Raw genomic sequence first — 57671 nt, 5'->3', positions numbered from 1 at the left:
CAAGGAAGGCGATCTGATGACGCTGGACATCGATCCGCTAGCGCACCCGGCATGGACCGGCGGCCGCGGCCAGATGCTGGATTCGGGTGGTCAGGTCGCACGCTTCAACAAGCGTTTCGGCGGTCTCTCGCTCGGCAAGAAGTAACGCGCGAGCGGCGAAACGCCGCGGCGGACGTTCCGGAAAGGGCCGCGGTGGCGTTTGCTACCGCGGCCTTTTTGTCGTTTGGTAAGATGGGTAGGTTGGCTGTTCTGCCTTCACGTCATTCCCGCGCAGGCGGGAATCCATAGCCGCTGACGTTTCGACCGGAGCCGTGACGTCAGCGGCTATGGACTCCTGCCTTCGCGGGAGTGACGAGTTTGCGTGGGCCGAGGCGAAGATCGCGGTGTTCGGGGTATTCGGCCCGGGGCTCAGCGCCCGCGCTTGTCGAGCGTAGCGCCCGCCAGCCGCACCGTGGCGCGGGCGGCGATATCCGTTGCCGAATGCGCCAGTAGCAGCTGATAATCGCCGCCCGCGATTTTCCACCCACGGGTCGTACTGTCGAACGTCGCGAGCAGCCGGGGATCGATCGTCATGTCGATCGTCCGGCTCTCGCCCGGTGCCAAGTCGACCTTAGAGAAACCACCGAGCCGCTTGGGCGCTTCCCACCCGTTACCGGCGACATAGAGCTGCGCCAGCCCCTTGCCGCGGACCTTGCCGGTGTTGGTGATGGTGAAGCGGGCCTGCACGGTCTTGGCCGTCGGCGTCGCGGTCAGGCCGTTCAGCGCGAAGCTGGTATAGGACAGGCCATAACCGAACGGGAACAGCGGCTTGGCGCCGGTCCTGTCGAACCACTTGTACCCGACCGCTGCCCCTTCGATGTCGTAATTGCCCATCGGGTGCGAGTCGCGGTCGAGCTTGGGATCGCCTTCGATCACCGGACGCGGCAGTTGCGCCAGCGATGCGGGGAAGGTGGCGGGCAGGTGGCCCGACGGATTGACCTCACCGGTCAGCACGCGGGCGATCGCCTCGCCGCCCGACGTGCCCGAATACCATGCCTCCAGCACCGCGCCGACCTTGCCCAGCCATGGCATCAGCACCGGGCCGCCGGTTTCGAGCACGACGACCGTGCGCTTGTTGGCGCGGGCGACCGCGTCGATCAGCCCATCCTGGTTGTCGGGCAGGTTCAGGTTCGGCGCGTCGATCGATTCGCCGGTCCATTGTTCGCCGAACACGATCACGACATCGGCCTTCCGTGCCGCCGCGGCCGCTGCCTTCGCATCCTTGCCATCGAGATAGGTGACGGTGGCGCTGGTGCGGGCCTGCAACGCCTTCAGCGGCGAGGAAGGGTGGTAGAGCTTGGGGCCGGGGAAGCCGCTGGGGAATTCGTCGGGCACGGCAAGGCCGTTGACCGGGCCGCCATGCGGATAGACCTGGCTCGACCCGCCGCCCGACAGCACGCCGACATCGGCATGCGCACCGATCACGAGGATCGATTTGGCGGTGGCGGCGAGGGGGAGGAGGCCGGGCGTGTTCTTGAGCAGCACGATGGCTTCTTCGGCATCGGCGCGGGTGACGGCGGCGTGCGCGGCATAGTCGATCGTCGTCGCGCGGTCGCCCGCGACCGGCTTGTCGAACAGGCCGTTGTCGAACATCGCCCACAGGATGCGGCGCGCCATGTCAGTGGCCCGATCCTGCGACACATAGCCGTTGTTGACCGCTTCGCGCAGCGCATCGGCGAAATAGGGCGAGCGATCGAACGCCCAGCCCGATTGCTGGTCGAGACCGAAATTGGCGGCCTGCGTCGTCGAATGGGTCGCGCCCCAATCCGACATGACGAAGCCCTTATAGCCCCAGTCCTGCTTCAGCGTCTGGTTGAGCAGCCAGTCATTCTCGCACGCATAGAAGCCGTTGACGCGGTTGTACGCGCACATCACCGACCCGGGATCGCCGGTTTCCAGCGCGATCTCGAACGCCAGCAGGTCGGACTGGCGGGCGGCCTGTTCGCCGATCTTGTGGTCGATGTTGAAGCGGTTGGTTTCCTGTCCGTTGAAGGCGAAGTGCTTCATCGTCGACACGACGTTCTGCGACTGGATGCCCTTGATCTCGCGGCCGGTGATGATGCCGGCGAGCAGCGGGTCTTCGCCGCCATATTCGAAGTTCCGGCCGTTACGCGGTTCGCGCATCAGGTTCATGCCGCCGGCGAGCTGAACGTTGAAGCCCGACAGATGCGCCTCGTTGCCGATCATCGCGCCGCCGGCCTCCGCAAGGTCGGGGTTCCACGTCGCGGCGGTGGCGATGCCGGAGGGGAGCGAGGTGCGCAGCCGGGGGGTCGGGGTGCGCTGGCTGGCGACGCCGACGCCGGCATCGGTCTGCCACTGGCTGGGGATGCCGAGGCGGGGAATGCCGGGGACGATGCCGGCGGAATCGGGCAGGCCGTCCTTGGGCATCTGCCAGTTCTTGATCGGGGTGCGCTGCCATTCCGCCTTGGTCGAAAAATAGCCGAAGGTCAGTTGCAGCTTTTCGTCGAGCGTCATCTCCTTCAGCACCAGCGCGGTGCGGGCCGATGCGTCGAGCGCGGTGTTCATCCACGGGCGCTGCTGCGGGCCATCGGTAGGGCCGGTCGCGGCCTTGGGCGCGTTGTTGGTGGTTTGGGCCAGCGCGGGCGCGGTGCCGGCAAGCAGGGCGGTGCCGAGGAGCAGCGCGGTACGGCAAAGGGCGGACATCGGGTTCTTTCTGCGCGAGTGAACGTTCACAATCGCAGTCCAATGGGCGTTTGTCGATACCGGCATGTCTGTCCTCCCCAATCGTTCGTGTGCGCCCTGATAGCGTTGTCAGCGCGTGGATCAATCGGGTTCTGATCGACTATCCATCGGCGCGCAGGCGATAGCCGACGCCCAGTTCGTTGGCGATCACGCTGCCGATTTCGCCGGGGGGTTCGAGTTTCTGGCGGAGGTTGCGGATGATGATCCGGAGATATTCGATGCGGGGGTCTTCGTCGCCGCTCCAGCAACTGGTGAGGATGCGGTCGTGGGTGACGACCCGGCCGATGTGTCGGGCGAGCAGGCCGAGCACGTCATATTCCTTGCGTGTCAGGTGGAGGTCGGTGTCGCCGCGGCGCACGGTGCGAGTGTCGAAATCGATCGTCAGGTCGCCGCGCCGGACGATGTGCGGTGGTGCCTCGGAGCGTTCGCGGTGGCGCAACGCCACGCGCAGGCGGGCGAGCAGTTCGTCGGTGTCGAACGGCTTGGTCACGAAATCGTCGGCGCCAAGGTCGAGCGCCGTCACCTTTTCCTCCACCGCATCACGCGCCGAGACGACGAGGATCACCGCCTCGCCCGCCGCGCGCAACAACGGGATCAGGCTCAACCCGTCGCGGTCGGGCAGGCCGAGGTCGAGCAGCACGGCATCGGGATGCTCGGCCGCCGCCTGTCGCAGCGCGGTCTTGCCGTCGCCTGCCTCGATCACGTCATGGCCGGCCCGCAACAGCGTATTGCGCAGCAGACGGCGGATGGCGGCGTCGTCGTCGACGACCAAAATCCTGGCGGGCATGTCAGGCGGTGCTTTCGGGAAGGGGTTCGCGGACGATCAGGGCGGCGGGAAAGATCAGGGTGAAGGCGGCACCGGTGGCATCGGCGCGGTTGGCGGCCTCTACGCCCAGACCCATCGCGTCGGCAAAGGCCTTGACGATGGCGAGGCCGAGGCCGGTGCCGCCGGCGACGCGGTCCGATCCTTCGAGCCGGCGGAACGTCTCGAACACTTCGCCCTCGCGTCCCGGCGGCAGGCCGGGGCCGTGGTCGAGGACGGCGAGGCGCAGTTCGCCGAAGCGGTTGCGCCCTTCCACCACGATCTCGGTCCCCGGATCGCCATAGCGCCCGGCATTGTCGAGCAGGTTGAGCAGGCAGTGGTGCAACAACTGCGGATCGACGCGGACGAGCGGCAGATCGGGCGGCACGTCCAGCTGCACGCCATGCCCCTTCAGCGCGCGGCGCGCATCGTGTGCGGCCCCTGCCACCGCGTCGCTGAGGTCGGTCGCCTCGATCCTGAGTTTCAGCGCGCCTGCCTCGACCCGCGCCATGTCGAGCAGGTTGGCGACGAAACGGTTGAGGCGCGCCGCCTCGCCCTCGATCGTGGCGATCAGGTCGGGGGTGGCGCCGTCGTGCAACTGTGCGGCGGCGGCGATGACTGCGGTCAGCGGGGTGCGCAGGTCGTGGCTGACCGAGGAGAGCAGCGCGGCGCGCAGCCGGTCGCGAGTGCGCACGACGTCGACATCGCGCATCTCCGCCTGCAACCGCAGTCGTTCGAGCACCAGCGCCGACTGGTCGATCAGGCTGCTGAGCAACGGGAGGCGATCGGCGCGTACCGGATCGCCACCGGCTTCGTTGGCGACGCCGAGGACGCCCAGCACCCGGTCACCGACCTTGAGCGGTTGGAACAGCCATTCGGATGCGGCGAGCGTGCCGGACCCCTTGCCGGCGGGCGATCCGGTGTCGAACGCCCATTTGGCGGCGGCAAGGTCCATCGTGTCGAGCCGGTAGCTAGGGTCGCTGGCGGCCAGCACGTCGAGCGGTCCGCCCAAGGGTGTCGACAGCAGCACGACCTGTACCTGCAACAACCGGCGCAGGTCGTCGCAGATCATCTGTGCCGCGACGTCGAGATCGTTGATCGCGGCGATCTGTCGCACGAAGCCGGCGAGCGTGGCGTTGGTCCGCGCGCTGGCGGCGGCGAGGTCGGCCTGCACCCGGACGCGTGCGGTCAGCTGGCTGGTGGCGATCGCGATGCCGAGCAGGACGAAAACCGACAGGATATTCTCCGGATTGTTCACGCTGAACGTGCCGACCGGGGGCAGGAAGAAGAAGTTGTACGCAAGGCTGGAAACCAGCCCGGCGTAGAGGCCGGTGCGCAGCCCGAACAGGCTGGCGGCGACCATCACCGGCAACAGGTACAGCAGCGCGACGTTGCCGAGGTCGAGGATGTGGAACAGCGCGGTGGCGAGTGCGGTGATCGCGGCGATGAGGAAGGTCGTCACCGCATAGCCGATCGGCGTGCCCGGCTGGCCGCTGCGGCGGCGGGCCGGGCGGCGGGTGTCGGCAACGGTCGGCATCGGCAGGACGTGGACCGTGACGTTCGGCGTGTCGCGGATCAGCCGGTCGACCACCGATCCGTGGCGCAGTTCGAACCAGCGCGAGCGGCGCGATTTGCCGATCACCAGCTGCGTCGCGCGGGCGTCGGTCAGGAACGACTGGATACCCTCCACCACATTGGGGGCGGGGACGGTGGCGACCGCGGCGCCCAGTTGCGCGGCGAGCGTCATGGTCGCGGCGACACGGGCATGTTCGTCGTCGGTGAAGTGCGCCGAGCGGGGAGTGTCGACGAACAGCGCGGTCCACGGCCCCCGCAACCCGTCGGCGACGCGTTTGGCAGCGCGCACCAGCGCATCGCAACCGGGCAGCTCGTTGATCGCCACGACGATACGGTCGCCGCCCGCCCAGGTACCGCCGAGGCCGAGCGCACGGACATCGTCGAGCATCCGCGCATCGACTGCCTGCGCGGCGCGGCGCAGCGCCAGTTCGCGCAGCGCCGACAGGTTGGATTTGGAGAAGAAGTGGCCGAGCGCCCGGGTCGCTTCCTGCGGCAGGTAGACCTTGCCCGCCTTCAACCGTTCGATCAGTTCGTCGGGCGGGATATCGACGACCTCGATCTCCGCCGTTTCGAACACGCTGTCGGGGACGGTTTCGCGGACGCGGACGCGGGTGAAGCTGGCAACGACGTCGTTCAGGCTTTCGACGTGCTGGATGTTGACCGTCGAATAGACGTCGATCCCGGCGGCGAGCAGTTCGGCGACGTCCTGATGCCGTTTGGGATGGCGGCTGCCCGGCGCATTGGTGTGGGCTAGTTCGTCGACCAGCACCAGCCGCGGCGCGCGGGCGAGGATGGCGTCGAGGTCCATCTCCCGCAGGGTGCGGCCTTCATACGCCACTTCGCGGCGCGGCACGATCTCGTGGCCGCGGGTCAGCGCCTCGGTTTCGGCGCGGCCATGGGTCTCGACGACACCGATGACGACGTCGACGCCGTCGCGGCGGCGGGCCATGCCCTCCGACAGCATCTCGTATGTCTTGCCGACCCCCGGCGCGGCGCCGAGGAAGATCTTCAGCCGCCCACGCCCCTCTTGCGCCGCCGCGCGCAGCAATGCTTCGGGGTCGGGGCGCGGCGGCTCCACCGGATCAGCGCAACGCGTCGAGCGCGCGATTGAGCGCCAGCACGTTGACGTGCGGATCGCCCAGCAGCGAGGCTTCGGTCTGCTGCGCGACGAGTGCCGCCACGCGCTCGGGCGCTAGGCCGCGGACGCGTGCGACGCGGGCGACCTGGGCCTGCGCCGAGGCGGGCGACAGGTCGGGATCGAGCCCCGAGCCGCTGGCGGTAACCAGATCGGCAGGCAGCGGGCCGGCGATGCCCTGCGCACGCATCCGCGCGACATCCCCCTTCACCCGGTCGACCAGCGCCTGGCTGGTGGGGCCGAGATTGGAGCCCGACGAGGCGAGGCCATCATAGCCCTTGCCGGCGGCGGACGGGCGCGTCTGGAAATAGCGGTCGGTGGTGAATGCCTGTCCGACGACGCTCGACCCGATCACGGCGCCGTCGGTGGCGCGGACGAGGCTGCCATTGGCCTGTGCCGGGAACAGCAGCTGGCCGAGCCCGGTCATCGCCAGCGGATAGCCGATGCCGAGCAAGGCGGCGAACAAGATCGTCATCACGACGACGGGACGCAGCGCGGACGAGAGGTCTTTGCCCATGACGATGTTCCTTATGCGAGGCCGAGGCCACCGACCAGCAGGTCGATGATCTTGATACCGATAAACGGTGCGATGAGGCCGCCGAGGCCATAGACGGCGAGGTTGCGGGCGAGCAGCGGGCCCGCCGCCATCGGGCGATAGGCGACGCCTTTGAGCGCCAGCGGCACCAGCAGCGGGATGATGAGCGCGTTGAAGATGATCGCCGACAGGATCGCGCTTTCGGGCGTGGCCAGCCCCATGACGTTAAGCACGCCGAGGCCGGGATAGAGCGCGACGAACATCGCCGGAATGATCGCGAAATATTTCGCCACGTCGTTCGCGACCGAGAAGGTGGTGAGCGCCCCGCGGGTCATCAGCAGCTGCTTGCCGAGGCCCACGACCTCGATCAGCTTGGTCGGATCGCTGTCGAGATCGACCATGTTGCCCGCCTCGCGCGCCGCCTGCGTCCCCGTGTTCATCGCCACGCCGACATCGGCCTGGGCGAGGGCAGGGGCGTCGTTGGTGCCGTCGCCGCACATCGCGACCAGCTTGCCACCCTGCTGCTCCTTGCGGATCAGCGCCAGCTTGTCCTCGGGCGTCGCCTGCGCGAGGAAGTCGTCGACCCCGGCCTCGGCGGCGATGGCGGCGGCGGTGAGCGGGTTGTCGCCAGTGATCATCACCGTGCGGATGCCCATCGCGCGCAGTTCCCCGAAGCGTTCGCGGATGCCCGCCTTCACCACGTCCTTCAGGAAGATCGCGCCAAGCAGCCGGCCGTTATGGGCGACCGCCAGCGGGGTGCCGCCCGCCCGGGCGATTTCGTCGGTCACGCGGCGCAGTTCGGTCGCGGCGGCAGTCTCGCCCGATCCGGGATGGGCGCGCAGTATCGAATCGACCGCGCCCTTCTGGATCAGTGCGTCGCCGATGCGGATGCCCGACACGCGGGTCTGCGCGGTGAAAGGGATCACCTCCGCATCCGCCGGCATCGTGCGTTGCAGCGCGAAGCGGTCTTTTGCCAGCACGACGATCGAGCGGCCCTCGGGCGTTTCGTCGGCGAGGCTGGCGAGCAGCGCGGCCTCGGCCAGTTCGGCCTCGCTGGCACCGCCCACCGCGCGGAACTCGCTCGCCTGCCGGTCACCGATGGTGATCGTGCCGGTCTTGTCGAGCAGCAGCACGTCGACATCGCCCGCCGCCTCGACCGCGCGGCCCGACTTGGCAAGCACGTTGAAGCGGACCAGACGGTCCATGCCGGCGATGCCGATCGCCGACAGCAGGGCGGCGATGGTGGTCGGGATCAGCGTGATGAGCAGTGCCGCCAGCACCGCGACCGGGATGCTGCCGCCAGCGTACGATGCGAAGCCGGGCACGGTCGCGACCGCGATCAGGAAGATGATCGTCAGGCCGACCAGCAGCAGCGTCAGCGCGACCTCGTTCGGGGTCTTCTGCCGCTCGGCCCCCTCGACCAGCGCGATCATGCGGTCGAGAAAGCCCTTGCCCGGCTCGACCGTCACCTTGACGCGGATTTCGTCGGAGATAACGCGGGTGCCGGCGGTGACGGCGCTGCGATCGCCGCCCGCCTCGCGGATCACCGGCGCGCTTTCGCCGGTAATCGCGGCTTCGTTGACCGACGCGACACCGGCGACGACTTCACCGTCCGACGGAATCAGGTCACCGGTTTCGACCAGCACGATATCGCCGATTTTCAGCTGGCTGGCGGGCACGCTGTCATGGTGCGGGCCGTCGCCGATCAGCCGCTTGGCGATCAGCTCGGCCTTGGCGGCGCGCAGCGAGGCGGCCTGCGCCTTGCCGCGCCCTTCGGCCAGCGCCTCGGCGAAGGTGCCGAACAGCACGGTCAGCCATAACCAGACGACCAGTTGCAGCTTGAAGCCGGTGGTCAGGTCGTCCTGCCCCACCACGAGCAGGATCGTCATCAATGCCGCCACGGCGGCGGTCACGAACATCACCGGGTTGCGGATCAGTTCGGCGGGGTTGAGCTTTACGAACGACGCCTTGATCGCCGGCACGACAAGGTCGGCCGTGAACAGGCTCTTGGACTGGGTCTTCGCCACGATGGCCCCCTTGTCAGAACGATTGGCCGCGGATCATCGCGAGATGATCGGCGATGGGACCGAGCGCGAGGCTCGGCAGGAAGGTGAGGCCGCCGACGATCAGGATGATGCCGACCAGCAGTCCGACCCACAGCGCGCCGGTCGTCGGGAACGAGCCCGCGCTTTCCGGGGTGTAGCGCTTGGCGGCGAGGCTGCCGGCGATCGCCAGCATCGGCACGATGATGAAGAACCGCCCGACCCACATCGCGACGCCGAGCAGCCAGTTATAATAGGGCGTGTTGGCAGTCAGACCGGCAAAAGCCGACCCGTTGTTCGCGACCGCGCTGGTAAAGGCGTAGAGGATTTCGGAGAACCCGTGCGGCCCCTTGTTCAGCGGCCCGGCCAGCCCCTGTTCCAGCACCGACGACAGCGACGCGAAGCCGAGGATCATCAGCGGCAGCACGGCGATGGCGAGGACGGCGAGCTTCACTTCGCGACTCTCGATCTTCTTGCCGACATATTCGGGGGTGCGCCCGACCATGAGGCCCGCGACGAACACCGTCAGGATGGCGAACAGCAAGAAGCCATAGATGCCCGCGCCGACGCCGCCGATCACGACCTCCCCCAGCTGCATGTTGAACAGCGGGATCATGCCGCCCAGCGCGGTGAAGCTGTCGTGCATCGCGTTGACCGCGCCGCACGATGCGGCGGTGGTCACGACCGAGAACAGTGCGGAGGCGGCGATGCCGAAGCGGACCTCCTTGCCCTCCATATTGCCGCCGGCGGTACCGAGCGCGTGCAGGATCGGGTTGCCTGCGGCCTCCTGCCAATAGGTGACGGTGACGCCGGCGAGGAACAGGACCGTCATCGCCGCGAGGATCGCCCAGCCCTGGCGGGTGTTGCCCACCGCCTTGCCGAAGGTCCAGGTCAGGCCGAACCCGATTAGGAAGATCGACAGCATCTGGACGAGGTTCGTCAGCGCGGTCGGGTTTTCGAACGGGTGTGCAGAATTGGCGTTGAAGAAGCCGCCACCATTGGTGCCGATCATCTTGATCGCTTCCTGGCTGGCGACGGGGCCGAGCAGCAGCGACTGCTTCGCCCCTTCCAGCGTCGTCACGTCGACCACCCCGGCCATCGTCTGCGGCACGCCGCTGGCGATCAGGAACAGCGTGTAAGCGACGCATAGCGGCAGCAGCAGGTACAGCGTGACCCGCGTCATGTCGGCCCAGAAATTGCCGATCGTCTGCGCCTGCCGCCGCGCGAAGCCGCGGAACAGCGCGAAGGCGAGCGCGATGCCGGTCGCCGCCGACAGGAAGTTGTGGATCGTCAGCCCCAGCATCTGGCTGAGGTTCGACATGGTCGATTCACCGCCATAGCTCTGCCAGTTGGTGTTGGTGGTGAAGCTGATCGCGGTGTTGAACGCGAGATGCGGCGACAGCCCGGGCAGTCCCTGCGGATTGCCGGGCAGCACGCCCTGCAACCGAAGCACGGCGTAGGTGAAGGCCATCAGCATCGCGTTGAACAACAGCATATGCAGCGCGTAGCGCCGCCACGACTGTTCGGCCTGCGGGTCGATGCCCGACAGACGATAGAAGCTACGCTCGACCGGGCCGAGCACGATGTGGAGCGGGGTGCGGCGGCCTTCGTACAGGGCGAACAGCCACAGGCCGACGGGTTTGGTGAGCGCGATCAGGATCGCGACGAAGCCCAGTATCAGGGCCCATCCGGCAAAAGTCATGGGAAGCGCCTCCCGTTCAGAAGCGTTCGGGGCGGATCAGGACCGCCACGAGATAGACGAGAAGGCCGAACGCGGTGAGTGCCGCCAGCCAGAGGTCGAGGGTCATCGCATCACCTCACGCATTGTCGATCAGGCGGGCATAGGCGAGCGTCGCCGCCAGCAGCCCGAGCATGATCAGGAGCCACAGGACGTCATCCATCGTGTCGCTCCCGGGTCAGAAGGCCGCGGTCAGCGACGCGAGAAGCGTGCTGCCGGCGATGTTGCCAGAACCGTCCTGACCGCGGCTGAAGCTCGGCCGGAGGTAGGCGGCGTCGCGGTTCGAAATGTCGGTGTCGATCCAGGAGAGGTTGAGCGTCAGGTTGCGGTAAGTCGCGTCCGCCCCGATCGACCAGTCCCAGTAGTCGCCGGTCGGCGACACCGCGGTCGCATTGGGGCCGAGGCCGTCCTGCCCCCAGCTATGGCCGATATGCGCCTTGGCGGTGATCGGCGTGCCGGCAATTGCATAGGCACCGTCGCCCCACAGATAGAGGTTGTCGTCCTTCGCGCCGGGGCGGTCATACGTGCCGGCCGCGGCGCTGGCGCCGTTCCGGTACCAGCGGCCGATCGCTTCCTGCTTCGGCGCATAGGCCGCGCCGGCAGTCAGCGTTGCCGGGCCAGCGGTACCGGTCAGCTTCGCATAGGGTTCGGCGAAGTCGGTCTTGTCCGCGCCGCCGGGATAGAGATACCAGGTCAGCCCGACGTCGAGCGTCGCGGTGTCCGACAGCTTCGCCTTGTACCCGGCGATCAGGTCGAGTTCCATGTTCGCGCCGCCGAACGTGCCCCATCCGGCAAGGTTCGAGGCCCAGGTGCCGATATAGGCGCCGCTGTCATGGGTGACGGTGATGCCGCCCTGGACCGCCATTTCCTGATCGGACTGCGATACGCCGCGAAAGCGATAGTCCGATGCGATCGCCGCCGACCCGCTGATGGCGACGGCAGGCGGCACGTCGGTTTTAGCCGGTGCGTCCTGCGCCATCGCGGCGAACGGACAGAGGAGGGAAGCGACCGCAATGGCCGCAGGACGTAACCGCATGATAGCACCCCTGGATACGGCGACCGCCGCGTGGCGGTGCCTTCAGGGGTGGGCGATTAGGCCGGTGTCGCGTAGCAATTCGAGAGCGATCGGCGGCAAAGCCGTATAGCTGGCGTATAGTGCGAAATTATTTGGTCCGGCTTCGCGGCGGAGCGGTCGAGGCGCGCAGGTTCAGCGTGGCGGCGACCGACACCGGATCGGCGGGGGGCAGGGTGTCGCGCTGCTCGGCGATGATCCGTTCGACCGCGCGCGCTGCGACTTCGGCGATCGGTTGCGTCACCGCTGTGAGTGGCGGCTGGGCGAAGCGGACGATGGGCGTGTCGTCGAAGCTGACGATCGACAGGTCGTCGGGGACGGTGAGCCCGCGTTCCTTCGCCAGCGTCAGCGTCGCCATCGCCATCTGGTCGCTGCTGGCGATGATCGCGGTCGGCGGATCGGCGGCGTCGAGCAGCGCGGTGGCGGCGGCATAGCCGGACTCATAACCGAAATCGCCCGGCTGGATCAGGTCGTCCGACAGCCCGGCCGCCGCCATCGCCGCGCGCCAGCCGGCAACCCGCCAGCCGCTCAGTTCATAGTCCGGTGCGCCTTCGATCAACCCGATCCGGCGATGGCCGAGTTCGACCAGATGCTCGGTCACCATCTGCGCCGCGCCCTCATCGCCCATCGTCAGCGAGAAGCCCGGCCCCGGCACCCGCGATCCGATCCGCGCGATGCTGATCCCGCGTCTGGCGAGCAGGTCGAGGATCAATGGATCCTGCGAATGCGGCGGGGTCAGGATCACGCCATCGGGCTGCAACGCGCCGATCGCAGCGGACAGTTCGCGTTCGATATGGTCGCTATGCGTATCGACCAGTTCGAGGATCAGGCGATAGCCGTGTGGACCGCAGGTCAGCATGCCGCCCAGCAGCATCTGGTCGACCCAGTCGGTGCCTTCGCGATTCTGCCACCCGGCGATCGTGCGGTCGCGGTCGTTGAGCGCGAGGATCAGGCGCGATCGCGATCCGCCCATGCGCTGCGCCGCGATCAACGGCACATAGCCCAGCCGGTCGATCGATTCCTGCACGCGGCGCGCCATCTCCGGGCGGACATTGGGTTCGTTGTTGATGACGCGGCTGACCGTCTGCAACGACACCCCGGCATCGGCGGCGACGTGCTTGATCGTCACCCCCTGACGACGCGGTGCCATCAGTTGCGGTCCGCCGGACAGTAGCGTGCCACATAGTCGCCATGCGGCGGCATCGTCGCGACGGTATCCTTCACCTGCCGGCGCAGCGTGGACAGCAGCCGGTCGAGTTCGTCGTCGCTCAGCTTCGCCGTCAGCGGGTGATGCCTCTCCGGCACGATCCCTTGCCCCATCATCACCTGCACCCAGCTATTCTCGCCGAACAATTCCTCGTTGCGGCGGAATACCCGGCCCGTCTGGCGGAACAAGGCGATTTTCTGCGCCAGCGTGTCGGGCACGTCCATATCGGCACATTGCCGCCAGAAGGGCGAGTCGCGGCGGTCGGTGACCTTGTAGTGCAGGATCAGGAAGTCGCGGATCTGCTCCATGTCCTGCAGCTGCTGGTCGTTGAACTCGGCGACGTCGGCGGGGCTGACGCGTCCTTGCGGAAACAGCCGCAGCAGCCGCAGCACCGCGCGCTGGATCAGGTGGATGCTGGTCGATTCCAGCGGCTCCATGAACCCGCCCGACAGGCCAATGGCGACGCAGTTGCGATGCCATTGCCGCCGCCGGGCACCGGTGGTGAAACGTAGGAAATTGGGCTGGGTCAGGACCGCGCCCTCGACGTTGTTCGTCAGCCGATCGAGCGCCGCGTCACGCTCCAGATACCGGCTGCAATAGACGATGCCGTTGCCGACCCGGTGTTGCAGCGGGATGCGCCATTGCCACCCGGCGTCATGCGCCATCGCACGAGTGTACGGCACCGGCGGACCGACGCTTTCGGTCTGGAGCGCGATCGCCGCGTCGCACGGCAGCCAATGGGTCCAGTCGTCATAGCCGGCGTGCAGCGCCCCCTCGATCAGGAGCGCACGAAAGCCGGTGCAGTCGAGGAACAGGTCGCCGGCGACCCGCCGGTCGCCGTCGAGGAGCAGCGCGGCAATGTCGCCGGTCTCCGCGTCCAGCTCGACCCTGGCGATGCGTCCTTCGATCCGGGTGGTGCCGTCGCGCTCGGCCATGGTGCACAGGAACCGAGCATAGCGGCCCGAATCGAGCTGATAGGCGTAGTTGGTCGCATCGCCCGGCAGATGCGCGAACTTGCCCTGCAAGGCCGCGACGAGTTCAGTGCAATAGTCGTCGTACGGCTGGTCGTGGCCCCGCTCGAGACCGTTCAGCCAGTAATGCTGGAACCCCGCCGCCCAATGGTCGCGCCCGGTGATGCCGAACGAATGGAAATAGCGGCTGTCGGCGGTCTTCCACCCGTCGAACAGGATGCCGAGCTTGAAGGTCGCCGACGTGGCGGCCATGAACTCGGCTTCGTTGATGCCGAGCAGCCGGTTGTAGGTGACCAGCGGCGGGATGGTCGATTCGCCGACGCCGACGGTACCGATCGCTTCGGATTCGACCAGCACGACCTCAACCGTCCTGCCCATCGTCCGCGCGATCGCCGCCGCTGCCATCCAGCCGGCGGTGCCGCCACCGGCGATGACGACGCGGGTCGGGGCGGCACTCATTTGGCGAGCTGCCGCAACAGGAAGGCGCGCAGTCGCCCGGCGCTCTCGGCGGTCAGCGGGTCGAGCACGCCGCGGCCGCCGGGCGGGATATGCGCGGTGACGCTGTCGTCGTTGGTGAAGACATAATGGTCGAACACTTCGCGCCAATGTTCCTTCTGCTCGGGCGGCAGGTCGCGGATCGCCAGCAGCGCATGGTGGAGCGCATCCTGCGGCTGGCCGAACCAGCGCGGGGCATCGCGCCACCAGTAGTTCACCAGGATGTTGAACGGCGCCAGCCCCTCGACATGATGCCACCACAGCCCCGGAATGTGGATCGCGTCGCCTGCCTCCAGCTCGGCGACCTGCGCATGCGCCAGCGCCTCGGCGAAGCGCGGGTGGCGCTCCGCATCGGGGGCGGTGAAGTCGACCATCGACACCGCGCGACCGGCCGGGGTGTTGTCGAGCGGACCCAGATGCAGGTTGCGGAACTGGTCCGGCGGGAACAGCGTGAAGCGCCGCCGGCCCGCCGCGACGCAGGCGAGATTGTCGGGCAGGTCGTTATGCGCGGCGATGCGGGTGCGTGTGCCGATCCAGATGCTGGCGAGTGGCTCACGGGTGCCGAGATCGACCCGGTTGGCCTCCTCCAGCCCGTCGAAGAAGCCGCGCATGTCGATCGACGCGAGGTAGATCGCGCGCGGGTCGGCATCCTGCTCCACCCGGCCCATTTCGCCAAGGATTTCGGGCAGCTTCGCCCGGACCGTGGCGAAGTTCATCGCCATCGCATCGTCGTAGAACAACCGCTCGCCGCCGCCCGCCTGTCCGACCGATACGGTGAACGGCACGTCGCGGTGCCGCTCGACCAGATAGTCGCGCGCCGCCTGCGACGATCGTTTTGCCGCCTGCACCAGCGGCCAGTCGGCGACGAGGCCGCGCACGACGAACGGCGCCTTCGCGGTACGCAGCTGGTGGTCGAGCGCGGCAGCGTCCGCCGCCTGCACCTCCGTAACGGGGCGCAGGTCAGCCACGACGGTTCTTGCGGGCGATGAGCGCGGGCAGGTTGGCGAGCGAGGCGACCGCCATGTAGATCGGCAGCAAATGCCCATCGGCGTTCAGCTTGCCGAGCGTCGCGGCGTCGAGTTCGGCCAGCCGCTCCTCGGCGATCGCGTGGAAGCCGACCAGCCGGTTGGTCGCGCCGCTGTCGAGCGTGACCTCCAGCGTGAAGGGTTCGAGCAGCTGGTAGCGCTCAAGCGCGTCGAAGAACGCCGCCGACCCGCGATAGCCCGCATCCAGTGCCCCCAGCCGTTCGAGAATGACGTCGAGATAGGGCGACGGACGCCCTTCGCGGTCGAATACGCGGACGCCGTCGTCGGTCGCGAGGCGCGGGCTGTTCATGTCGACCACTGCCTTGGGGGTGGCATCGGCCCCCGGCGCGCCGCCGATCAGGAACGGCTGGATGTCGATCGACAGCGGCAGATAGGGCGCGTCCCAGCGGTCGCCGACGAGGAACAGGTTCTCGCCCGCATCGAAACCGAACAGCGCCAGTGCCGCGAAGCCGTCGCGTTCGCGGTTCTGGCGGAACAGGATCGGATAGCTCGCCTGCACCTGCCGGAACTCGTCCGGCACGACCAGCGCGGTCATCACCGCGTCGCCCAGCGCTTCCGATCGTTCGCGCCGGACGCGCAGGTCGCGGTGCGCGGCGACGTTCAGCAACTGATGGTCAGACATGGGTAACCTCGGCAGGGGCGCGGGTGAGCGCGGTCAGATATTCGCGGTTCGTCGGCAGGCTGCTGGTCAGCGCGCGGCCACGCTGGCGAACGTGACGCAGCACCGTCAAGGCATCGCTGCGTTCGGAACGCAGCGGGCCGGGGGGCGGGGGCGTCATTCCCATGCCGTACAACACATATTGGTGGCTGGCCGCCGGAAAAATCTCGTTCGCCTGCGCGAAGTCGGCGGGCGAGGGCGGCTGCGTCCGCCACAGCGCCAGCAGGTCGCGCAGCGCCGGCGGGACCGACGCGGACACGCGATGCGCCCGCCAATAGGGTTCGTCGCGCTCGCTCAGCACGTAATGCAGCTTCAGGAAGTCGACGATCCGGTCCCAGCGATAGCGGAACAGTGCGTTGAACCGCCGGGCATGCAGGTCCATCGCGCGCCGGTCCGCCGGAAACCCGTCGAGCAGCGCGTCGAGCGACAACTCGATCGTGACGATCGCCGACGCCTCCAGCGGTTCGAGGAACCCGGCCGACAGTCCGATGGCGAGGCAGTTGCCCTGCCAGAACCGCTCGCGATGTGCCGAGCGGAAGCGCAACTGGCGGAACGACAGGGTGGCCGGATCGATATCGGGCGCGGTGCGGCGGAGATAGTCGGTGAGCGTCGCCGCGGCGTCATCGTCGCTGGCGAAGCTGCTGGCATAGACGCAACCGACCCCACGCCGCGACGGCAGGCCGATGTCCCAGATCCAGCCGGCATCATGCGCCGTCGCGTTGGTCTGCGACGCGATCGGGCTGTCGGGGGCGACCGGTATCTGCACCGCCAGCGCACGGTCGTTGAACAGGATGTCGGTGCGGTCGATGCTGTCGACGCCGTAATGCCCGCCGATCAGCAGCGCGGCATGGCCGGTGCAATCGAGGAACAGGTCGCCCGCGATTGCGCCGGAATCGCGCGTGACGACCGTGGCGATATCGCCGTTCGCCGCCGCTTCGATACCGGTCACATGGTCGCGGACATGGGTCACGCCCAGCCGGGTGCAGGCGGTGTCGCGCAACAGCTCGGCGAACTTCCCCGCATCGAGATGATAGCCATAGTTGAGCGCGCCGGCATAGGGCGCCATCGCTCGCTGCCGTGGTGCCAGATGCTCGTCGCACACCGCCGGCTGGGCAGAGGCGTGCGCGGCGAAGCTCCCGTGCTGCCATTCACGCAGCAGGTCGCCCGGCGGCAGATCGGCCGGCGCGGTGAAGGGGTGGTAATAGCTGTCGTCGGGCGTGCCGGTGCGCCACCCGTCGAAGCGCGATCCCTGTTTGAAGCTCGCATCGGCCGCGCGCAGGAAGGTCGCTTCGTCGATGCCGATCCGCGCCAGCGTGCCGCGCATCGTCGGCCATGTCCCCTCGCCGACGCCGATCGTCGACACGTGGGGGGATTCTATCAGCGTGACGGTCAGCGGATCGGTGGCATGGGAGTCGGCGGCCGCCGCGATCCGACACGCCGCCAGCCAGCCGGCGGTGCCCCCGCCGACGATCACGATCCGCCTGATCCGCTCCGTCATGGTTCAATCCTTGGGCCGGCAGGCGACGGCAACGTGCCGCCGCCCCCGGACCGCTTTCGCATCAGAAGCTGAAGCGGACGCCGCCGGTATAGCGCGCGAAACCGGGCTGCGCGAACGTCACGAAGTTTTCGTTGCGACGATGGCCGCGCCGCCCTTCGCCTGTCAGGTTGATCGCTTCGGCAAAGACGGTCAGGCCCTTGCGGAACTCGTAGCTGATGCTGGCGTCGATCTGGCCATAGGCTTCGACATAGGTCGGGTTCGGATTGCCCCCGGCGTAGAACTTGTCGCGCCAGTTGTACGCGACACGGCTCTGCAACCCGTTCTTGTCGTAGAACAGCACGGCGTTGGCACTGTCGCTCAGGCCTGCCAGCGCGAACTGGCCGACATTGGGGTCGAGCGCGTTGTTGAACTTCGCGTCGCCGCGCACGATCGTATAGTTCAGGATCGTGCCGAAGCCGGTTTCCCAGAAGCTGTGCTGGATCGCGAATTCGAACCCGTCGAGCGTCGCGGTCTGATCCGAATTGAACGGCGTACCGATCCGGAAGTCGACCAGGCCGTCCTCGGGCAGGCCGAGGATACGGCCGGTATAATAGCCGTTGACGTCGAGGATCGGCGCCCCCGCCGCGTTGCGGGCGACCTCCACACCCTGCGTGAAGTTGCGCAGGATATAGTCGCGGATGCGGCCGGTGTCGGTGGTACCGCCCAATGCCGCCTGCGCCGCGCGGAAGCGCGGACCGTTGGCCGGGTTGCGCAGGTCGAACGCCGAACGCTGCACCTCTTGCGAGTTGATGAAGTTGCTGACGTTCTTGCGGAAATAGCCCGCCGACACATAGCTGGTCGGCGCGTAATACCATTCCGCCGACACATCGATATTCTTCGACAGGAACGGCACGAGGTTCGGGTTGCCCTGCAGACCACCGCCGCCGGCGATGCCGAACTGGCGGTTGAGCGTCAGGCCACCCTGCAGGCTGTTATAGTCGGCGCGGGTAATGGTGTGGCTGTACGACGCGCGCAGCTTGACGTTGTTCAGCACCTCGATGTCGAAATCGACCGCGGGGAGCCAGTTGTCGTAGCTGCCCTTGTTCGGCAGGAAATCGCTCTCGGTCGAATAAATGACGTTGAACTCACCCTGCGCAACCCATGCAGTGCCGACCGGGATCGGCGTCAGCGAGGCAGAGTTGACCGTCGTCTGGTCATACCGGACACCCGCGATCAGGTGCGCGCGACGCCCGAGCAGGTCGAACGTGTTGTTGACCTGGACGAACGGCGAGATCGTCTTTTCGGTGATCCGCCGGTCGGCCTCGAAACTGGCGAGGCAGTTGCCGTCGCCGCCGCAGATGCCGAAGCGACTGTCGAGCAGGTCGACCATCCGTTCGAAATCGAACTTGTAATAGGCCGGGATGATCCCGTCCTTCGCGCCCTGCACGCCGCGGAACTTGTCGGGCAGAGTGACGCGGGTGAACAGGTCGTCGGGCAGGTCCGCCGGGGTGCCGACGCCGCCCCAGGTGTCGTTCTGCAGGAAGCCGTAGGCCGAGCGAACCTGGTTGTTGACGTAGGAGAAACCGAAATCGATCGAATCGAGGAAGCTGCCGTCATGGTCGTAATGACCGCTCAGCTGCACCTGGTTGATCTCGTCGCGGAAATAGGCGTTGCGGAACGAGTTGCCGGTCGCGTTGATCAGCGCCGGGTTGAGCGCGTCGATGCCGGGCTGCATCACGTACGAGATGACCGGCAGGTCCTTGGTAAAGTCGACCGTCTGCGACGCGACGCCGAAGATCGCCGAGCCGACCGAGGTGCTGGAGCCGAAGCGGTTGGTCGGCTTCGATTCCGCGGTCGAATGATGCGCGTCGAGCGTGATGGTGACGCCACCCGGCGCTTCCCACTTCAGGTTCCCGCCCAGCGACTTGTTCTCGCTGACGTTCGCCGTGAGGGAGCCGCTGTACGACAGGTCCTTACCCGGACCGAAGCGCTCGGTGTAGAAGACCGGGCCGGCGGCGGGGCCGTCGGTCCATTCGGTCGAGGTGTCGCCGAAGTTGAACCAGATGCCGACGCTGCTGTCGCGCGCCTCGACCTTGTTGCGCGAATAGGTGAAGTCGACCGTCGCGGTGAGCGATTCGATCGGACGATATTGCAGCACCGCCTGCCCGTTGATCCGCTCGCGGCGAATGTCGGTCAGGTTGTATGCCGCGCTCTGCGGCACTTCGTACACGTCGGTCGGGCCGGGGCGGTTGATGACGTTCGGCCCTTCCGGCCCAAGCGTGCCCCAGTCGTTTTCGGTGCCGAGGAACGAATTGCCGAACCCGACCGAGCCGGTGTTCACGCTGGCGTTGCGCTTCTGATAGCTGCCCGACACGAGGAAGCCGAACTGGTCCTCGTTGCCGAAGGTCGTGCTGAACACGCCCGACAGTTCCGGCGTGATCTGGTCCTTGCCGTTCTGCGACGTGTCGACGACGCCGCGCGCGGCGAACGATCCGCGCATGCCGGGACGGTCGAGCGGGCGGGGCGTCTTGATGTTGATCGTCGAACCGATGCCGCCCGACGGCACGGCGGCGCGGCCGGTCTTGTACACCTCGACCCCGGCGATCCCTTCGGACGCGAGGTTGGCGAAGTCGAACGAGCGCGAGGCCGGCGCGCTGGCGCCGTCGCCCAGCGTCGAGGTCGGCAGTTGGCGGCCGTTCAGCACGACGAGGTTATATTCGGGACCGAAGCCGCGCACGGTGACGGTCGAGCCTTCGCCGTTCTGGCGATCGATCGACACGCCGGTGATGCGCTGGAGCGATTCGGCGAGGTTGGTGTCGGGGAACTTGCCGATATCCTCGGCACTGATCGCGTCGACGACGCCCTGCGCGTTGCGCTTGATGTTCAGCGCGTCGCGCAGGCTGGCGCGGATGCCGGTAACGGTGATCGCATCACCATCGGCTTCGTCGGGCGTGGGGCGTCCTGGATTTCCGACGGGCCGGGTGCGCCGAGCGTCGCGGCGGCGTCCTGCGCCCATGCGCTGCCGCTCATCGACAAGAGCGCTACCGTCGATACCCCGATTGCCAGACGACAGGCGGCTGTTCCGCGCATATGTTCCCTCCCCATGCATGTTAGCGCTACTAATTTGTGCGCATATTGAGAACGTTCACTCGCCCGAGGGGAGGGGAGCTGTCAACCGTTTGGCGGTCGGAAATGTGAACATTCTCAACCGATGATGCACGAACGACACATTTTGGACGTATCGTATCGTTTGCAGTCGGCCGGGGCGGAAATCAGCCGGTGGCGGGCGGCGAACCGTCCGCGAAAACGGCATAGCGTTCGCGCCATGCGGCGACTTCTTCGGCAAGATGGCCGGGCGCCGGTTCGCCCGACAGGACCAGCTGTGCGACGTCGGCGGGCGGGTGCATCAGCATCTTCTCCGCCCCGTCGCTGAACCACACCGGCACGAGTTGCGCACAGAGCGTATCGAGCAGCCGGGCGGCAAGGCCGCTGCGGATCGCATCGCTGCCCGGCAGCAACCGGACGAGGATCGATACCCCTTCAAACAGGTTCGCCGGGCGATCGACGAAATTCATCGATACCAGCAACCCCGACCGGTCCGGCCGGGCCGCGTCGGGAAGTTCCGCGACCCGGCGCCACGCGCAGAACCATGTCCGACAGATCGTCGGCCGGACCGCGTGGATGCCGCATCCCCGCTCCGTCAGATGCTGGCACGGCACGCCGCCCGGCTTGGCGAAATCGGGCGAGTTCACCGTCAGCACGGTGCAGCATACGGTACAGTCGCCGCACACCCGGTCGGGCACCAGCGGTCCGAGCAACATGGTTTCGATTTCGGCGTCGCCGGGCATGGGTCGGGTCTTGGCCAGAGGGGAGGAAACGGCTGCCTATAGGGGACAGGGGGCTGGCTGTCGCGCGCGATCGTTTGTAGGCGACGGGATCGTGAGGATCGCGATCATCGACACCAGCACCACGCGCGCCGCGATCATTGCCGAAGGCTTGCGCGAGGCGGGCCTGACCGATCAGGTCGTGATCGACCCCGCCGGACCGCTCGCGCGCCAGATCGAGGCGTGTGCGCCCGAAGTCGTGCTGATCAACCTCGAAAATCCCAGCCGCGACCTGCTGGAGGATTTCTTCGCCATGTCGCGCGCGCTCGACCGGCCGATCGCGATGTTCGTCGATCAGTCCGACGCGGAAAGCGCGCTGGCGGCGGTCGGTGCCGGCGTGTCGGCCTATGTCGTCGACGGTCTCGCGAAACAGCGGATCAAGCCGGTACTTGACGTCGCGATCCGCCGGTTCCAGGCGTTTTCGCGATTGCAGGCCGAACTGGCCTAGGTGCGCACCGCGCTCAGCGATCGCCAGACGATCGACAAGGCGAAGCCGGTCCTGATGCGGCGGCGGGGGATCGATGAACCGGCGGCCTATGCGTTGCTGCGCCGTCACGCGATGCAATCGAACCAGCGGATCGCCGAGCTCGCGACCGCGATCGTCACCAGCAACTTGGTGATGGGGGATCTGGCATGACCACCGAACGCCTGCGCATCGGGTTCCTGCCGCTGGTTGATGCGGCGCTGCCGATCCTCGCGCACGAACTGGGCTTCGCCGAAGCCGAGGGGCTCTCGCTCGATCTGGTGCGTGACGTCACTTGGGCCACGGTGCGCGACCGGCTGCTCTATGGCCATACTGACATGGGGCATATGGTCGCACCGCTCGCCATCGCCACGGCGCTGGGCCGCGACCGGCCGGCGACGGCGCGGCGTTGCGGGAATTCGCGGCAGCGGGACGCGCGTTCGGCAAAAGGCTGCGCTTCGGCGTCGTCCATCGCTATTCCAGTCACAACTATATGCTGCGCTACTGGCTGGCCGGGGTCGGCATCCGCCCCGACCACGACGTCGAGATCGTAGTGACCAGCCCGACCTTCGCCGCCGACGCGCTGGCAGCGGGGGAGGTCGACGGCATCTGCGTCGGCGAACCGTGGAACTCGATCGCGGTCGACCGCGGGGTCGGGCGGATCGCGCTGGCCACCGCGCAGATCTGGCGGCGCGGCGTTGAAAAGGTGCTGGCGATGCGCGCCGACGTCGCCGACGCCCGCGGCGATGCCACCCGTCGGCTGATCCGCGCCCTCCACGCCGCCGCCGAACATTTCGTCCGGCCCGATACGGCAGAGGCCAGCGCCGCGATCCTCGCACGGTCGCGGTATCTCGATGCGTCGGAGGACGCGATCCTCCGCGCGATCACCGACCGTATCCGGCTGGTATCGGGCGGTACGCCGATCCATTATCCCGACTTCATGTTCCAGCACCGCGAGGCGGCGAACTTCCCGTGGCGCAGCCAGGCGGCGTGGCTCTATGCCCAGATGACCCGCTGGAGCGGGCGAGACTATGATGCGGGCGAGGCGGCGACCGCCGCCGCGACCTTCCGCCCCGACCTGTACCGCGCGGCGTTGGCCGGGTCGGGCGCGGTGCTGCCGGGGGCATCGTCGAAGCTGGAGGGCGCGCTGGGCGCGCCGATCGGCGCCGGATCGACACAGGGCCGCCTGATGCTCGGCAACGACCGCTTCTTCGACGGGCGGGCGTTCGATCCCGACGACATTCCCGGCTATCTCGCTGCAATGCCCTGATCGCAGGCCAAATTTGCTGCGGTTGCGAAAAATGCTTGTGCGATCCCCGCGAATCAGGCAGCTTTGCGTCAGGCCGGTAACGGAGTCGGCCACGACATAACGGCGCAAAGCCTCTCCAACGCCGGGGAGCATGCACCGCGGAACGCCGGCACCGCCGGTACTCCGAACAGGCAACGAAGCCGCCAGGACGCACCCGACAGGGTCGCCGTCCCGGCGGCTTTTTTCATTTCCGGCTCAAGGGAGGCAGGAATGGCGACGACATTCTGGCAAGAGACGAAGGATACCGCACCCGACAGCTTCTGGAGCAGCGGGCATAGCCCGACGCTGATCGCGGCGTTCCTGTATTTCGATCTCGCCTTCATGGTGTGGGTGTTGCTGGGGCCGCTGGCGCCGGAGATTGCGACGACGCTGGGGCTGACCCCGGCGCAGAAGGGCCTGATGGTCGCGGTGCCGACGCTGGCCGGGGCGGTGCTGCGCGTCGTCAACGGGTTGCTGGTCGACCGGATCGGGCCGAAGCGCGCGGGCGCGATCAGCCAGATCATCGTGATCGTCGGGCTGGCGATGGCGTGGGCGCTGGGCGTGACGAGCTTTGCCGGCACGCTGGCGCTGGGCGTCGTGCTGGGCTTTGCCGGCGCTTCGTTCGCGATCGCGCTGCCACTCGCCAGCCGCTGGTATCCGCCCGAGCATCAGGGCAAGGCGATGGGCCTTGCCGGCATGGGCAATTCGGGCACCGTGCTGGCCGCGCTGTTCGCTCCCGCGCTCGCCAAGCTGTTCGGCTGGAACGCCGTGCTGGGGCTGGCGTGCATCCCGCTGACCCTCGTGTTCCTCGTCCATATGGTGCTGGCGAAGGACGCGCCGAACGCGCCCGCGCCCAAGCGGCTGGCTGAATATCTCAGTCCGCTGAAGCAGGGCGATGCATGGTGGCTGATGGGCTTCTACGCCGTGACGTTCGGCGGCTTCGTCGGCCTTGCCGCCAGCCTGCCGATCTATTTCACCGACCGCTTCGGGCTGTCGACTATCCATGCCGGCTATGCCACCGCCGCCTGCGTGTTCGCCGGATCGCTGGTGCGGCCGATGGGCGGCGCGCTGGCGGACAAGGTCGGCGGGGTCAAGGCGCTGACGGTCGTGTTCCTTGTCGCCGCCGCCGCGCTGGCCGGGGTGGCGAGTGCCGGCACGATGGAGATCGCACTGGCGCTGTTCGTCGCCGCGATGCTGGCGCTGGCGTCGGTAACGGCGCGGTGTTTCAGCTGGTGCCACAGCGCTTCGTCACCGAGATCGGAGTGATGACCGGGCTGGTCGGCATGGCCGGCGGGGTGGGGGGCTTCTACCTCGCCTCCTCGCTCGGCCTCGCCAAGCAATGGACCGGCAGCTTCGCCCCCGGCTTCCTTGTCTCGCCGCCTTCGCGCTGGTCGCCTTTGCCGGGCTGATGCTGGTGAAGAGCGGGTGGCGGCGCAGCTGGGGCACCGCCGACGGCGTGCGGATCTGATCTGGGCGAAGGACCAAGATGATGAAACAAGAACCCATCCCAACGCCGCACGGCGATACCCGCGAACACCTGATCGTCATCGGCAACGGCATGGCCGGGTGCCGCGCGGTCGAGAAACTGCTGGCGCGCGATCCGGCCCGCTACCGCGTCACGATCTTCGGCGCCGAGCCGCTGGTGAACTATAACCGCATCATGCTGTCGCCGGTGCTGGCGGGCGAGAAGACGTTCGACGATATCGTCATCAACGGGCTCGATTGGTACGCCGACAACGATATCGCGCTGCTGAGCGGCGACCCGGTGATCGCGATCGATCGTACCGCGCAGACGGTGACCAGCCGCAGCGGCCTGACGCTCGACTATGACCGGCTGTTGATCGCGACCGGCTCCGATCCGTTCATCATCCCGGTGCCCGGCAAGGACCTGCCCGGCGTCATCAGTTTCCGCGACATGCAGGATGTCGAACATATGCTCGCCGCCGCCGAAGCCGGTCGGTCGAAGGGGGCGGCAGCGCGGTAGTAATCGGCGGCGGGCTGCTGGGGCTGGAGGCGGCGCACGGCCTGTCGCTGCGCGGCATGCAGGTCACCGTCCTGCACATCATGCCGACGCTGATGGAGCGGCAGCTGGACGAGGCGGCCGGCTGGCTGCTCAAGACCGCGCTCGAGACCCGCGGCCAGACGATCCTGTGCGGCGCCGATGCCGCCGAAATCGTCGGCGACGGCCGCGTACAGGCGGTGCGGCTGAAGGACGGTACCGACATTCCCGCCGATCTGGTGGTGATGGCGGTCGGCATCCGTCCCTCGGTCGCGCTCGCGCGGGAAGCCGGGCTGGAGGTCGGTCGCGGGATCAGGGTCGACGACCATATGGTCACCTCCGATCCGAAGGTGCTGGCGGTCGGCGAGTGCGTCGAACATGACGGACAGGTTTACGGCCTCGTCGCGCCGCTATGGGACATGTGCCGCGCGCTGGCCGACGGGTTGGTCGAGGCGCCGAGCGGGTACAAGCCGGCGGCCACGTCGACCAAGCTGAAGGTCGCCGGACTCGACGTGTTCTCGGCGGGCGATTTCTCGGGCGGCGACGGGGCGGAGGATATCGTCCTGCGCGACGCGTCACGCGGCATCTACAAGCGCGTCGTGGTCAAGGACGACCGGATCGTCGGCGCGGTCCTCTACGGCGATACCGCCGACGGCAGCTGGTATTTCGACCTGCTGCGAAAGGGTGAGAGCGTCGCCGACATCCGCGACGCACTGATCTTCGGGCAAGCCTTCGCCTCGGGAGGGGGGCAGGCGGACCCTAACGCGGCCGTTGCGGTGGTTTCCGACGATGCGGAAATCTGCGGCTGCAACGGCGTGTCCAAGGGCAAGGTACTGGCGTGCATCGACGGCGGCGCGCACAGCCTCGACGCGGTGCGTTCGGGGTGCAAGGCATCGGCCAGCTGCGGGTCGTGTACCGGCATCGTCGAAACCCTGCTCGCGCTGCGGCTGGGCGGTGAGGTCGAGGCGGGGCCGAAGACGATGTGCAAATGCACCAGCTTTGGCCATGATGACGTCCGGCGCGAGATCGTGGCGCAGGCCATGCGCTCGATCCCCGAGGTGATGCAGAAGCTGCACTGGTCGACCCCCGACGGCTGTTCGTCGTGCCGCCCGGCGCACAACTATTATCTGCTCTGCGCGCTGCCCGGCGACTACAAGGACGACCAGCAGAGCCGCTTCGTCAACGAACGGATGCACGCCAACATCCAGAAGGACGGTACCTATTCGGTCGTGCCTCGCATGTGGGGCGGGCTGACGTCCCCGAAGGAGCTGCGCGCGATCGCCGACGTGGTCGAGAAGTTCGACGCGCCGATGGTGAAGGTGACCAGCGGGCAGCGGCTCGACATCTTCGGGATCAAGAAGGAGGATTTGCCCGCGGTATGGGCCGATCTGAACGCCGCCGGCATGGTCAGCGGGCACGCGTACGGCAAGTCGCTGCGGACGGTGAAGACCTGTGTCGGGTCCGAATGGTGCCGCTTCGGCACGCAGGATTCGACCGGGTTGGGCGTCAGGATCGAACGCGCCACCTGGGGGTCGTGGATGCCACACAAGTTCAAGATCGCGGTCAGCGGCTGTCCCCGTAATTGTGCGGAAGCGACGATCAAGGACTTCGGCATCGTCTGCGTCGACAGCGGCTACGAGTGCCATGTCGGCGGCAATGGCGGGATCAAGGTCTGCGCCACCGACCTGCTGTGCAAGGTCGCGACCGAGGCGGAGGCGATGGAGATGTGTGCCGCCTTCATCCAGCTGTACCGCGAAGAGGCCCGCTATCTGGAGCGGACCGCGCCGTGGACCGAACGGATCGGGCTGGCGTACGTCCAGTCGCGGCTGCTGCCCGATGCCGACGCGCGGGCCGGACTGGCGCAGCGCTTCGCCCATTCGCAGCAATTCTCGCAGGACGACCCCTGGGCGGCGCGGGTCGCCGGGGCGGAGCGCGAAATCCATGCGCCGATGGCGCGCTTCCAGCCGGTTGGAGAAATGGCATGATCGGCGAATGGCTCGACATCGGCTGGGTCGAGGAAATCCCGCTGCGCGGCAGCCGCACGGTGCAAGTGGACGGCGGTGACGATATCGCGGTGTTCCGCACCGGCGAGGGCAAGGTGTTCGCGCTGCGCGACCGTTGTCCGCACAAGCATGGCAAGCTGTCGCACGGGATCGTCCATGGCGGTGCGGTCGCGTGCCCGCTGCATAACTGGCGGCTTTCGCTGACCACCGGCGAGGCGCTGGGCGAGGATCGCGGGTGTACGCCGACCGTGCCGGTGAAGGTTAACGGGGGGCGGGTGCTGATCTGTCGCGCCTCGACCTTGCAAGCGGCGGCGTGAGGGGGGCCGAAAGAGCCCTCTCCCCAAGGGGGAGAGGGTTTGGGAGAGGGGCAGGTGTCTCACCGAGCCTCGCGCTCGCGGCGACACCCCTCTCCGAACCCTCTCCCCTGCAGGGAGAGGGCTAAATGGCTATTCGGACCACCTGCGCCTATTGCGGCGTGGGCTGAGGTATCCGCGTCACCCCGACCGGCGCGCGCAGCGTCCGGATCGAGGGCGACCCCGACCACCCCGCCAATCGCGGCAAGCTGTGTTCCAAGGGCACCCATCTGGGCGAAACCGTCGGCCTCGGAGGTCGCCTGCTCACGCCCATGATCGGCAAGCGTCGCGTATCGTGGGCCAAGGCGCTCGATCTCGTCACCAAGCGCTTCCGCGACACGATCGCCCGGCATGGTCCGAACAGCGTCGCCTTCTACGTCTCCGGCCAGCTGCTGACCGAGGACTATTACGTCGCCAACAAGCTGATGAAGGGTTTCATCGGGTCGGCCAATATCGACACCAATTCGCGGCTGTGCATGTCGAGCGCGGTCGCCGGCCACACCCGCGCGTTCGGCGAGGATATCGTGCCGGCCAGCTATGACGATCTCGACGCTGCCGACCTGATCGTGCTGGTCGGCAGCAACACCGCATGGTGTCACCCGATCGTCTATCAGCGCATCCGTGCCCGTTGCGACGCGGGCGCCAGGCTAGTGGTGATTGACCCGCGCCGGACCGAGACGGCGCAAGAGGCCGACCTGCACCTCGCGATCCGGCCGGGCAGCGACGTGGCGCTGATGAACGGGCTGCTGGCATGGTGCCGCGAAGCGGGCGTGCTGGACGCCAAGTTCCTCGCCGATCATGTCGCGGTGCCCGAAGGCTTTTGGGAAGGCGAGGGGAACGACCTGTGGTCGGTCGCGCGCAACTGCGACGTGCCGGTGGCCGACCTCAAGCGCTTCTACGAACTGTTCGCCGCGATCCCGCGCACCGTCACAATGTTCAGCCAGGGGGTGAACCAGTCGCTGACCGGCACCGATCAAGTCAATGCGATCCTCAACGTCCACCTCGCCACGGGCCGGATCGGCAAGCCGGGCGCGCAACCCTTCTCGATCACCGGACAGCCCAATGCGATGGGCGGGCGCGAGGTCGGTGGACTCGCCTCGACACTGGCGGCGCATATGGACTTTGCCGAGGACAACCGCGCGCGCGTCCAGCGTTTCTGGGCGTCGCCGACGATCGCGCCCAAGCCGGGGTTGAAGGCGGTCGACCTGTTCCGCGCGGTGGGCGAGGGGCGGATCAAGGCGCTGTGGGTCATGGCGACCAACCCCGCCGTGTCGATGCCCGATGCCGGCCGCGTGCGCGAGGCGCTGGCGGGGTGCCCGTTCGTGGTGGTCAGCGACGTGATCGCCGACACCGATACCTCCACCCATGCCCATGTCCGCCTGCCCGCCGCCGCGTGGGGCGAGAAGGATGGAACGGTTACCAATTCGGATCGCACGGTCAGCCGCCAGCGCGCGGTACTGCCGCTACCCGGCGAGGCGAAGCCGGACTGGTGGATCGTCACGGAGGTCGCCCGGCGCATGGGGTGGAAGACCGCGTTCAGCTATGATCGGCCCGCCGATATCTGGCGCGAGCACGTCCGGCTGTCGACCTACCAGAACGAGGGTGCCCGGCTGTTCTCGCTCGCCGGGCACGGCGCGGCCGGCAACGCCGACTATGACGCGATGGCGCCGTTCCGCTGGGGCGGTACGCCCTTCGCCGATGGCCATTTCCCGACGCCGGACGGTCGTGCCCGGCTGGTCCCCGTGGTCCAGAATCCGATCGCCGCGCCGCCGAAGCTGTGGCCGCTGACGCTCAACACCGGCCGCTACCGCGACCAGTGGCGCAGCATGACCCGCACCGGCCTGTCACCGAAGCTGGCACGGCATCGCGAGGAACCGTTGGTCGAGGTTCATCCCGCCGATGCCGCGCGACTGGGGATCGTCGATGGCGGTCTGGCCCGCGTCGCGACGCCGCAGGGGGAGAGCCTGTACCGCGCCCGCGTCACCGATACGCAACGCACGGGCGAACTCTTCACCCCGATCCACTGGACCGACCGCACGTCGAGCGGCGGGCGCACCGGCATGCTCCCACGTCCGCTGGCCGATCCGATCTCTGGCCAGCCGGGGTTCAAGGCTACCCCCGCCAGCATCGCCGCGGTCGCGACGCGCTGGCGCGGGTTCCTGATCGTCGCGGGCGAGCCGGAACGCCGCCCCGACTGCCTGTGGGCAACCCGCGTTGCCGTCCCGTCGGGCAGCTTGTGGGAACTGGCCGGCGACGGCGACCCCGTGCGGCTCGAAACCTGCCTGCCCGCGGGCGAGCGGATCGAGGCGATCGACCGCGCCCGCGGCACCCGGCGCGTGGCGGTTCTCGCCGACGGACGGTTGATCGCGGCACTGTTCCTTACCGAAACCGGCGAGCTGCCGACACGCGACTGGCTTATCGCGCAATTGAGCGAACCCCGCGCCGTGCCGACCGTGCTGGCCGGGCGTACGCCGGGGGTACAGGTCGATCGCGGACCGGTCGTCTGCGCGTGCTTCGACATCGGGCTGCGTACTGTCGTCGCGGCGATCCACGACCAGCGCCTGAGCGACGTCGCTGCCATCGGCGCGGCGATCGGCGCGGCGATCGGCGCGGCGATCGGCGCGGCGATCGGCGCCGGAACCAATTGCGGGTCGTGCCGCCCGGCACTCGCCCGCCTGCTTCCGGAGAAGACCGATGCCGCATGACGATTTCCCCGCCGGCAGCGTGTGGCTGGTCGGCGCGGGCCCCGGCGATCCCGACCTGCTGACCCGTAAGGCGTTACGCCTGATCGAAGCGGCCGATATCGTGTTCTACGATGCGCTCGTCGGACCCGGTATCCTTGACCCGATCCCGGCCGCCACCGAACGGGTCAGCGTCGGCAAGCGATCGGGCCGCCATTCGCGCGATCAAGGGACCATCGACACGCTGATCGTCGCGGCGGCGCAAATTGGCCAACGCGTCGTCCGGCTGAAGGGCGGCGACCCGGCGGTGTTCGGCCGTACTGCGGAGGAAGTCGCCGCCTGCAACGTCGCAGGCGTGCCCGTCCGCATCTGTCCCGGCATCACCGCCGCCAGCGCCGCCGTCGCCGCGGCCGGCACCAGCCTGACGCTGCGCGGCGTCGCACGGCGGCTGACGCTGGTGACGGCGCACGCACAGGCCGGGGCACCGCTCGACCTCGACTGGCGGGTGCTGGCCGATCGGGATGCGACGCTCGGCATCTATATGGGCCGCACCGCGGCGGCGACGGTGACGCAACAGTTGCTCGCCGCCGGGCGCCATCCCGACACGCCGGTCCTCGTCGTGGTCAACGCCTCGCTGCACGACGAGCGCATCATCCGTGGCCGGTTGTCGTCGCTTGCGTTCCTCGTCGAAGCGATCAGCGCCAGCGACCCGGCGATCCTGATCGTGGGCGAGGAGGTAGGAACCACCCCGATCGCCGCGCCGGTGCGGTTGCGGGAGGCGGCACGGCAGTAGCGGAAGGGCGTCAGCGCGACGATCGGGCCTGCCCGTTATACGCCTCGCGAAACTCCTTGGCGAACATGTCGAGAAACGCCTCGTCCGACCCCTGTGCGACTCCGCCGAACTCGCGTTCATAGGCTTGCCACAGCGCGGCATCGCGCGCCGACGGCAGCACCCGTTCCAGCACCCCGCCGGCCTTGGCCCGCGCCCGGATCGCCGAGGGGGCGAAGCGTTCCAGCGTATTGCGCAGCGCCCCCTGCATCGCGCGCAGCGTCGCCATCTGGTGCGATTGCAGGTCTTGAAACGCGTCCTCGACCGCGCGGTCGGGCGGCATGAACCCCGGCTGCGGGGCGCCTAGTAGCATCGCCAGCGCATCGTCGGGCGAGCGGGCGAACTTCAACGGATTATGCCCGTCGGGGCTGAACGCCGTCGCCTCCGCGCCCAGCTGCGCCTTGGCGCGCGCCCGCGCCTCCAGCATCACCACCAGCCCGGCGACCAGCCGCCGGAACAGCAGCGCCGCGCGCTCGGCGGCATCGTCGTCCAGCCGGCCCGGATCGATGCCCAGCGCTTGCAGAAAGCCGTCGTCACGCGCCGGTGCCACAGCCCGTGTGGGCGTCGGTGCGGACTGTTGCGGCGGCGGCGGTGGAGGGGGCGGGGACAGCCCCAGCGGATCGCGCGGCGGCTCGATCGGCTGGCCGAAGCCGCCGCGTGCCCAGTCGACGACATTCCCTTCCGCAATCCGCCCCCACAGGTCATCAGGCGTCGGCGCGGCCGGACGATCGGGCGCCGCGCTGGACCATGCGGATGCCGGGTCGGGCGCCGGCATCGCGCTGTCCCATGTCGATACGACCGGCACCGCGGGGGTGGCAGGCGCAGCCCAGCCGGACCCGCCGTCCTGCCGATCGGGCGCGCTACCCGTCCGACCCCAACCTGCCGAAGCGCGATGCGCCTCTGGCCGGGCAAGCGAAGGCCCGGTCTGCGGCTGCCATCCGCCGCTACCCGATCGGCTGGCGGGCGGTAGCGGGTCCCAGCCGGCACTGCGATCGCCCGCCGCAACCGCCGGGCTCCAGCCATCGTCGGCGGCCGGAACGGAAGTGGGTTCGGCGTTCCAGCCCCGCCATCCGCCGCTCGCGCTTGCGCCGCCATCCGCTTCGAGATGGGCGACGATGGTGAACGGCCCGGCTGTGAAGCGATCGCCGTCGCGCACGACGTGATCGGGCGCGACCCGCTGGCCGGTACTCGCCAGGAACGTCCCGTTGGTGCTGCGATCGGTCAGTCGGTAATCGGTCCCGTCGAAGCGGATTTCGAAATGCCGTGACGACAAATGTCGCGTGGGATCGGCCAACACCCAGTCGCATCCATCGGCACGTCCGACCGTCGCCGTCCGCCGATCGACCACCATGTTGCCGGACGCCCCGCCTGCCGGGCCGCCGACGATCGACAGTCGCAACGTCATTCGCCGCCTGCTCCCGCCGCGGGACCGAGATTGGCGGGCGCCCCGAATGCGCCGGCCTCCAGCCCCTCCGGATTGATGTTGGTCTGCCCACCGTTCAGCACCAGCGTCGACGTGCCGTTGACCGCCACCGCGTCGCCGGCATTGATGACCGCAGTCTGGTTCGCCTGGATTTCGACCGTGGGCGACTGGATGGTGATGCGGTCGGGCAGAATCGTGATCTGCGAATTCTTTACGCGGATCGTGATGGCGGTCTTGGATTCGATCGACAACGCACCGTCGACCAGCAGCGCGTCGGTGCCGATGACGTGGGTCTGGCGCTTGCCGTTGATCGTGTTGGTGCTGTCGCGGCCGATGGTATTGGTATCGTCACGGCCGATATTCGTGGTGCGATCCAGCCCGACGCGACGGTCCTGATTATGGCCGACATGGCGCGATTCGTCGAAGCGGACGCGGCTGTTCAAGTCGCGTTCGGCATGGATGAACATCTCTTCCTGCCCGCCCTTGTCCTCGAACCGGATTTCGTTCGAGGTGCGGTTCTGTCCGCTGTCCAGCGCCTCCGTCTCGGGATATTCCCCCGACGCACCATAGGTCAGCGTACGCCAGACCGCGCGGGTCTTGTTGGCGGGCAGGTCGTACACCGGCATGTGCGACCGGTTGAACACGCGACCCATCACGATCGGCCGGTCGGGGTCGCCGTCGAGGAAGTCGACCAGCACCTCATGCCCCACGCGTGGCAGGATGACGTTGCCAAGCCCTCCGGTCTGCGACACGCGCACCCAGCAGGTCGATCGTTCGCCCGGCGTGTCGGCGCGGTCCCACGGGAAACGGATTTTCACCCGGCCATATTCGTCGGTGTAGATCGTCTCGCCGGTCGGGCCGGTGACGATCGCGGTTTCGAGGCCTTGGGCGCGGGGGCGCGCCGTCTGCGGCGGCGACTGGAACACGGTGTCGGCCGGTATCGCCTCGAACTTCACGTTGAACGGTTCCTCGTCCTCCTGCTCGCCCGAGCGATACGCTTCGGCGGCGATGGAATGGGTCGCGGCGATCACCATGTACGAACCGTTCAGCCGGTCGGCGGGATGGTCGGCCACGTCCAGCCGCTGTCCGGCGGTGATGCCCGATGCCTGGCTGGTCCCGGTGAAGACGCGGCGGTTGGCGCGCTGCGCATCCAGCAGCGTCTGGCCACGTTCGCGTCCGGTCTGTTCCTGATCGCCGCGCCCGGTCTTTTCGCGGGTATAACGGCCCGGATAGACAAAGATTTCGCGATCGTCGCGCGGATGACCGCCCTGTCCGGTCGACTCGCTCGCCAGCGGCTGATCGGGCGATTCGAAATCGAAGTCGCGCACCGTCACCCGCGCCTGCCCGCTGGAGGCGACACGTTCGACCCAGGTTTGCAGGATGTCGCGCGGCGCGTCGAACCGGCTCTTGGAATTGGCGGTGAACACCGACATCGCGTTCGCATTGAAGCGCAGCTGCGGCGGATTGCCGGGCTGGTGCGACGCCGGCCCCTCGCACAGCACCATCACATGCCGGTCGGCATCGTGGCGGAAGAAGTAATAAATGCCTTCCTCTTCGATCAACCGCGAGATGAAGTCGAAATCGCTCTCGCGATACTGGACGGTGTAGCCCCGTGTCACCCTCGGCTTCGACAGGCGGGTATAGTCGACGTCCTGGATACCCGCGCCCTCGATCACCGCCTGGATGATCTCGACCGCGGTCTTGTCCTGAAAGATTGCCATCTGGCGGTTCTGTGCCAGATAATAGGTCCATGGCTCGATCTTCAGCCGGTAGTGGTGGCCATCGGGCTTTTCCTCGACATATTCGCCTGCGGTCACCAGCCCGTGGAAACGGCGCAGCAGTTCGCCGTCCTCCAGCACCGCCAACCCGGCGGGTTTGCCGAGATGCGGATAGAGATCGAGTTCGAGGGGGGAGATGATCGTCGCCTGCACCACGAACGGGCGGCCGAGCCGCTCCTCGCTCTCGATTCGCTGCAACACGACCTGTTCGTCACCGACGTCGATCGACATCTGGGTGAGCCGTTGCCCTGCGTCCGCCACCAGCTACTCCTGTGTGCGACAGCCTGCGATCCGCGGCTGAACTGCCTGTCCCTGTTCGTAAACGTACCGGTCGTCCCGATCCCGTACAATGGCTTGTAAAATCCAACGGTCGTTTCGGGATTGTGATCCATCGCGAATCGCGGCTAGAATATGGCAACACGGGCGGGGGCCTAATCGTATCGGAACCGACAAGGGGACGAGACTATGACGCTACGCATCGCACTGGTTTCCATGGCAGCGTTGATCGCGGCTCCCGCCACCGCCGGACAGGCGCCGGCCGCGCGGACACCTACCGTCGAAGGCTATCTGTGCACGTTCGCCGGCAAATGCGACGGTACCACCACCGACCGCGTGACCCGCGACGCACCCGACACGCGCGGTTTCCGCCTCGCCCGGCCGGGTGAGGTCGCGGACGCTTCGCCCGCTGCGTCCGCACCTGCCGCCCGCACGCCGCGCCGCGCCGCGCGCAATGCAGCGGTCGCGGACCGGAGCAATCGCACTAATCGCAACATGGGCAATCGCGCCTATGCCGCGGCTGCCACGCCGACCACCAACCCCGGATCGGGACGCCGCGCCGATCTGATGATCGGGTTCGAACTCAATTCCGACCGCCTGACCCCGGCGGGCGAGGCATCGGCGCAGGTATTTGCCCGGTCGCTGATGATGCCCGAACTGCAGGGCAGCCGCTTCCGCATCGAGGGGCATACCGACGAACGCGGCGGGCGCGGCATCAACGTGCCGCTGTCGGTCCGCCGGGCGCAGCGGGTCGCCGATTTCCTGATCGCGCAGGGCGTCGAGCCGCGTCGGCTGGAAACGCGGGGCTTCGGCTCCGCGCAACCGCTGCCGGGCCGCAGCGCCGCCAGCCCCGCGAACCGCCGCGTCGAAGCCGAGCTGATCTCCTGAACGTGCCGGCGGCGGCCGTGACCATGATCGACCGGGAAACCCTGTTGCAGCCGGTGTCGGACGACGCGCCGGCCGGCCCCGACCTGTCGTACGACCCGGCACGCGAGACGATCGAACAGGCGTTCGCGACTCCGCCCGACGAAGTCGATTGGGATGGGACCGTCCGGGCGATCGTCGGGCAGATGGCGGAGACGCGCGATCTGTGGCTGGCGGTCTATCTCGCCCGCGCCGGTGCCCGTGCCGGTCGGCTGGACATGGTGCGCGACGCGCTCGAACTGCTTGCCGGCTATCTGGAACGTTTCTGGGACAGCGTGCATCCCACCCTTGAGGATTATGGGATCGAGGGGCGGCGGGGCGCGTGTGAATCGCTGGTGCGGATCGGCGAGTTCCTTGCACCCTTGCGCCGGGTGCCGCTGGTCGACCATCCGCGCCTCGGCAGCTTTTCGGGCGGCGATTTCGAACGGTTCGCGGCAGAGGGGCCGGCGGCAGACGGCTATGGCCAGTTCCGCGCGGCGCTCGCCGATACGCCGCTCGATCGGATCGACGAGGAACGCGAGCAGCTGGAACAGGTCCGCGCCGCGATCCTCCGTGCGGATCGGGTGCTGTCGGAACGGTCCGAAGCGGTCGGGCAGACCGGCACCAACTTCGCCGCGACCTATGACACGATCGATTCGATCGTCGATGCGATGCGACCGTTCGCGGCGCTACCTGCCCCCATCGGCTCGGGCGACAGCGGAACGAATCCGCCAGCAAATTCCGTAGCTTCGCCGGCGACGGCGCCGGGCAGAATCGCCTCGCGCGACGATGTGGCACGCGCAATCGATTCCATCATCGATTATTATGCACGCGCCGAACCATCCAGCCCGATTCCGATAGCACTCGTCCGAATCAAGGGGTGGATCACAATGGACTTCGTTTCGATCCTAGATGACATTGCCCCTGGGAGCCGAAACGAGGCCTTGAGCGTATTGCGATCCAGAAACGAAGAAGGCGGTGATCCAGACCTGATGTAAATTCCGGTGCGATATCGAAGCGCCGGCACAGTTTTGGGGTCCGGCCGAAACGGTCAGAAGGGATGCGGATACATGGCGATCAAGAGCGGGCAGCGTTTCATTCGGGAAAATCGCAAGCCCCGGGTGCATATCGAATACGAAGTCGAAACCTATGGCGCGCGTCAGAAGGTCGAACTGCCCTTCGTCATGGGGGTCATGTCCGACCTGTCGGGCAAGAGCCTGAAGGACAAGAAGGCCGCGGAATCGCGCGAGTTCGTCGATTTCGACATGGATAATTTCGACCAGCGGATGGAAGCGATCGCGCCGCGCGTCGCCTTCGCCGTCGACAACACGCTGACCGGCGACGGCAAGCTGGCGGTCGACCTGACGCTCAATTCGATGAACGATTTCTCGCCCGGTCAGATCGCCAAGCGGATCGAACCGCTCGCCAAGCTGCTCGAAGCCCGCACCCAATTGGAAGATCTCCTCTCCTATATGGATGGCAAGCACGGGGCACAGGACCTGCTCGACAAGGTGCTGAACGACCCGGCGCTGTTGAAGGCACTGCTCGCCGAACGTGCGGCGGCACGGACCGAGGCTGACGGCACTCCGTCGGCACCCCAGGCCTAACCCCGTAGCGAACAGGAGCGGAACATGGCCCAGGAAGCCTTCAGCCAGACCAACGACACCGCGCCCGCAACCTCGGAAGAGGTCAGCGATTTCCAGGCGCTGCTGCAAAAGGAATTCAAGCCGGCGACCGAGGAACGCCGGTCGCGTATCGAACAGGCGGTGCAGACGCTGGCCGAACAGGCGCTGTCGAATGCGCAGATCGTCGGCGGCGACGTGTTCGCCACGGTCGATGCGATGCGCGCGGCGATCGATCGCAAGCTGACCGAACAGATCAACCAGATCATCCATCACCCGGATTTCCAGGCGATGGAATCGGCATGGCGCGGGCTCAACTACCTCGTCATGAACACGTCGACCGGCAAAGACATGAAAATCCGCGTGATGAACATGTCGAAGGAAGAGGCGCGGCGGATGTTCCGCCAGTATCGCGACGCGGCGTGGGATCAGAGCCCGCTGTTCAAGAAAATTTACGAGAATGAATTCGGCCAACTGGGCGGACAGCCCTATGGCGCCTTCGTCTGCGATTACAGCTTCGACCACGGCGCCCCCGATCTGGAGGTCATGCGCGGGCTGTCGCGGATCGGTGCCGCATCGCATGCGCCGTTCATCGCCGCTGCCGCGCCGTCGCTGCTCGGCATGGACAGCTGGACCGAGCTGTCGAACCCCCGCGATCTGGGCAAGCTGTTTGACGCGACCGATTACGGCGCCTGGCGCTCGTTCCGCGCGTCGGAGGACAGCCGCTATCTGGCGCTGACCCTGCCGCGCTTCCTCGGGCGTCCGCTCTATGGCGCCAAGACCGAACCGGTCGAGGAGTTCGATTTCGAGGAAGACGCCGGCGGCGCGCACGACCATCATCTGTGGCTGAACGCCGCCTATGCGATGGGCACGCGCATCACTGAAGCGTTCAACACCTATGGCTGGACCACCCGCATCCGCGGCGTGGAATCGGGCGGCACGGTCGAGGAGCTGCCGACGGCGGCCTTCCCGACCGACGAGGGCGGCATCGATTACAAATGCCCGACCGAAATCGCCATTTCCGACCGGCGCGAGGCGGAGCTGTCGTCCGCCGGGCTGATGGCGCTGGTCCACCGCAAGAATACCGACCAGGCGACGTTTATCGGCGCGCAGACCGTCCATCGGCCCGCCGCCTATGACAAGAAGGAAGCGACCGCCAACGCCAATCTGTCGGCGCGTCTGCCCTATATCTTCGCCAGCTGCCGCTTCGCGCATTACCTGAAATGCATGGTGCGCGACTGGGTCGGCGGATCGCGTGAGGCCGAACAGCTTCAGCGCGATCTCAACAATTGGGTCCTCCAATATGTCGACGGTTCGCCGACGACGTCGAACGAGGAGACCAAGGCTCGCCTGCCATTGAAGCAGGCCAAGATCGAGGTGATCCCAGACGAGGAGAACCCGGGGTACTACAAGGGGAAGTTCATGTTCGTGCCGCACTACCAGCTCGAAGGGATGGATGTAGCGCTGAGCATGGTTTCACGCTTGCCTAAGGCCTGACGCGATCGGTTTTCGTCCGGGCTTTCACGCTTTGTAACGGGAGTAAGTCAATGGCAGTCGATCTTTTTCTCAAAATTGACGGTGTCCAGGGTGAATCTTCAAAGAAGAACCACCAGGGCGAGATCGATATCATTTCGTTCGATTTCGGCGCCGTGCAGCATGGCTCGTTCCACAGCGGCGGTGCCGGCGGTGGTTCGGGCAAGGCCGAAATCTCCGACATCCGCATTCAGAAGGAAGTCGACAAGTCGTCCCCGCTGCTCTTCAAGCATTGCGCTTCGGGCAAGCACATCAAGGAAGCGATCATCTATTCGCAGAAGGCCGGCGACGGCAATGCGGCGCTGACCTATTACAAGATCAAGCTCGAAGACATCATCGTCTCCGACATCCACAACAACGGCGCCTCGGGCGGTGACGCGATCATGGAATCGGTCACGTTCAACTGTGCGAAGGTGACGTTCGACTATCAGGCGCAGAACGCGCAGGGTGGCAAGGACGGCGGTGTCGTCACGGCCTATTACGACATCCGCCAGAACGAGGCGGGCTAAGCGATGGCAGCGGTCGTCAGCGCCGGTTCGAACGCCGACGACCTGCTGCGGGCGGGCGACTTCGACGGGGCACGCCGTGCCCTGGTCGAAGTCGTCAAGTCCGACCCCGGTCATGTCCCCACGCGGCTGTTCCTGTTCCAGCTGCTGGCGGTGCAGGGCAACTGGGCCAAGGCAAAGACGCATCTGACCGCGCTGGCGCAATTATCGCCCGAGGCGCAGATGCTGGCGGTCGTCTATGGACAGGCGATCGATGCGGAAGCGACGCGCGCGGCGGTGATGGCCGGCCGTGAGCGCGCAATCATTCATGGTGGGTCGGGCTGGGCCGATGGTGTGGCGGAAGCGCTGCAACTGGGCGCGACCGCGCAGGCGGACGATGTCCGCGCCGCGGCGTTCGATGCCGTCCCCGATACCCCCGGCACCATCGATGGTATCGCGGTCGAATGGGTCGCCGATGCCGATCCGCGCTTCGGCCCGGTGATCGAGGCGATCATCAACGGTCGCTATGGCCTGCTGCCCTTCGATGCCGTGGCGAAGATCACGTCGGAGGGACCCAGGGATTTACGCGATATCGTCTGGTATCCGGTCGAGCTGACGTTGAAGGCCGGCCCGCGGATCGCCGCGCTGCTGCCGGCGCGCTACCCCGATCTGTCCGACGATCCGGCCGAGCTTGCCGCGCGCGCGACCGGCTGGCGCGACGACGGGCATGGCGTCGGCCAGCGGCTATGGACCGCGTCGGATGGCGAGGATCGCGGGCTGTTGTCGATCCGCTCGGTCGAGTTCGGCTGACCCCGTGGCGGTCCGGCAACGGCTGACGCCGACACTCTATGACAAGCTGGTTGCCGATCTCGATATTTCGGGGATGCGCGACGACGAGGATACCGCACCCGCGGTCGCGCGCGAAAAATTCCGTTATTACTCGGTGCCTAAGCTGGAACGGTTCAACGAAACCGCGCTCCGCGCCACGATCCGGCGCGATCTGGCGTGGCTGTTCAACACCACCAATCTCGAATCGCTGGTCGATCTCGAAGCCTATCCGCATGTGCGCGAATCCGTCCTCAATTACGGCCTCAGTGACCTTGCCGGCCGCACGCTCGATCGCCGGGCGGTGCTGGCGCGGGCACGGGAAATCCGGCGGGCGATCCGGCTGTTCGAACCGCGACTGTCGCGCGAAGGCCTGTCGGTCGATCCGGTCGAGGACCCCAGCGACCCGCATGCGCTGACCTATCTGATCCAGGGCGATATCACCGCGGCGGCGCAGACGATGCCGGTCAAGTTCCGTACCGAAGTCGAGGCGGAAACCGCGTCGGTCAACGTGCGCGAGTGACCAGATGACTACCGGCATCGATCCGCGCCTGCTGCGCTACTACAACGACGAACTCGCCTATCTGCGTGAGGAAGCGCGGGCGTTCGGGATCGAGCACGAGGCGGTGGCCGGACGGCTGGGCCTCAAGACGCCGACCGATCCCGATCCCTATGTCGAACGGCTGCTGGAGGGTGTCGCGTACCTCGGTGCGCGGGTGCAGCTGAAGATCGCGGATCAATATCCCGAATTCACCCATCACCTGCTGCATGCGGTTCAACCGCATTATCTGGCGCCGACGCCGTCGATGTGCATCGCCGGGTTCGAACCCAAGGACGGCGATCCGATCCTGACCAAGGGTTATGTCGTCCCGCGCGGCACGCCGCTCGTGGCGACTGCGACCGAACAGAATGGCGTGTCGGTGGAATTCCGCACGGGCCATGACGTAACGCTGTGGCCACTCAAGATCACCCAGGCCGAATATCTGCCCAGCCGCGCCGCGGTCGCCCCGTTCGCCACCGCCGCCGACGTCCGAGCCGAGGCGGGGTTGCGGCTGCGGTTCGAGACGACCGGTGGTGCGGCACTGTCGCAGGTGCTGCCCGACATGCTGCCGATCTACCTCGCCGGATCGGAGGCAGTGCCCGCCGAACTCTATCGCCAGATCGTGGGGGAGACGGTCGCGACCATCGCCCGCTCGGCCGATGCGGCGGCGGGGCCGGACGGGTGGATGCGTTTGCCGTCACCGGGACAGGTCGGGTTCGACGACGATCAGGCGCTGTTGCCGCCAGAGCTGCGCTCGTTCCGCGGCTACCGGTTGCTGACCGAATATTTCGCCTGTCCCGAACGCTTCCTGTTCGTCGACCTGAAGGGGTTGGGCCGCGCCTTCCGCGTCAGCCCGACGGCGTGCGACGTGGTGCTGCTGTTCTCGCGATCGGCGCAGATCCTGCACAACGCCCTCGACCCGTCGAACTTCCGCCTGTTCGCGACGCCCGCGATCAACCTGTTCGAAAAGCAGCTGGGGCGGGTACGCGTGTCGCGGTTCGAACATGAGCATCACGTCGTCCCCGACCGCGCACGACCGCTCGATTACGAGGTGTTCCGCATCCTCGACGTGCAGGCCTATGCCGCGAACAATGTCGACGCACGCACCGTTGCTCCGCTCTATGCGCCGGGCGCGCTGCTGTACGACTGGAACGAGGCGCTGTTCTACACCACGCAGCTGCGCCCGCGCCGGCTGTCGACGCGCGAACGACGGCTGCGACGGCGGGGCGAATATACCGGCACGGAAACGTGGATCGCGCTGACCTCGCCCGGCGACGCGTCTCGGCTGGACGGCGTCGACGAACTGGCGGTGCGCGCGCTGGTCACCAATCGCGAACTGCCCGAGTTGCTGACCTTCCGCGGCGAGCATCACTTCACCGTGTCGGGCGTACCCGCGCGCACCGTCAGCGTGCTGCGCGCACCGACCAAGCCGCAGACGCCGATGGGCTTGGGCGATGCCGCGTGGCGGCTGATCGGGCACCTGACGCCCAACTATTCCACGCTGGCGCCGCAGGACGGCGACGATCCGGGCGTGCTGCGCGATCATCTTGCACTCTATGGGCGACAGGATGATGCAGCGTCGCGGCGGCAGGTCGACGGAGTGACGGCAATCCGGTCCGAACGCGTCGCGCGGCGCGTACCTGGGATGGACCGCATGTCGATCGCCCGCGGCCATCGCATCCATGTGACGCTGGACGACGCCGCGTTCGACAAGGGGCGGATGTTCCTGTTCTCCGCCGTCCTCGAACGCTTCCTGGCGGAGTTCAGCAGCATCAACAGCTTCACCGAGACATGGTTCTCCAGCGCCAACGAAGGGGAGTTTCAGCGATGGCCGCTGAGGATCGGTCGGCGTCCGACCATCTGACTTTCCTCGCAGAGGCGGCGGCCGACACCAAGCGGTTCGGCCTGTTCCCGATCGTCCGCGGGGCGGAGGCGCGTGCGCGGCACCTGCCCCGCGTCGGGCGAGCACGGCGTCCGGCGCAGAGCGTTGCCGACCTGACGCAGGTGCCCTCATTGGCCTTCCCGGATTCGACGCTGGCCGAGGTCGAGATCCGCGACGGGCGGGCGCGGGTCGGCGGATACTGGTTCGGCCTGACCGGACCGATGGGGCCGTTGCCGCAGCATATGACCGAATTCGCGACGTTCGAGCGGCGCTATGCCCGGTCGCGGCCGTTCGGTCGCTGGCTCGACCTGTTGGCAGGCAGGATGCTGCAATTCTTCTTCCGCGCATGGAGCGATTCGCAGCCGGCAGCACAGGCCGACCGGCCGGACGATGATCGCTTCGCAAGCGGCCTGGCGCGGCTGACCGGGGCGGGCGACGGCGTGCGGCCGGACGTGGCGTTCCCGGCGGCGGGGCGGGTCCATTATGCCGCGCTGTTCGCCGGCCGGCGCAGCGCCGGGGCGATCGAGGATGCGTTGACGCACCTGCTGGGACAGGAAGTGCTCGTCGAGGAATATCAGCCGCGCTGGCGGGACATTGATGCCGCGGACCTGACGCGCCTCGGCCGACAGTTCGCGCGGCTAGGCGACGAGGTGATGCTCGGCGGGCGGGCCAAGGTGGTGAGCGATGCGTTTCGCGTCGTCATCCGAGCGAAATCGGCCGCTGACTATGCCGCTTTGCTGCCGTCGGGCAGCCGCTTCGCGATCCTGTCGGAGGCGCTCGACGCCTTTGCGCCCAGCCACCTCGAATGGGACGTCGCGCTGGAGATCGACGCGGGAAACGCGACGCCGGCCCGGCTCGACGGCAGGACCCGGCTGGGATGGAGCGGCTGGCTGGGCAGCGGTGGCGTAGGGGTGCGCCGCGACGCGCATCTGCGGCGGGGTGGGGGCGTATCAACGGGGGCGACACGAAAGGAAGCGGAACGATGATGATCGCAACGCCCGTCGGTCCACGGCGACCCAATCGCACGGCCGACGTTCGCACCATCCAGAGCCTGCTGAACCGCACACGCAGCCGTGTGCCAGGGCAGGAAGCATTGCGCGAGGACGGCATCTTCGGTCCGCGCACCGCCGCCGCGATCTCGCGGTATCAGGCGCAGGTGCTGCGCTTCGGCAAGCCGGACGGCGTCGTCGATCCCGGCGGTCCGACCCTGACCGCCTTGAGCCGCGCGCCGGCCGGTGGACGTCCGGCGGCACCGCCTGCCCCTGCGCCACGACCGACGGGCGGAGCGCCTGCCGCACCGGCACCGCGCCCCGCTGCGGGTGGTCGCGCCGGCCCCGGAGGCATCAGCGAGGCGACCTATGTCGACATCGCCGCCCGGCTGGGTTGCGAGACGGCGGCGGTGAAGGCGGTGGTGGAAACCGAGGTCGCGATCCGTGGCCCCTATGACTCCGCCGGTCGCCCGACCATCCTGTTCGAGCGGCACAAATTCCACAAGCATACCAACGGGCGCTTCGCCGCTGCGCATCCCGACATCTGCAATGCGACCCCCGGCGGCTATGGCCGAGATTCCGAACAATATCCCAAGCTGGAACGGGCGATGGCCCTCGACCGTGCCGCCGCGCTGAAATCGGCCAGTTGGGGCGCGTTCCAGATCCTCGGCGAAAACCATGTGCAGGCCGGGCATTCCACCGTCGAGGCGTTCGTCGACGCGATGAAGAAGTCGCTGCTGCTGCAGGTCGAGGCGTTCATCGCCTTCGTCCGCGCCGACCGGCGGCTGTTGTCGGCGATCCGCAGCCGGAACTGGCCGGAGTTCGCCCGCATCTACAACGGGCCGAGCTACAGGAAGTACAAATACGACGAGAAGATGCGGACCAATTACCAGAAATACGCCGCACAGTGAGGATGCCGACCATGCGACCCAAATTCATGCTGTATCTGGCCGGCCTGTCGCTTGCCGCCTGTGGCGCGGCACCCGAAGGGCAATCGGCCGAGGTCGTTGCTGACAACGGCACACCGGCGCCGGTGTCGAGCGACGCACCAGCTCCCGCTCCGAAACCGGTCGAGGGCATCCGCCTGTCCGGTGCGGCGAGCGCGGCCAGCATCGCTGCCGCCGAGGCGAGCGCTGCCAAGGCCGGCTGGAGCGACGTCAAAGTGAGCAAGGCCCAGTCGTTCCGGCTGGTCGCGGGCGAGCGGGAAGTCGCGACGCTGGTGACTGGTGAGGCGACCTTGGCCCCCGACGTTCCGGGCTGCTTCGCCGGCGTGGTGCAGGGCGACCGCGTCGCGCTGGTCCCGACCATCGGGCAGGGCGACTATGAGACCACCAGTTGCGGAGGACCGGTCGCGGCGGGCATCGTGTCGCCGGGCGAGCCCGTCGGCATCGGCGTGGTCTTCACCTCGTATTCGCCGAATGCGGAATCGCGCGAACCGATCGCCTTTACGTGGGACGCCGCGACCAACCGGTTCGCGATCGATGCCGCGCAGTCGAAAAAGGCGTCGCTCGCCGGGGCGCAGTCGATCGCCGACATGCGGCGCGCCATCCAGTAGCGCGTCCGACGCCTATCCAGTCCATCGGCCGACAAGGAATCGCATGACCGATATCAGCCGTACCGCCCTGTTCGGCCGCCTCGATGCCAATGCGTTGCAGGCGATCGAGTCCGCCACCGGTTTTGCCCGGATGCGCGGTAACCCTTACGTCGAGCTGGTCCACTGGCTGCATCTTCTGGTGCAGGATTCGACCGGCGACATCGCCGCGATCCGCGCGGCGTTCGGTATCGACGATGCGGTGCTGGCACGCGACATCGTCGGGGCGCTCGACATCTTGCCGCGGGGGGCGTCGGCGATTTCCGACTTCGCGCCGCAGGTCGAAGAGGCGATCGAGAAGGGCTGGCTCTACGCCTCGCTGCAATTCGGGGTGGGGAAGGTGCGGACCGGGCATCTGCTGTACGGGATGCTGCGGACGCCAACGCTGCGCAACGCGTTGTTCGCGACCAGTGGCGAATGGCGCAAGGTCGCGGTCGACCGGCTGGGCGCGGACTTCGATGCGATCGTGAAACCCTCGGCAGAAACGAACGCGGGCGCGCCAAGCGACTCAGGTGCCCCGGCGGCGAACGCTCCGGCCCCGGCGGGAGAGGCGCTGGCCCGCTATTCGACCGACCTGACCGCCAAGGCTCGTGCGGGCGAGATCGACGCCGTGGTCGGGCGGGATGCGGAGATCCGCCAGCTGATCGACGTGCTGCTGCGGCGGCGGCAGAACAACCCGATCCTGATCGGCGAGGCCGGCGTCGGCAAGACGGCGGTGGTCGAAGGCTTCGCCCGCCGCATCGCCGATGGCGACGTGCCGCCCGCGCTGAAAGGCGTGACGCTGCGCGCGCTCGACGTGACGCTGATGCAGGCGGGTGCTGGCGTGAAGGGCGAGTTCGAGAAGCGACTACGGCAGGTGATCGACGAGGTCGAGGGCGCGGCCAGCCCGGTGATCCTGTTCATCGACGAGGCACATACGCTGGTGGGGGCAGGCGGACAGGCCGGGACCGGCGATGCCGCCAATCTGCTGAAACCGGCGCTGGCGCGCGGACGGCTGCGGACCATCGCTGCCACGACTTATGCCGAATATCGCCAATATTTCGAAAAGGACCCGGCGCTCACCCGCCGGTTCCAGCCGGTCGATGTCGCCGAGCCGGAGACGGGCGTGGCGATCGATATGCTGCGGTCGGTGGTCGGCGCGATGGAGGCGCATCACGGTGTCGTCGTGCTGGACGAAGCGGTAAGTGCCGCGGTCACCCTGTCGCAGCGTTACGTGCCGGCGCGGCAATTGCCCGACAAGGCGGTGAGTCTGCTCGATACCGCCGCCGCGCGCGTCGCGGTGTCGCAGCATGCCACTCCGGCCGCGGTCGAGGACCGGCGGCGGCGGCTCGAACTGTTGGAGGCTGAGCGCGGCGTAGTCGAGCGCGAGACGCAGCAACGCTATCGTCGCGACGACCGGCTGGCCGAACTGGATGCAGCGATCGGGGAGGCGCGCACTGCGGTGGAGACGGTCGAGGCGAAATGGACCGCCGAGCGTGAGTCGCTGGAGGCGGTGCGTGCCGCGCGGGAAGTTGACGAAAGTGTCGCACTCGACGCCGCGCTGGCGGCGGCGCGGGTGGCGGCAGGTGACGATCCCATGGTGTTCGGCGTGGTCGATGGTGACGCGATCGCCGCCGTTGTTGGCGACTGGACCGGCATCCCGGTCGGGCGGATGGTCAAGGACGAGATCGAAAGCGTGCTGACCATCGGCACCGCGCTGAAGGCACGGGTGATTGGGCAGGATCATGCGATGGACGCGATCGCCAAGCGCATCCAGACCAGCCGCGCGAAGCTCGACAACCCTGCCAAACCGGTAGGCGTGTTCATGCTGTGCGGCCCGTCGGGCGTCGGCAAGACCGAGACCGCGCATGCCCTGTCCGAACTGCTGTTTTCCGGCGACGATTCGATGATCGTCATCAACATGAGCGAGTTTCAGGAGGCGCACACCGTCTCCACGCTCAAAGGCGCGCCGGCCGGCTATGTCGGATACGGGCAGGGCGGGGTGCTGACCGAAGCGGTACGGCGGCGGCCCTATTCGGTGGTGCTGCTCGACGAGGTCGAGAAGGCGCATCCGGACGTCCACGAGATGTTCTTCCAGGTGTTCGACAAGGGGTTCATGAACGATGCCGAGGGGCGGCACATCGACTTCCGCAACACGGTGATCCTGCTGACGTCGAACGTCGGTACCGACCTGATCGCGACGCTGACCGAGGATGAGGAGACGGCGCCGGCCCCCGATGCGCTCGCCACGGCGCTTCGGCCCGAACTGCTCAAGGTGTTTCCACCAGCCTTGCTCGGGCGATTGTCGGTGCTGCCCTATTATCCATTGAGCAAGGACATGCTGGCCGGGATCGTCCGGCTCCATCTGGGGCGGATCGAGCGGCGCATCCGCGACAATCATGGCATCATGCTCACCATCGATCCGGCGGTGGTCGACCATATCGTCGAACGCTGTACCGAAGCGGCGTCGGGCGGGCGGATGATCGATGCGATCCTGACCAATTCGATGCTGCCCGACATGTCGGTCGCGCTGCTTGAACGGCGGATGCGCGGCGATGAGGTGCGATCGATCGCGGTGACGGTATCGGGCGACACGCTGATCTATCGGTTCGACGGTGCATCCGACGCGGCGGAGCGCCCGGCGGAATGATTGCAGCGGGTTACGGCGACGACCTATCCTGACGGGGATCGAGAGGAACATGCATGCCTCAAGACCGATATGTGCGCGAACGTGGCGATCCGGCGGTGCCGCCGTGCGGCCGGTCGGCGCTGGGTCATACCGGTTGCACCGACGTGACCGGCGCGATGCGCGGTTCGTTGAACGGATGGATGCGATGACCTCGCCAACTTCGAGCCGTTTCGTGCACGTGGCGGAGTGCCGTTGATGCGCGTCCTGCGCTGGATCGCGGCGGCGGTGATCGCGGCGGGTGCGGTGTGGATCACCATCGACATGCTGAACGAGGCCTATGGCCCCGGTCCGCCCTTTTACGGGCGGACGATGAACCTGGACAAATGGACCAGCCCCTGGTTCGCGCTAGTGGCGATCGACGCGCTGGTGCTGCTGATCGTCGTGACGCTGCTGACCACGTGGCGGAGGCCGACCGACGAAATAAGGTAAACGATGCATCCATTGCGAAGGCGGAACGTTCAGGGTTGCGCCGTGTAGAGACGGAGACGGAATCGTGCGGTTTGGAGAGATCGATCGAGGCGCCCGGGGCCAACAGGTCCAGATGTTGCAACATCTGTTGAACACGACGGCCCGTCCCCGGCCACCGTTGGAACTGGACGGCGTCTTCGGCGCCGCGACCGAGCGTGCCGTGCGCAGCTTCCAGCAAGGCCGGGGGTTGGAGGTCGACGGCGTCGTCGGCGCCAGGACCTGGAGCAGTCTGGGCGTCGGCGGGTCGGCACTGCCGCGTACGCCGTCCCCTGCTGTGGCACCGTCCCGGTCTTCGAGTGGTACGCCGACCCGCGCGGTTACGGCGCCGTCGATCCGTAACCTGCCGATCGGCGACGCACCGCCGGGGCGGGGCATGGGTGGTACGGCGACCGCCGCGCGCCCGGCCGCCACGCGAACTGCAGCCGCCGCGGCCCGGCCGGCACTCCATCGCAGCGCGCAGCTCGAACCGCCCGGATCGACGATCGGCGCGCCGTGGATGCGGGTGGCGCTGGCCGAAAAGGGGGTGGCCGAGGTCGCCGGGCGGGCGCATAATCCGCGCATCGTCGAATATCATGCCACCACCACGCTGGCGGCCAAGACCGACGAGGTCGCGTGGTGTGCGTCGTTCGTGAACTGGTGCCTCGAACAGGCCGGCATCCGCGGTATCCGAAGCGCGCGGGCGGCGGACTGGGGCAAGTTCGGCACGGCGCTGTCCGAACCCCGCTATGGCTGCATCGTCCATATCTATCGTACGCCGCGCGGCGTCGACGGCGCGACCGGATCGTCGTCGGGCAATCATGTGGCGTTCTTCGTCGGGCAGACGGCGACGCATATCCAGCTGTTGGGCGGTAACCAGGGGAACCAGGTGAAGGTCTCCAACTACCCGCTCAAGCAATATACGGTGAAGGCCATGCGCTGGCCGGAGGGACGATGAAGGGGTCGGCGACGATGACGATCGGGCTGGGTGCGATGCTGCTGCTGTCGGCTTGCGGTGGTGGTGAGATGACGGTTGCGGCGAATGCGACCGACGTTGCCGTGCCGGTGGAGGCGCCGGTCGCGCCCGCTACGCCGGTGGTCGCGGCGACCGCTGCGCCTGCCGCCGCGGCGCAGGACCAGTCGCTCGACGCGTTCTGGCGCAAATTCCGCACGGCGGCGCTGGCCAATGATGCTGCCGGGATCGCGGCACTCAGCGCGCCATCGGTGATCCAGCGGGGCGAGCTGGACGACGGACCTCAGGCGCGCCTGTCTCCCCGGCAGGTACCGGCCGTGTTGGCCAAGCTGCTCGAACAACCCGATGGCGTCGATGCGGCGGAGCGGACCCAGCGGCAGATGCTGGAGGCAACGACGGTCCCGAAGCGAGACAAAGCTTTTCCGGACAACCAGTTCCGCTTCGGTAACCTCGAATTCGAACGGGGCGCGCAGGGCTGGCGGCTGGTGCGGATGTATTACGAAGCGGAAGAATAAGCCGGTCGATCGATTTCCGGGGACACGGGAACAGCCGGCGTCGGCAACTTAGGGGGAGTATCGGTTTGCGGAAGCGGGGTTTCGGACGATGGAAGCTGCTGGCGGGGGCGGTCGCATTGACCGCGCCTGTCGTGGCATGGGCGCAGGTCGCGCCGTTGCCCAGCCGACAGGAGGTGACCCCGCCCGCGCCGGACCCCGATCGTGCGCCGCGCGCCGAGGTGGACGCGCGCGGTGCGTTCGCCGCCGGCAACTGCCCGTTCGCGGACTCGCCGTTGCGTGTGTCGCTCAACCGGGTGGCGTTCAGCCGTGCCGATGGCGCGCCGCTGCAACCCGAAATCGCGGAAGCGTTGGCAAAGGTGTCCGCGCCGACCGGCGACCAGTCGATCGCCGCCGTCTGCGACATCCGCGACCGCGCAAATGCGGCGCTGCGTTCCGAAGGTTGGATCGCGTCGGTGCAGATTCCGGCGCAGGAGATCGCCGACGGCGTGCTGCGGCTGGAGGTGGTGACCGCGCGTATCGTCGAACTGCGCGTGCGAGGGGACGCCGGCCGCTACGAACCGCTGCTCCGTCAACGGCTGGCGCGCATCCAGGCGATGGACCCGCTGAACGAGCGCGAGGCCGAGCGGCTGCTGTTGCTGGCCGGCGACGTGCCGGGGCTCGACGTGGCGCTGTCGCTGCGGGCGTCGGGCGGCAAGCAGGGCGATGTGATCGGCGACCTGACCGTCAGTTCTCGCCGCTTCGCGCTGTTCGCCAATGTCCAGAATTACAATTCGGCGCTGCTGGGGCGCGAAACGGTGTATGCGCGGGGCGAGCTGTACGGGCTGACCGGCCTCGGCGACATCACCTATTTCGGGGTGTCGGCGGCGGTCGATTTCCCCGAACAGTTCATCGTGCAGGCCGGGCATATCTTCGAGGTCGATGGTGCCGGCACCAGCTTCGGCGCGCGCGCGACCTATGCGTGGTCGCGGCCCGATCTGGGGGCGCTGGACCTGCGGACCAATACGCTGATCGCCGGGTTGGACGTCACGCGGTCGTTGGCGCGGTCGATCCGCTCGAACGCGCGGATACGCGGCGGACTGGACTATATCGACCAGATATCGCGCGTGGGGGGCGGCGACGATGCGGTCACGCTGACCCGCGACAAGCTGCGGGTCCTGTTCGTCGGAATGGATGCCGACCGGCAGTTCGTCGATGCGAACGGCAATATCTGGCTGTCGATCGCGGCGAGTGGGGAGTTGCGCAAGGGGCTAGGTATCCTCGATGCCAGCGAGCGCGGGTTCGGCAGCGGTACGCTGACGTCGCGGCTCGACGGTAATCCGCAGGCTTTGGTGTTCCGCAGCGCGATCGATGCGACGGTGCGGCTGGGCCCGGTGTTCAGCATGGTCGGGCAGGGCCAGTTCCAGTGGTCGAACGATCCGCTGCTCAATTATGAAGAGTTCGCGCTCGGCAGCCTGACGATCGGGCGCGGCTATGATCCGGGGTCGAACAGCGGCGATCATGCGGTCGGCGGCCGGTTCGAGGCGCGTGCCGATATCCCGCTATGGTCGCCGGTGCAGGCGCAGTTCTTCGGCTTCTACGACCATCTGTACCTGCGCAACCTCGATCGGACCGCGATCGAGGGGCCGCGCAATTTCAACAGTGTGGGCGGCGGCGTTCGGCTGTCGCTGCCCGGCAGCGTCGTGCTCGACGTCGCCTATGCCAAGCCGCTCGACAAGGCGCTGTTGCTCGACGAACGTCGTCCGCCGGCACGTGTGCTCGTCTCGCTGACCGCGCAGCTGCGCGATCGCGCCCGATAGGAGACCCTGATGCCCGTCGCCGCCCCCGCCCGCCGCCTGCGCGCCGTCCTTGCGCTCACCACCGCCTGTGGCGCGCTGTTCCCGGTGCTTGCCATGGCGCAGAGCGGGCAGGTGCGACTGCCGACCGAAAGCGACGTGCGCGACGTGCGGACCGACGGGTTGCGCCCGGACTTCCGCGACAGCAGCGACAAGCTGCGCGTCGACCTGCGCGGGCGGAACACGGTCATCAACTGGGACGGGTTCAACATCCCGGAAGGCAAGGAGGTTTCCTTCACCGACGGGCGGCTGCTGGGCAGCCTGCGCGGTGATATCGCGGTGCTGAACCGCGACGTGTCGAGCAAGCCGTCGCAGCTGCTGGGCAAGCTCAGCAGCGATCCGAACGTCGCGGTATGGGTGCATAACGCCAACGGCATTCTGGTGGGATCGAAGGCGGCGTTCAACACCGGGTCGCTGGTGCTGACTACGCTCGACATATCGCCCGAAGACTTCGTGCGGGCGGGCGACAGCTATCGTCTGCAGGGCAGCGCCGGCAGCCAGGCGGCGATCACGGTCGAGCAGGGCGCAAAGCTGCGCGTCGACGGCAGCACGCGCGGGCTGGTGATGCTGGCCCCCAAGATCGACGCGCATGGCGAGTTCGTCGCCGAGGGGCAGGACGTCGCGTTCGTGACCGCCAGCGACGTCACGCTCGATTACCGGTCGGGCAGTCCGTTGTCGGTGACGCTGAACCGCGGGAGCGCCGTCGCCGGGACCAGCCAGTATGTCCGCGGATCGGTAGCGGGCAACAACGCGATCTTTGCACTGGCGTCGCAGGATACGCTGACCGACTCGCTGCTGCAGGTGTCGGCGGCGGTGACGACCGCCAGCGCCGGGTCGCGCGGGATCGTGCTGTCGGCGGGCAAGCCGGCGGCGGCGGTGAGCGGCGTGACGGTGGCGGGCGATGCTGCTGCCACGGGTGGCGTGGCGCGACTGCTGGTCGACGGCGCGCTGCGCACCGACAACCGCGATGCCGATGTGATCGCGGGTGCCAGCGGTGCGCTGAGTTTGACCGGGGCGGTGCAGACCCGCGACAATCTGATCGCCGGATCGGGCGCCTTGCTGGAAGTGAGGAACAACGTCACGGCGGGCGGCGACGTGCTGCTGTCGGGGCGCGGTGTGACGCTGGGCGGGACCGATCCGGTGGCGCAGCGGGCCGGCGGCCAATTCCGCGTCAGTTCGACCGATGGCGACATTACCGGCGTCGGCGCGGTGACGCTGCGGTCGGGCGATACCGGCGATAGCGGATTGCTGCTCGAAACGCTGGGCAGCACCGGCGGCAACATCGCGCTGGGCAGTGCCAGCCGGTTGATCGCGGGCGACGACCGGCGCGGCGGGGTGACGCTCAGCCGGCGCGATTCCGCGAACAGCATCGATATCGGCAGTGTCGACGCGCGCGCGCTGCGGGGCGCGGTCGGCAGCGGTGCGGTCCGCACCGGCAACGTCAACGTGCGCGAGGCGCTGTCGATCGGCGGGGCGAGCGTCACCACCGGCAATCTTTCGTCCGAGCGCGCCGTCGACGTACGCGGCAGCGGTGCGGTGACGACCGGCGGCATCGCCAGCGGCGCGGGCACGACCGTCGTCGCCGGCGGGGCGCTGACGATCGGTGGCGACGTCTTCGCGAACGACGACGTCAGCCTGCGCGGCAGTGCGGTCGCGCTGGACGGTGCGACGCTGCGCAGCGGTGGCGGGATCGACGTGACGGCGCTGAACGGTGGCATCACCGGATCGCGCGCGCTGGCCATCGTATCGAGCAGCGGCCAGCGTAGCGACGTCGTCAAGCTGCAGGCGGCCGGTACGCAGGGGATCGTGCTGGCCGATGGCAGTTCGATTACCGGCGGCACCAACCGCCTGCTCGACGTACGGATCTTTGCGGCGAGCGATGCGCCGCTGAAGCTGGGCGATGTGACCGCGCGGTCGCTGGGCACGATCGCGGCGCTCGATGGTGCGACGGCGAACGGTGGCGCGTTCCGGTCGACAGGATCGCTGACTTTCGGCCGGCTCGACCTGATCGACGGGTTCACGGCGGAGAGTACCGGCGGCAACCTGACCGTCGGACGGATCGCGGTGACCGGCGCGTTGCAGGGGATCGACCTGCGCGCTGCGGGGACGTTGTCGGTGCAGAATGATATCGGCACCAGCGGCGCGGTGACGCTGTCGAGCGGTGCGGCGCTGACGCTGGGCGCGATCGAGAGCCGCGACCGGGCGGTCACGCTTACCAGCGGCGGGGCGCTGCGGGCCGATCGGCTGACGGCGGCGACCGGCGTGACCGCGACCGGCACCGGCATTACGCTGGGCGACGTTCGGGGCGGTACCGGCGCGGTGCTGCTGACCGCCGGCACGGGCGACCTGTCGCTGGGCAGTGCGGCCGGGCGTCGGGTGACGCTGGAAGCGGCGGGCGGGGTCGGCGTGGCCGGCGGACTAACCGCCGATGCGGGCGCGATCGACGTCAGCGGTGGTCGTGCGATCTCGGTCGCGGGCGCGGTCCGCAGCACCGGAGGTGGCGTGCGCATCGTGTCCAGTGGTGGTCCGGTCACCGTGACGGGTGGGCTGTCGTCGGACGCGGCGGCGACGCTGTCGGGCACCGCGCTGACCCTCGGCGGCACGCACAGCGCGCGGGGTGCCTATAGCGCCAGCGCGTCGGCGGGCGGCATCACGCGAAACGGCACCGGGCTGTCGATCCGATCGGACAGCGATGCGAGCGGCGCAGAGGGCGTGACGCTGAATGCCGCAGGGGGCGCGATCGATCTGGGCGATGCGCCGATCACGGCCGGCGGCACGGCGCGACTGGCCACCGACGGGCAGGGCATCACCGTGGGCGGGGTGGACGCCGCCGGGCTGGTTGCGACTGGTGCGACCGCGACGGGCGCGGCGATCCGCACCGGCGATCTGCGCGTGCAGGGTCCGGTGACGCTCAATGCAGCGGGCGACGTTGCGACCGGAGCGATCACCACCGATGGCGTGGTGGCGCTCACCGGCAATGCGGTTCGGTTCGGCAATACGCGGGCGTCGAGCCTGACGGCGACCGCGAGCGGTGGTGCCGTAAACGGTGGCGACCTGACCGTGACCGGTCCGGTGACGTTGCGCGGGGTCGGTGACGTGGCGACGGGCGCGATCGGCGCCGATGGCGCGGTGACGCTGGCCGGCAATGCGCTCCGCTTCGGCAATATTCGCGCGACCAGCCTGTCGGCGACGGCGGTCAGCGGTGTGGCGGTCGGCGGCACGGTCGATACGAGCGGTCCGGTGACCGTGCAGGCGGCGGCCGGCGCGCTTACCCTGGGGCGCGTCGTTACCACGCAGGGTGATGTGGCGCTGAGCGCACTCGGTCCAGTGCTCGTCCAAGGCGTCAATGCCGGCGGTACGGCGTCGATCGTCGGCACCGGCACGGGCAACGACGTGTCGATCGTCGATGGCGTCGCATCGACCGGCGCGGTGACGGTACGCTCGGGTCGCGACATCCGCACCCCCTTCATCCGCAGCGCGACCGGTGCGTTGACGGTGGCGGCGCCCAATGGCCGGCTGGCGGGATTCCTTGCCGGGACGGGCGCCAGCCTGTCAGCGGGGGCGGGCCAGCCCTTCTCTCTGACCGTCGGGACCGACGCGGTGCTGGGCGATGTGGTCGGCGGCAATATCTCGATCACCGCGACCGCGATCACCGCCAGCCGGATCGATGGCGGCGTGTTGCCGGTCGCGCTGAACGCGACGGTCGGCGACCTGACCGTGACCGGGCCGGTGACCGGCAGCACCGTGTCGCTGACGGCGGCGGGTCGGGCGTTGCTCGGATCGGTCGATGCGTCGGGCGCGGTGACGCTGGGCGGGGCGCAGGGGCTGTCGTTCGACCGGGTGTCGGGCACATCGATCAGCGCGACGGGTGGCGCGATCCGCGGCAATGCGCTGTCCTCGACCGGCCGTATCGTCCTGCAGGGCGCCGATGTGACACTCGACCGGATCGACGCCGGCACGCTGGAGGCGGCGGCGAGCGGCACGCTGGCGGTCAATACGGTGCAGGCCGGCGGCGACGCGACCTTGAGCGGCGGGGCGGGTAATTTCGGGTCGCTGACGGCGGGCGGGGCGCTGGGGATCATGACCGCCGGGGCGTTGCGCTTCGACCGGCTGGCGGGACGAAGCGTCGCCGCGACGGCGCGCGGCGGGGCGTTGAACGGTACGGCGGTAGTGACGAGCGGCGACGCTGTGTTGGTCGGTCAGTCGATCGATCTGGCGTCGGCGGATACCGGCGGTTCGCTGTCGGCGACGAGCGTCGCCAGCCTGGCGATCGGCAGCGTGCGGACGACCGGTGACGCGACGCTAACGGCCGGAACGACCGGCACGTTCGGTACGGTGACCACCGGCGGGGCACTCGGCGTGACGTCGAACGGGGCGTTGCGGTTCGATCGGCTCGCCGGACGGACCATCACGGCGACGGCAAAGGAAGGTGCGCTGTCAGGAACCGCGCTCGCCGCGACGGGCGATGCGGTTCTGATCGGCGGGTCGATCGAGGTCGCGACGGTCGAGAGCGGCGGGACCTTGTCGGCCCAGTCGATCGGTAGTTCCACGATCGGCACGGTGCAGGCGTCGGGCAACGCGACGCTCATCGCCGGCACGACTGGCAGCTATGGGACGGTGACGGCTGGCGGTACGCTGAGCGCCACGGCGGCGGGTGCGTTACGGTTCGATCGTCTGACGGGTCGGAGTGTCGCAGCAAGTTCGCAGGGCGGAACTTTGACCGGCACGGCGGTCGTCGCGCGCGGCGATGCGGTGCTGGGTGGGCAGTCGATCGATATCGGATCGGTCGAAAGTGCCGGGTCGCTATCGGCGGATGCAACTGCCGGCGGGCTGCGGTTCGGGACGATCGCGGCGGGCGGCAACGCAGTGTTGCGCGCGACCGGCGCGGCGACCCTGGGCGGTACGGTCGCGACGGGAGGCGCGTATCGCGTCACCGCCGGATCGATCGCGCTCGATGGCGTGCAGCGCGCAGGTGGCGAGGTCCGCCTGGTAGCGACCGGCGGGGCGATCACAGGTACTTCCGGACTGACGCTGGCGAGCGGTACGGCGACCGGGGCCACCGCCGGGGGGACGCCGATCATACTCGATGCGACGGGCGGTATCGATCTGGCCGGCGCGACATTGCGGGCGGGCACTGGCTCGGCGCTGGCGCTGCGCGCCGGGCGGGGACAGGCGATCCGGCTGGGATCGGTCGAGGCGGGATCGCTCGGCGGGTTCGACGGCAGCGCGCCGACCGACCGGCTGACGCATGATGGCAACGTGACGACCGGCGATCTGACGCTGGGGCGGCTGGCGGTGACGCTGAGTGCCGGCGATCTGACGGTCGGCCGGATCGCGGCGAGCGGCCCGGTGTCGCTGATCGCCAGCAGCGGATCGATCCGCGGCGGGGATTTGACGGCAGGGACGCTGGAGGCACGGGCGGGATCGACGCTGGCGCTGGGATCGGCGACGGTCGGCGGGTCGGCGACATTGGAAGCGGGGACGATCGATCTGCGCGCGCTGACCGCGCAGGCGCTGACGATCAAGACTGCCGGTACGGTGGGTGGCGCCAATGGCGGTACGACCGCCCTGCGGACGACCGGCGGTGACCTGACGGTGGAGGCCGGCACCGCGCGCCTGGGCAGCGTGGACTCCGCCGGATCGGCGACGTTGCGCGGCGGTGCGATCGAGGTGCGCGAGCGGCTGTCGGCGGCGCGCGCCTTGCTGGTCGAGGCGCGCTCGGCGCTGACGCTGCAGAATGCGGCGGCGGGCGCCGACCTGTCGCTCGCGTCGACCGGCGCGGTGAATGCGGGCGACCTGACGGCTGGCGGCGCGTTGTCGGTCGATGGTGCGGGGGTTACGATCGGGGCGGCACGCGCGGGTGGTGCATTGAAGGCGAGCAGCAGCGGCGGATTGTCGCTGGGATCGGGCAGCGGCAACGGCATCGTTCTCGACGCGGTCGGACTGGTTCGCGCGGGCGCGCTGTCTGGCGGACCGTCGGTGTCGATCCGCGGCGCCGATGCCGAACTGTCGGGCGCGATCCAGGGATCGAGCGTCCGCTTCGCCACACGCGATCCGGCGACGACCGCGCTGCGCATCGGCGACGGTACGCAGGGCGGCGGCTTCCGCCTGTCGGCGGTCGAGGTCGCACAGATTGCCGCCGATACGCTCGCATTCGACAGCGGGGCCGGCGCGATGGAGATCGGTACCGTGACCCTGGCACCGGGCGTGGGGCGCTCGGTCGAAATGCTGTCGACCGGCGACGTCCGGGTAACGGGGCAGGTCAGTGCAAGCGGCGCGGGCCGCAGCATCCGCATCGGCGGCGATGGCGCGAGCGGCAATGCGGCGACGATCCACCTGATCGCGACCAGCGATGCGGGCGGACGGCTGTTGCTGGGCGACAACGACCTTGACCTG

Annotated in this window: 39 protein-coding genes and 4 pseudogenes (2 of these 43 cut by a window edge); 26 read left to right on the top strand and 17 right to left on the bottom strand. The window is 68.0% G+C overall.

Annotated elements, in window-relative coordinates:
• Positions 1 to 145, top strand: partial view of a 50S ribosomal protein L31 gene (gene rpmE, locus MF610_RS00645; protein WP_242192197.1) — the 3' portion only. The gene continues 86 nt to the left of window position 1, outside the view; the window shows 145 of its 231 coding nt (coding positions 87-231); the start codon falls outside the window, past its left edge; the stop codon is at positions 143 to 145.
• 263 nt (positions 146 to 408) lie between these two features.
• Here rpmE and MF610_RS00640 read toward each other — a convergent pair whose 3' ends face one another.
• The 15 genes from MF610_RS00640 to MF610_RS00570 form a co-directional block, all read right to left on the bottom strand.
• On the bottom strand, positions 409 to 2703 hold the full coding sequence (locus MF610_RS00640) for a beta-glucosidase family protein (protein ID WP_242192196.1): 2295 nt from the start codon (positions 2701 to 2703) through the stop codon (positions 409 to 411).
• A 139-nt stretch (positions 2704 to 2842) separates the two neighbouring features.
• Entirely contained in the window at positions 2843 to 3529 is a 687-nt protein-coding gene (locus MF610_RS00635; protein WP_242192195.1) for a response regulator transcription factor, read from the bottom strand.
• 1 nt (position 3530) lies between these two features.
• Positions 3531 to 6197 (bottom strand): DUF4118 domain-containing protein, encoded by a 2667-nt coding sequence (locus tag MF610_RS00630; protein WP_242192194.1) that lies wholly within the window; start codon positions 6195 to 6197, stop codon positions 3531 to 3533.
• A 4-nt stretch (positions 6198 to 6201) separates the two neighbouring features.
• Complete coding sequence (gene kdpC, locus MF610_RS00625; RefSeq protein ID WP_242192193.1) at positions 6202 to 6771, bottom strand: potassium-transporting ATPase subunit KdpC; 570 nt, start codon at positions 6769 to 6771, stop codon at positions 6202 to 6204.
• Positions 6772 to 6782: 11 nt separating this feature from the next.
• Entirely contained in the window at positions 6783 to 8816 is a 2034-nt protein-coding gene (gene kdpB, locus MF610_RS00620; RefSeq protein WP_242192192.1) for a potassium-transporting ATPase subunit KdpB, read from the bottom strand.
• Positions 8817 to 8829: 13 nt separating this feature from the next.
• The gene (gene kdpA, locus MF610_RS00615) at positions 8830 to 10533 is read right to left on the bottom strand and encodes a potassium-transporting ATPase subunit KdpA (protein ID WP_242192191.1); all 1704 of its coding nucleotides are present in this window, start codon (positions 10531 to 10533) and stop codon (positions 8830 to 8832) included.
• 16 nt (positions 10534 to 10549) lie between these two features.
• Entirely contained in the window at positions 10550 to 10639 is a 90-nt protein-coding gene (kdpF, locus tag MF610_RS00610; RefSeq protein ID WP_115378396.1) for a K(+)-transporting ATPase subunit F, read from the bottom strand.
• 108 nt (positions 10640 to 10747) lie between these two features.
• Entirely contained in the window at positions 10748 to 11605 is an 858-nt protein-coding gene (locus tag MF610_RS00605; RefSeq protein WP_277923821.1) for a TorF family putative porin, read from the bottom strand.
• 127 nt (positions 11606 to 11732) lie between these two features.
• The gene (locus MF610_RS00600; RefSeq protein WP_242192190.1) at positions 11733 to 12791 is read right to left on the bottom strand and encodes a LacI family DNA-binding transcriptional regulator; all 1059 of its coding nucleotides are present in this window, start codon (positions 12789 to 12791) and stop codon (positions 11733 to 11735) included.
• Complete coding sequence (locus MF610_RS00595; protein WP_242192189.1) at positions 12791 to 14278, bottom strand: tryptophan halogenase family protein; 1488 nt, start codon at positions 14276 to 14278, stop codon at positions 12791 to 12793. The genes MF610_RS00600 and MF610_RS00595 overlap by 1 nt, the downstream gene beginning before the upstream one ends.
• The gene (locus MF610_RS00590) at positions 14275 to 15282 is read right to left on the bottom strand and encodes a cupin-like domain-containing protein (RefSeq protein ID WP_242192188.1); all 1008 of its coding nucleotides are present in this window, start codon (positions 15280 to 15282) and stop codon (positions 14275 to 14277) included. The genes MF610_RS00595 and MF610_RS00590 overlap by 4 nt, the downstream gene beginning before the upstream one ends.
• Complete coding sequence (locus tag MF610_RS00585; protein ID WP_242192187.1) at positions 15275 to 15982, bottom strand: SapC family protein; 708 nt, start codon at positions 15980 to 15982, stop codon at positions 15275 to 15277. Before MF610_RS00585 ends, MF610_RS00590 begins: the two co-directional genes overlap by 8 nt.
• On the bottom strand, positions 15975 to 17516 hold the full coding sequence (locus MF610_RS00580; protein WP_242192186.1) for a tryptophan halogenase family protein: 1542 nt from the start codon (positions 17514 to 17516) through the stop codon (positions 15975 to 15977). The genes MF610_RS00585 and MF610_RS00580 overlap by 8 nt, the downstream gene beginning before the upstream one ends.
• A 61-nt stretch (positions 17517 to 17577) precedes the next feature.
• Complete coding sequence (locus tag MF610_RS00575; RefSeq protein ID WP_242192185.1) at positions 17578 to 20511, bottom strand: TonB-dependent receptor; 2934 nt, start codon at positions 20509 to 20511, stop codon at positions 17578 to 17580.
• A 256-nt stretch (positions 20512 to 20767) separates the two neighbouring features.
• Positions 20768 to 21316 carry a YkgJ family cysteine cluster protein gene (locus MF610_RS00570; protein WP_422635940.1) on the bottom strand — a complete coding sequence of 183 codons (549 nt, stop codon included), beginning with the start codon at positions 21314 to 21316 and terminating at the stop codon, positions 20768 to 20770.
• A gap of 118 nt (positions 21317 to 21434) precedes the next feature.
• Between MF610_RS00570 and MF610_RS00565 the strand changes: the two are divergent.
• The 7 genes and pseudogenes from MF610_RS00565 to cobA all read left to right on the top strand — a co-directional run bounded on the left by MF610_RS00565 (position 21435) and on the right by cobA (position 30959).
• A pseudogene (locus tag MF610_RS00565) lies at positions 21435 to 22016 on the top strand (ANTAR domain-containing response regulator).
• A pseudogene (locus tag MF610_RS00560) lies at positions 22013 to 23112 on the top strand (ABC transporter substrate-binding protein). The pseudogenes MF610_RS00565 and MF610_RS00560 overlap by 4 nt, the downstream one beginning before the upstream one ends.
• Positions 23113 to 23361: 249 nt before the next feature.
• Positions 23362 to 24598, top strand: a pseudogene (locus MF610_RS00555) (nitrate/nitrite transporter).
• Between the two features lie 18 nt (positions 24599 to 24616).
• Positions 24617 to 27114 (top strand): annotated as a pseudogene (gene nirB / locus MF610_RS00550) (nitrite reductase large subunit NirB).
• Positions 27111 to 27449: a nitrite reductase small subunit NirD gene (gene nirD / locus MF610_RS00545; RefSeq protein WP_242192183.1), complete on the top strand. Its 339-nt coding sequence runs from the start codon at positions 27111 to 27113 to the stop codon at positions 27447 to 27449. The pseudogene nirB and the gene nirD overlap by 4 nt, the downstream one beginning before the upstream one ends.
• Positions 27450 to 27619: 170 nt before the next feature.
• Positions 27620 to 30190 carry a molybdopterin-dependent oxidoreductase gene (locus tag MF610_RS00540; protein WP_242193512.1) on the top strand — a complete coding sequence of 857 codons (2571 nt, stop codon included), beginning with the start codon at positions 27620 to 27622 and terminating at the stop codon, positions 30188 to 30190.
• Positions 30180 to 30959: a uroporphyrinogen-III C-methyltransferase gene (cobA, locus tag MF610_RS00535; RefSeq protein ID WP_242192182.1), complete on the top strand. Its 780-nt coding sequence runs from the start codon at positions 30180 to 30182 to the stop codon at positions 30957 to 30959. Before MF610_RS00540 ends, cobA begins: the two co-directional genes overlap by 11 nt.
• A 10-nt stretch (positions 30960 to 30969) precedes the next feature.
• Here cobA and tagH read toward each other — a convergent pair whose 3' ends face one another.
• Complete coding sequence (gene tagH, locus MF610_RS00530; protein ID WP_242192181.1) at positions 30970 to 32400, bottom strand: type VI secretion system-associated FHA domain protein TagH; 1431 nt, start codon at positions 32398 to 32400, stop codon at positions 30970 to 30972.
• Positions 32397 to 34457 carry a type VI secretion system Vgr family protein gene (locus MF610_RS00525; protein ID WP_242192180.1) on the bottom strand — a complete coding sequence of 687 codons (2061 nt, stop codon included), beginning with the start codon at positions 34455 to 34457 and terminating at the stop codon, positions 32397 to 32399. Before MF610_RS00525 ends, tagH begins: the two co-directional genes overlap by 4 nt.
• A gap of 231 nt (positions 34458 to 34688) precedes the next feature.
• On the opposite strand from MF610_RS00525, the gene MF610_RS00520 reads away from it, so the two are divergent.
• From MF610_RS00520 to MF610_RS00440, 18 genes are all read left to right on the top strand, one after another.
• The gene (locus MF610_RS00520) at positions 34689 to 35360 is read left to right on the top strand and encodes an OmpA family protein (RefSeq protein WP_242192179.1); all 672 of its coding nucleotides are present in this window, start codon (positions 34689 to 34691) and stop codon (positions 35358 to 35360) included.
• A 2-nt stretch (positions 35361 to 35362) separates the two neighbouring features.
• On the top strand, positions 35363 to 36373 hold the full coding sequence (locus MF610_RS00515; protein WP_242192178.1) for a type VI secretion system protein TssA: 1011 nt from the start codon (positions 35363 to 35365) through the stop codon (positions 36371 to 36373).
• A 72-nt stretch (positions 36374 to 36445) separates the two neighbouring features.
• Positions 36446 to 36982 (top strand): type VI secretion system contractile sheath small subunit, encoded by a 537-nt coding sequence (gene tssB, locus MF610_RS00510; RefSeq protein WP_242192177.1) that lies wholly within the window; start codon positions 36446 to 36448, stop codon positions 36980 to 36982.
• A gap of 24 nt (positions 36983 to 37006) precedes the next feature.
• Positions 37007 to 38494 carry a type VI secretion system contractile sheath large subunit gene (tssC, locus tag MF610_RS00505; protein ID WP_242192176.1) on the top strand — a complete coding sequence of 496 codons (1488 nt, stop codon included), beginning with the start codon at positions 37007 to 37009 and terminating at the stop codon, positions 38492 to 38494.
• A 50-nt stretch (positions 38495 to 38544) separates the two neighbouring features.
• Positions 38545 to 39039 (top strand): Hcp family type VI secretion system effector, encoded by a 495-nt coding sequence (locus tag MF610_RS00500; RefSeq protein WP_242192175.1) that lies wholly within the window; start codon positions 38545 to 38547, stop codon positions 39037 to 39039.
• A 3-nt stretch (positions 39040 to 39042) separates the two neighbouring features.
• The gene (locus MF610_RS00495; RefSeq protein WP_242192174.1) at positions 39043 to 39825 is read left to right on the top strand and encodes a type VI secretion system accessory protein TagJ; all 783 of its coding nucleotides are present in this window, start codon (positions 39043 to 39045) and stop codon (positions 39823 to 39825) included.
• Between the two features lie 4 nt (positions 39826 to 39829).
• A complete protein-coding gene (gene tssE, locus MF610_RS00490) occupies positions 39830 to 40363 on the top strand; it encodes a type VI secretion system baseplate subunit TssE (RefSeq protein ID WP_242192173.1) in 534 nt (177 codons plus the stop codon).
• A 4-nt stretch (positions 40364 to 40367) separates the two neighbouring features.
• The gene (tssF, locus tag MF610_RS00485) at positions 40368 to 42245 is read left to right on the top strand and encodes a type VI secretion system baseplate subunit TssF (protein WP_242192172.1); all 1878 of its coding nucleotides are present in this window, start codon (positions 40368 to 40370) and stop codon (positions 42243 to 42245) included.
• On the top strand, positions 42209 to 43249 hold the full coding sequence (gene tssG, locus MF610_RS00480) for a type VI secretion system baseplate subunit TssG (RefSeq protein WP_242192171.1): 1041 nt from the start codon (positions 42209 to 42211) through the stop codon (positions 43247 to 43249). Before tssF ends, tssG begins: the two co-directional genes overlap by 37 nt.
• Positions 43246 to 44163, top strand: a complete 918-nt coding sequence (locus MF610_RS00475) for an N-acetylmuramidase domain-containing protein (protein ID WP_242192170.1) — start codon at positions 43246 to 43248, stop codon at positions 44161 to 44163. Before tssG ends, MF610_RS00475 begins: the two co-directional genes overlap by 4 nt.
• 11 nt (positions 44164 to 44174) lie before the next feature.
• The gene (locus tag MF610_RS00470) at positions 44175 to 44807 is read left to right on the top strand and encodes a hypothetical protein (RefSeq protein ID WP_242192169.1); all 633 of its coding nucleotides are present in this window, start codon (positions 44175 to 44177) and stop codon (positions 44805 to 44807) included.
• 43 nt (positions 44808 to 44850) lie between these two features.
• Positions 44851 to 47472 (top strand): type VI secretion system ATPase TssH, encoded by a 2622-nt coding sequence (gene tssH / locus MF610_RS00465; protein ID WP_242192168.1) that lies wholly within the window; start codon positions 44851 to 44853, stop codon positions 47470 to 47472.
• A 53-nt stretch (positions 47473 to 47525) separates the two neighbouring features.
• The gene (locus tag MF610_RS19020) at positions 47526 to 47660 is read left to right on the top strand and encodes a hypothetical protein (protein WP_277923820.1); all 135 of its coding nucleotides are present in this window, start codon (positions 47526 to 47528) and stop codon (positions 47658 to 47660) included.
• Positions 47661 to 47706: 46 nt separating this feature from the next.
• Positions 47707 to 47940: a hypothetical protein gene (locus tag MF610_RS00460; RefSeq protein WP_242192167.1), complete on the top strand. Its 234-nt coding sequence runs from the start codon at positions 47707 to 47709 to the stop codon at positions 47938 to 47940.
• Between the two features lie 64 nt (positions 47941 to 48004).
• Complete coding sequence (locus tag MF610_RS19135; RefSeq protein ID WP_339328497.1) at positions 48005 to 48913, top strand: NlpC/P60 family protein; 909 nt, start codon at positions 48005 to 48007, stop codon at positions 48911 to 48913.
• Positions 48910 to 49443 carry a hypothetical protein gene (locus MF610_RS00450; protein ID WP_242192165.1) on the top strand — a complete coding sequence of 178 codons (534 nt, stop codon included), beginning with the start codon at positions 48910 to 48912 and terminating at the stop codon, positions 49441 to 49443. The genes MF610_RS19135 and MF610_RS00450 overlap by 4 nt, the downstream gene beginning before the upstream one ends.
• Positions 49444 to 49508: 65 nt before the next feature.
• On the top strand, positions 49509 to 51239 hold the full coding sequence (locus MF610_RS00445; protein WP_242192164.1) for a ShlB/FhaC/HecB family hemolysin secretion/activation protein: 1731 nt from the start codon (positions 49509 to 49511) through the stop codon (positions 51237 to 51239).
• Positions 51240 to 51248: 9 nt separating this feature from the next.
• Positions 51249 to 57671 carry the 5' portion of a two-partner secretion domain-containing protein gene (locus MF610_RS00440; RefSeq protein WP_242192163.1) on the top strand. 687 nt of this gene lie beyond the right edge of the window, so the window shows 6423 of its 7110 coding nt (coding positions 1-6423); the start codon lies at positions 51249 to 51251; its stop codon lies beyond the right edge, outside the window.

Origin of the sequence: Sphingomonas hankookensis (genome assembly GCF_022664465.1) — a bacterium.
Lineage (GTDB): Bacteria > Pseudomonadota > Alphaproteobacteria > Sphingomonadales > Sphingomonadaceae > Sphingomonas > Sphingomonas hankookensis.
The sequence above is the reverse complement of the archived record's forward strand: the minus strand, read 5'-3'. Positions and strand labels throughout refer to the sequence as shown.

Coding starts and splice junctions, on each gene's coding strand:
- MF610_RS00640 (WP_242192196.1), bottom strand. CDS start 2,703: ATGTCCGCCCTTTGCCGTACCGCGCTGCTCCTCGGCACCGCCCTGCTT.
- MF610_RS00635 (WP_242192195.1), bottom strand. CDS start 3,529: ATGCCCGCCAGGATTTTGGTCGTCGACGACGACGCCGCCATCCGCCGT.
- kdpC (WP_242192193.1), bottom strand. CDS start 6,771: ATGGGCAAAGACCTCTCGTCCGCGCTGCGTCCCGTCGTCGTGATGACG.
- kdpA (WP_242192191.1), bottom strand. CDS start 10,533: ATGACTTTTGCCGGATGGGCCCTGATACTGGGCTTCGTCGCGATCCTG.
- kdpF (WP_115378396.1), bottom strand. CDS start 10,639: ATGACCCTCGACCTCTGGCTGGCGGCACTCACCGCGTTCGGCCTTCTC.
- MF610_RS00605 (WP_277923821.1), bottom strand. CDS start 11,605: ATGCGGTTACGTCCTGCGGCCATTGCGGTCGCTTCCCTCCTCTGTCCG.
- MF610_RS00600 (WP_242192190.1), bottom strand. CDS start 12,791: ATGGCACCGCGTCGTCAGGGGGTGACGATCAAGCACGTCGCCGCCGAT.
- MF610_RS00595 (WP_242192189.1), bottom strand. CDS start 14,278: ATGAGTGCCGCCCCGACCCGCGTCGTCATCGCCGGTGGCGGCACCGCC.
- MF610_RS00585 (WP_242192187.1), bottom strand. CDS start 15,982: ATGTCTGACCATCAGTTGCTGAACGTCGCCGCGCACCGCGACCTGCGC.
- MF610_RS00580 (WP_242192186.1), bottom strand. CDS start 17,516: ATGACGGAGCGGATCAGGCGGATCGTGATCGTCGGCGGGGGCACCGCC.
- MF610_RS00575 (WP_242192185.1), bottom strand. CDS start 20,511: ATGGGCGCAGGACGCCGCCGCGACGCTCGGCGCACCCGGCCCGTCGGA.
- MF610_RS00570 (WP_422635940.1), bottom strand. CDS start 21,316: ATGTTGCTCGGACCGCTGGTGCCCGACCGGGTGTGCGGCGACTGTACC.
- nirD (WP_242192183.1), top strand. CDS start 27,111: ATGATCGGCGAATGGCTCGACATCGGCTGGGTCGAGGAAATCCCGCTG.
- cobA (WP_242192182.1), top strand. CDS start 30,180: ATGCCGCATGACGATTTCCCCGCCGGCAGCGTGTGGCTGGTCGGCGCG.
- tagH (WP_242192181.1), bottom strand. CDS start 32,400: ATGACGTTGCGACTGTCGATCGTCGGCGGCCCGGCAGGCGGGGCGTCC.
- MF610_RS00520 (WP_242192179.1), top strand. CDS start 34,689: ATGGCAGCGTTGATCGCGGCTCCCGCCACCGCCGGACAGGCGCCGGCC.
- tssB (WP_242192177.1), top strand. CDS start 36,446: ATGGCGATCAAGAGCGGGCAGCGTTTCATTCGGGAAAATCGCAAGCCC.
- tssC (WP_242192176.1), top strand. CDS start 37,007: ATGGCCCAGGAAGCCTTCAGCCAGACCAACGACACCGCGCCCGCAACC.
- MF610_RS00500 (WP_242192175.1), top strand. CDS start 38,545: ATGGCAGTCGATCTTTTTCTCAAAATTGACGGTGTCCAGGGTGAATCT.
- MF610_RS00495 (WP_242192174.1), top strand. CDS start 39,043: ATGGCAGCGGTCGTCAGCGCCGGTTCGAACGCCGACGACCTGCTGCGG.
- tssF (WP_242192172.1), top strand. CDS start 40,368: ATGACTACCGGCATCGATCCGCGCCTGCTGCGCTACTACAACGACGAA.
- tssG (WP_242192171.1), top strand. CDS start 42,209: ATGGCCGCTGAGGATCGGTCGGCGTCCGACCATCTGACTTTCCTCGCA.
- MF610_RS00475 (WP_242192170.1), top strand. CDS start 43,246: ATGATGATCGCAACGCCCGTCGGTCCACGGCGACCCAATCGCACGGCC.
- MF610_RS00470 (WP_242192169.1), top strand. CDS start 44,175: ATGCGACCCAAATTCATGCTGTATCTGGCCGGCCTGTCGCTTGCCGCC.
- tssH (WP_242192168.1), top strand. CDS start 44,851: ATGACCGATATCAGCCGTACCGCCCTGTTCGGCCGCCTCGATGCCAAT.
- MF610_RS19020 (WP_277923820.1), top strand. CDS start 47,526: ATGCCTCAAGACCGATATGTGCGCGAACGTGGCGATCCGGCGGTGCCG.
- MF610_RS00460 (WP_242192167.1), top strand. CDS start 47,707: ATGCGCGTCCTGCGCTGGATCGCGGCGGCGGTGATCGCGGCGGGTGCG.
- MF610_RS00450 (WP_242192165.1), top strand. CDS start 48,910: ATGAAGGGGTCGGCGACGATGACGATCGGGCTGGGTGCGATGCTGCTG.